The sequence below is a fragment of the Pseudomonas sp. PLMAX genome, assembly GCF_046042685.1.
In the GTDB taxonomy this organism is placed as follows: Bacteria; Pseudomonadota; Gammaproteobacteria; order Pseudomonadales; family Pseudomonadaceae; genus Aquipseudomonas; species Aquipseudomonas putida_AE.
The window spans coordinates 281036-336763 of record NZ_CP064950.1; the positions used below are offsets into that span (position 1 = coordinate 281036).

A 55728-nucleotide genomic window follows, 5' to 3' on the forward strand; every position below is an offset into this window, starting at 1 on the left:
CGTATTGGAGGTTATCTTTCGCCAGCCCCTGATAGAGCTTGATATCGCCAGAGGCCTGCTGAGGAGAGATCTCGAAGCGGCTGACCAGGTCAGAACGGTTCAACTCACCTACCCAAAAAATGCGGTCTTCAAGCCATTGCAGGCGTGCCTGTATCGCCTGGCCGTTGCGCAGGTTTTTGAAAAAATCAGATGAGCAGTTTGACATCACTCTAGTCACGCTTATAAGATCCTCCTAGTGAATAGCACGATCATACAGGAAAGCTTAGGCCATGGTCGAGGTCGCAGTAGTAGAATTTGGTGCCAAAACGCACACAAACAATGGGTTACAGGAAGATACCCGCCCTCGCGCTCAGCTGCCTATAGCAGCGTTGCAAAGCGAGGGTTCCATTGCGGATCTCTCCATAGAAGACCTGGGCATCCGGGTCGACCTAATCCGTGAGCTGCGTAAGCTCCCGGCTGATGCTTTATCGAACATTCGTCACTTCCAGACTCAAGTCGGTTGCCTCAATCGCTGCGGTTTTTGCAGCCAGGGTGCCGGCAAGACGCTGTGGAATATGCCACGCCAGGCTCTGGCCAACCTCATCTCGGCACTTAAGACTGTGTGCCTAGAGAATGCACTGGAGCGTGGTCTTATTAAAGCCGACCCGCTAGATGGCAACCATGTGTTTGCTGCTGATTTCGTCATGCCGGCGCTTGGCCTGCTCGGTGATCAGCGTAAAGACCGCCCCGGCGTGATCTATTGCTACCTGGATAACGATCCGGCTGCTTACCCGCACCTGGACGACATGATCCAGTGGCTGCATGAAGACCTGGGCGTCAAAGTCCGCATTGCCACGGTCGGCTACAGTCGCCAAAACCCGGTGATTCAGCAGATGCATGAGCGCATCAGCGAAGAGTTGCTCAGCGGCATCGCCGGGCTGCGTCTCTCCTTCTCCCCTTACACCTACGGCTGGACTGATATGGCCCAGAAGCGTGGTGAAGGTAGTCGTGATGAGTTCGAGCTGGACACCGCCACCCTGCTCTCTACCTACCGCAAGCTGTTCCTCGAACGTAAAGGCCGCAAAGGTGCGTGTATCGAGCTGCGCTTCCGGCCAATGATCACCACCGCCCCTGTTCACATTGAGAACGTCGATGGTCGAATGGTCATTCGCTGCGGGTCTTACCTCGTGGTGCAGCGCAATGCCGATGTGCTGAACGTCGCCAACATCACCGATGCTCGCTGCCACGGTAATGACCTCGATGTTGATGGTAGTCCCTGCCTGATTGTCCGGGCCGTACCTGAACTGTTGGAGGCCCCTGTCGCCGACGTGGTAAACGCTCTGTTCCACGGTGGTCAGATGCCATTTGTGCCGGAGAACGTTTACGAAGGCCTTCTGCATCGGCTGCGTAATGACGATGGAGAGTATTTCTCGGTCGACGCCGAGCGTACCAAGGCTGGCGTTTACTCCAAGTTCTTCTACCCGAAGACCGATGCACGCCCTAAAGCAGGGATGATCGACGGTGAGCGCTACCACTTAAACGCGATGATGGCTGCCAAGCTCCAAGGCCTCAGCTCCACCTGGGAGCACGTTGACCTTCTACTGGGTGGTTTGGAGGCAAAAGCCCAGGCCATTGAAGTAATGGACGCCGGCGAAGCCAAGTACATCCGTGAAGAGGTCGTCGGTCTGCTGCAAAGCTACGTGCGCACCCTCAAGCTGGCCAAGTACCCGAGCTACACCTACTTCGACAAAGAACACTCGGTCGATACCGGGCACATCTGCAACCTGGGACGCGCCTACAGCGAGTACAAGGCTATTGCATCGCGCCCTGACCTTCCGCTTACCCCGAAACACGAACGCGCCTTTGGGCCCACTGGGGAGCTTGCAGAGGAAGGTATCGCCTGGCGTCTTGCGGTGACTCCGCAGGATAGCGCCAAGAATGCACGCGGCGAGCGCAACACCTATCAAGAGCACCCTTCGATCCTGATCGAGAAGCTCGACTTGGCCATGACCGCCACCAGCACTGGGCAGTCACAAGCGCGCTACTTCATCCGGACTCAACCGATCCAGAAGATCACCCTCCAGGACTCGATGAGTTTCCCGGTGATCCCTGGGCACATTGCAAGGAAGTAAGCTATGAGCGGAAAACTGATCGTCATCACCGGCCTTGACGGCTCTGGCACCTCATCATTGGCGGAGCAGCTGTCCGCCCGTGATCCAGGATCGCGAGTTGTTAGAACTCCGGACTCCCCTTTTGACGCATGCCGGGAAGTCATCGACCTGCAGGTACGCCACAAGTCCCAGGCGGCGCACTACCTGTTCTATCTCAGCAGCGTCGTCTTTGCCTCAACCGAGATCGAAGAGCTGCTCAAGACCGGTAACGTTTACTGCGTTCGCTACCTGATCGATACCGTTGTCTCGCACCGGGCCGCAGGCCTGAACGTGGATCTCAACTACGAGAGCGAATTCTATTCGATCAAAAAGCCTGATCTGACCATCATGATTGGTATCGACGAGCAGGTTCGGCAGGAACGAATCTCCGCCCGTGCCGGTGGCAAAGGCTTCCTCGACAAACTGCTCGACGATGACGAGCGTCGAGCGCGCTTCCACCACGAGTTTGAACGTCTTGCTCACCATTACGTGACCATTGAGAATGATGCGTCAAACATCGAAATCGCCCTGACGGCGGCTATGCAGCACATGCCCTGGATCAAATAAGACATGTCACAGCGTTTTTACCTTTCCCGTAAGGGCCTGACCCGCCTTTCGCAGCAGCGCGACCAACTGCGTGACGATCTGCAACGTTCCACCAAGGAAATGGGTGAGTCCGTTAAGCGGGACAACGACCTGCGGGAAAACCCGGAGTACATGCAGCTGCAGACGAAGGTCAGCTACGAGCTGCCGAACAAGATCTCCGAGATCAGCCGTATTCTCGACACACACATGCTGATCGAGGACATTGACGCGATCAAGGAAGGACACTTCGACGAGGTACTGCCGGGCATGCAGGTCGTGGTCGAGGACGAGCATGGCGCAAGCCGTACGTTCTCAATCATGGGCTACGAGGAAGGCAATCCCGCCCTGGGCATTGTCTCCTACCTAACCCCGGTAGCTAACGCCATGCTTCACAAGGGCATCGGCGATGAAGTGGAGTTGCCCCACAATGGCAAGACAGTCCCCTACGAAATCATCACCATAGAGCGCAGTCCTCATCTTGATTGAGGGCTCTAGCGCCAGCGTTTGATGCCATTCGGCGGGTGGTAGCGGATCTCACTTGCCCATCTTGGGGTGTGCTCTATATTGAGCTTTACCAGTGAACCCCATCCTGGGATTGTGGCAATCGGTCATCCGCTGAAAACCACGAGAAAATGCCGCCAAATCACAAAGGCGGCATTTTTTTGTCCATAATTTTCGCTGTAAAGTATTCCGCCTCAGGAGCAGCCAGGTTAAGAGAACGATATGGCACAGGAAAACGCGGTAACGCGAACGTCGAAAATCAGGAGAAATCCCGACCGAGTTCCGCCGACTGATCATCAGGTTAATGCCATGATGAAAAGCATCCAGGCAGTCGGAAAGATTCTCAAGCCAATTAACGTCATCCCTGTGGGCGACGGCTATGAGATCGACGACGGCGAGGTTCGTTGGCTGGCCGCTATCGGTCTCAAAATGGATATAGTCCCGATCAATGTGGTGGATGTCGACCGGGAGGTGAGCGCCATAGATTCGATCATCATGAGCACGGCTCGTGAAGAGCTCGCGCCATCTGATGTCGTCAGTAATCTTGAAGCACTCGTAAACGAGTTCGGTGAAAATGCTGCCGAATTAGTTTATGAAAAGCTGGTGGTTCTTCAGGGGTACACCGCATCAGCCCCCGAGCTACGAGACAGAATCATCGTGCTGTTGAGCAATTGCGGGATCACTGCCGAGGTTTAAAGCGACCGCCCAACCATCAGGCTGGAAACACGAGGCTCAACTGGTAATTAGCATGGGCCTCTTCGAGATACTCCCTCACAGCCTCATCGTCGCTGTCGCAACCCCTGCCGGCGCCTAGCGCTTCAGCATGCATGGCCTTCAACGCAAGCTCGCCAGCCGCCCCGCCATCGAGCGCATCGATGCTCTTCCAGGTAGAGAGGTCAGCTTCGTCCATGTACCGGTATGGGTCGGCCACCATGCCACAGTAAAAGCCTCCCTCTGAACCGCTCCTAATATCCCGTTCAAACCTACTCATTTCGGTTTGTTCAGGTCGACCTCCGAGCGCGCTTTGAGGTCTGGTGGCTGAGACACGTTGCGCCTAGAACGGAATTTGTTCCAGGCTGGCTGAGATTTGGAGGCGGAACAATTTTGTCCGTTTCCTGGCCTCAACCCGCGTTGACGTGTACCACTTTCCGTACGCTGACATGGCCTTTTTCAGACACTTGGCTTCATCTTTCCGGGCATCCTCTGGCGCCTGGAAAGTGCAAGGTCGACGCATGACAGGTACAACACTTTTGCGCGGCAGGTGGTCTTTCAGTCCCATGCCACGGCGTGCAATCACCAGGCCTGCGGCCTGGTGAACGCTGTTTTCAGTCTGGTTCAGGTATTTCATTTTTCCGATGAAACTGGTGAACGCCGGGTTGACCACGATGACCTCCACGCCTTCCTTGAAGGCGCGGGTTTCCAGGATCAAACGGAATTTCCGGTACACCAGGGCGCTGACCACCTTGTTCAGCTTGGTGTCGCCGGCCCGACCCTTCTGCAAATTCTGTTTTTTCACCCGAAAATCCAGATCCTCGATCACCAGCGGCTTGCCGGCGAGCTTGGCCTGGGCCACGACCTGCACCGCTGCCAGTTGCAACGCGGTCGCGGTTTGCGGGCTGATGACATCATGGTCAGTGCGAAACACCAGGTCGGCGCAGCCGACCTTGTTGCCCTTGCGGTCGACTTCGGTCACCGCCAGATGGTGGTTGTTCAGGTCAATGCCGATGGCGCCATTGCGCCGGTCGGTTGTGATTGCCTGACCACTGCGTTCGGTGGTGATCAGCACACGCCAGCCACGTTTTTCGTCACGGACGAAGCGGTAGCTCAGCGCCTGGCCAGTCGCCTCCAGGTACCGCGATTCCTTGTCCAGCGGCCCAACAAACTCAGGGTCTTTGGCCTGCAGGCGGTAGTCCGCCTGCAGCTGCTTGCGCAGCCGATTCGACTGCAAGGCTTCATCCAGCCAGCGCCGGTCGTGACTGAAAGCTACGTCGGTGACGTAGCAATACTGGCCATGCTCGGCCTGCAAGGCGTCCGGTAGGCGGATTTTCAGGGTGTACAGGTCATCATCCTGCGGCAGCAGCACGCAGCCCTGGCAGCCGCTGTTCTCGTCTTTGGAGCCGAGTACGAAGAACTGGCTGCTGCGCTCCCGGCGCCACAGGTGCTGCCACTCCGCGTGGCTGGTCAGGCCGTTCTCGACCAGGTTGAACTGCTGGCGGAACAGCCTGCGGCTGCCCATGCAGATCGACGGGCGCTTGGCCTCGAGCTGGCGCTCGAAATCGACTTGGCGGGCCCGCAGGCGCTGAATGCGCACCTGGTGCTGGCGCATATTGTCCAGTAAGCGGGCCTTTCTGCCCGGCAACAGGGCCCTGTCCAGCAGGGTGCGTTTCTGCTCGATGCGCTTGATTTGCCCGGCGATTTTGGCCCGGCACTCGGCGATGTAGTGTTCGAGGTTGCTCAGTTGCGAGTCGATCTTGCCATCGGCATTTCGACTCAGGGCGTTGAACTGTCGCCCGGTGATGCCGTGCTGCTTGAGGAAAGCGTTTTTGTCGACTTTCTCTCCCTTCGAGCGGGTCGCTATCGCGACCCGCTCCAGGCGCGAATAGAGCTCGGCATAGGCGTCCAACGCGGCGATCACGGACACGTCAGTACCACGCGGGAGGCGTGTCTGAATCGTCGTGGTTCGGGTTGGAAGCTGTATATTCATACAGAAACCATAACGATGAATTGTCAGGCTGTCAAATCCTATGCAGCGAGATGCCGATTTTCCCTGGAACGTGCGCCGTAGAGCCTTGCCGAGAACACGGTCATGAGTTCGATAACATCGGCCACTAGGCGGTTTTCGAGAGAAGTATTGACCGGTTCTTCGAGAATGACCACTTCGGTGTGATTGAGTTTGCAGAGCTCGAAAACGATGTCGGCGCCGAAGCGCAACAGGCGATCCTTGTGCATCAACACCAGGGTCGAGACCTTGCCCTGGGCAATCATTTTCAGGAGCTTTTTGAAGGATTTCTTCTGATAGTTCAGGCCGCTGCCAAGGTCAGTCAACAGCTCGGGGTTGGCGTAGCCAACCGCCAGGCAGTGCTGTTCCAGTCGGTCGCGCTGGCGCTGCAGATCGGCCTTTTGGTCGTGCGAGGAGACCATTGCATAGGCCACGACTTTGCGCTGTTCCGGCGAAGACTTGCCGCACAGTTGATTCAACTGCAACAGCGAATAGCGCCGGTGGCCACCGCAGGTGCGAAAGGCGGGCCGCAAGCGACCCTCTTGCTCCCATCGCTGCAGGGTTGAGACCGCCACGCCCAGCAAATCACTGGCCTGGCCGATTGAAACATGTTGCATACCGACACCATTTTCATCATTGTTTTTTCGAAAAATGGTATCAATGAGCAGGTTTCAACGGAAATTCAGCTTGCTGCTGAAGCCCCGGACAAGTGCTTTGCAGTTCTGGTCATCACCCAAGGTCACGCCCAGCTCGCAAACCTTCGCGATGCAGCAGATTCCGCACCCATTGCACGGCTGGCCGTAGACCGGCTTGTCGAGTGTGACGGAATGAATTAGGTTCCACTGCATGGGGGGCGTCTTGACCTCTGATTGAACGCAAAAGCCTCGTTTCCGAGGCTGTCACACATCTTCTCACCAGGTGCTGATCACATCAACAATTTAGCTGACCGATGGCCTAAGTCACTCAGAGGAAGGCGTTCATCATGCTTTCCATCGGCTTGGCCAACTTAGCCTGAGGGGCGCTCACTTCCTGCAGCGAAGGCAGGTTGTTTTTTTCCGCCAGCTTGGCATAACCATCCTTCGCGTTCTGGATGACTTCAGCTGGCGCCACACCCTGGTACCTGGCCACGTGCTCTGAGAAGGTCTTTGCTACCTCTACAGCCATCTTGTCCCTGAACTCGGATTGTCTGCCATCTTTGAAATTCGACGAGGCAAGCACGTCCTGCCAAAGCGCTTTGGCTGCAGGTTGCTCCAGACCGATAGTCCCCCTTTGTGACATTTGACCAGGGTGGTAGCTGCCATCTTTCGCCATGAAGTTCTTTTCCATCAAGAATCGAACGACCTCGGGTACTTCCTGAGCAGTCTTGGCTTGCATAGCAGCCGGATCTATCTGGCTGATGACCACATCGATGGCCATGGCGGTACGGTGCTTGGCGTCAGCGACATTTACCAGTCGCAGAGGCCTGATGTAGTCGTGATAGATGTCAGCATTCCCGTTAAGACGCATGTAGTCGACGATTGCCGTTAGATCGGCGGCGACCTCCAGCAGGCTGGCGTTGTACATTCCTCTTACGGTGTTCGGGCGGTTAAGCGCCTGATACTCCACTTCGTTCTGGCCATCGATCTCTGGGAAAAAGAAGCAGTGCCCCGCTTCGTGGGATTTGACCATGAAATCAGTGTATTTCTTGTCACTGATGGTGGCCTCTTTCTCATGGAAGTTGTAGAAATTTCCATCTGCGCTGACGTCGGCCAGCTGCTTATGCTGCACGACGCAAAGCGCTTCCTGGGAGAGTGACCCTGCTTTAACTTGCATGGAGTTACCCACCAGATCTGGGGTACTCAGCGCATCCAAACTCTGTTTAACCGACTTGACCGACTCGACCTGGCGGTAGTAATCCAGAAGCTTTGAGCCATCGAACTCGCCGTAGTTGACCATCTTGCGCTGCTCGAAATTTCCGCTTCCGATAGAGGTCTCAATCGTGGGGCGAGCGGACAGATCCACAAAGGCAATGTTCTCGGACTTCTGGGCAAGGTTAGCGCCCCAAAGGCCGGCAATGGCTATGCCCCCTAAAGCAGCCGCTGCAACTGCAAGCTTCAGACCTTTACTCAGGTACTTCTTGAGTGGGTTGGCCTTAAGGTCAGTGGTATCGACGCTCTCAGGGGCGTTGTTTACCAGGGTCAGAAGCTCGCGGCTTTCCTCTGGGTGTTTGTCGACCCAGTTAGAGGACACGATGTCATTCTTAACCGTCGCCAGCGGATCTGTCGGGGTGATGCTGCCGGCGATGGATTGCAACGAGGTGTTGTAGATACCCAGTTCTTTGAAATCCCTCGAGGCCCTGGCCGTCATCTCGGACAGCGCCATAGGTGCGAACTCGTCGCTCAAAAGCGAATACAGATCCTGCGAGTACAGACCCTTAACGTCGTGCTGGACGCTGGAGCGCATCGACTTGTACAGCGGCTCATTGCCGGTCATCAATGAACTGGTGAGCAATAGGCCCTTGCTCTTGATGCTGAGGCTCGAAGCGAAGTCTTCACCATCGTTGTTGCCGTCCAGGTCTGCCCAGAAGCCTGAGAGTTCCCGCCCTTGGCTGGCATCATTCAACCCGGTAAGGGTTGGCTGGTATCCTTCGGCATCAACGATCCGCTCAAGCTCGACAAACTGAGTTTTGAAGCTGGTTATTGCCAGCGAAATTTCTTGGCGGATGCGTGGAGTGGACATGATTAACCTTTGTCATTTTTAACCATTGTCCCATAGGAGATAGGGGCCGGAGAAGCTAACCTCCAGTGAGCATTTTTACTCGTTTAAGGGGCGCTAAGGCGCCTTATGGCTTGTATAAGGGTATTTATGTTGATTTTTGGTCAATTTTGATTAATTCTTCTGTTCCATTTTTAAGTGACCATCTCGTGGACAGCACAAAACAAGCCTGGATCGACAGCACCTTCGAAGCCATTGAGTCGTGCGAGCACTATTTGACTCTGCAAGATGCCGGTGCCGGCGAGTTTAAAACCTTGGCCAACTGGATTTACTTCGCTGAGCAGAATCCCTACGGGTTTATGCCAGTTGGCTGGGAGACCGCTAAGGGCACTGCCCAAGGCTTTAAGCTCTTTCTGGACACTCTCCATCGGGCAATGCTCAATGAGGGCAACTGGTGCTTCGTAGAGCCTCAGATCCATAGCAGCTTCATCGTACTGGGTGTGGATGCTCATGAAGAAGAGAAAATCCAAGCCCTGGTAGACAAGAAGATAGCGCTCCCCTACCGCAGACCTTTTACAGTTCACCAGGATATCGCTCGCTTCATTAAGCACGTAACCAACCACTGACGGGTGCTGAGGCTTCAAGCTTCCGACGTGTCGAACAACGTTAGCCGGCTTTGCCGGAGGTGCGACTAGGCTGCCTACACAATCGACCGCTTGGGTCAGACCCGCAGCATTGGGTTAAAGCTCAGGGCCAACGATCTCATGCTCAGGGCGGGGTTTTTTCTCGACCACGACTTTGATCTGTTGTGCATTAAAGGCAACATACTGATCATATTCACGTGTCTGTCTTTCACCGGCATCCATTCCGGAAAAGTCCGTAACTCCCTGCAAAATCAGGCCATCAAAACCCTGCACTTCCATCATGTAGGCAAGGTTATCAATGCTCGTCCAATCGATCTCGCCAACTTCATCACCGGCCAGGGTCATAAGTTCGTCGGCTGAGATGACTCTCGGGTTTTTCATGGCCAGATAAACCGACATGACCGTAGGATCGCCATCATGGCCCTCTCGGGCGTACTGAGAACAGGCGTAGGCCATAGCCGCATCCCGGTCACAGGTGAAATAGGCTGGAAAGGTATCGAACACACTGAAGTCATTCGGAGTGCCATGGAAAACCATCTTTGGCGCCCCGGCTTCGGTGACCACTTTGCTCCCATCAAACCATTGCTTGAAGGCAGGCAGATCCGTTCTAAGATACCTGCTACGTTGGGCTGAGTTGGGATGCATACGGACATTTTCCTGCGGTGGATTTCCACATTATCGCCTGAGGAGCTCTATGTTTCTCAAGGCTGCAGGACGACAGAGCCCAAGTCATGTCCGAAGAGATCATAGAGACGATCAATGGCCACCAGGCCAGAGCTATCGAGTCTTCGTTGTGTATCGGATACACGATGAATAATATTAATAAGCCATTGAAATTGTTTGCTTTACAGTCGGGCAGCCTCGTAGGGTATGGCCAACGAGATCAGGAGATCGCCATCTTGCCACGCCGCCGTAAGCACACCCGCCCCGCCATCAAGATTGATCGCTCAACACTAGAGCAGGACAAGTTTTTGGATCTCTGCCAACGCAGGGAGAAGCGGCTTACGTTGCACCTGGAGGGGAACGTGCAGCTCATTGGCGTGGTGCATAGGCATGATCGGAAATCGATTGAGTTTGGAGGCAAAAACCCTTCGAAGCCTCCGCGCCTGGTGGCCAAGTCAGCCGTGGTGTACATCCAGGAGAATCCCATGGTGCTGCCCGCTTCTCTGAGCACCAATAAGCACGACCGGCCACTACCAGAGGTTGTCTAGCTTTACCTCATACTGAGTGTAGGACTCGCGGTGGTACGGCTTGGTCAAGTCTTGATCCAGAAACGACGAAGTGGTTCCTGTTTCTAAGGTGATCGGGTAATTTGCCCTGGGCTGACGCTCGTCCAACAGGACTTCAGGTTCGACCACCTTAACGGTCTCCTCTCGCAGATCCAGCTCAAGAAGAAAGCGTTTCCAATGGATGCGGCACTTCATTTCGTGCGCGATATTCAACAGCTCATCGTACTCATCGTTGTTGAGTCTTCTGTCTGGGTCTGTGCAATCGGCATAAACCAAAGACTGCCGGATCAGAGCCCACACCTTGCCCAGGATTTCCGGGTTTTGCTTTAGAAATCGTTTAGCCCGGACACTCCCCGTCTGCGTGTACCAGCCATTTTCCCGGTAGACCTCGGCGAAGTGCTCGTTTGACTCCCGGCAATATAGGTTGAAGTCATGGTTTATAGGACGCTGGTCGAAAAATGGCTTCTCGACCCAAACGTCTACCGAGCGTAAGCCGCCCATGTAGACCTCAACGCATTCTGGTCTAGTAAGCCACACTTTCATGCTCGTCTCCTCCTGAGGAACGATCCCTCATGCTTCCCCTCCCGATCAGGAATGGGCAGCGTCAATGTATTGCCAAATTTCATCGATGACGGAAGGGTCGTCCTCACAACGTAACCTCAGCTTTTTGCGCAAGGTCTCACCCGTGTATTTACCCAGACGAACGAGCCCACCAAAGGCTTCCTCCAGGAAAGAGGAGCCGTATCCCATGGCGCCGTCCAGATTCACCTCTACAACATCAAACTCCCCCAGTCGCGGCACCAAGAGGTCATCTCGGAATGCTTCACCAGGAAATGGCCCGTCATTGCGGTACCTGCCGGCAGGGTATTGGCTAAACTCGCTCGCAAACGCAATCGTCGTGGTGCTCATCGTCTCAATCCCCACACTTAAGTAATCCTGATTGCCCTCTGCTCAGGCCACCGGAGTATAGCTTTTGCGCAGTGCTCATTGGTATGGCTTGGGGGGAAGAACCAACGACCACCTGACCAAACATATACACGAAATTGGCACCCTCCCCTCTGATTACTCTTGCACGATAGGAAGGCACCTAAATCCCCCACAGTGGACAACGATCTAACCAGACCTAGCACACCGTCAGCTAGAAGCCCCCAAACCTCGGGCAATTTCCTTGAAGTGATTGTCATTGACCCGAATTTCTCTAAACATCGAACGAGCTGATTGCGGCATGGCTGTCGACGAATAACCATGAGCTGCTTTTGCGTTCACCCTGCGCTCTTCAATCTCGCCTGGGCTCAACTGAGATCGAAATCCACGCTCAATACGGGCTTTCACCTTGTAGCCTGTCTGCTCACTCGCAATTTTCACGCAATTGAGCATGGAGTATTGCTCGTGGAACAGCTCAATCGCACGCTTTACTGCTTTGCGATAGGTCAAATCACCGCCGTGCGGATCTTTACTGAAGTCCAGATGCTCAGGATCTGTCATTACCTTTTGAGGCTCAGTCTTCATCACCACCGAGTGTGCTGGAAGTGGCCTACGCCCTAACGCCAGGAAGGCCTCCCGGAGCTCAAGACAGGTCTTTTGCGTAAGCGGCTTGGGTACGTTGCGTAAACGCTTATCGCCGGCCTGCTCTTTCGCAAAAAGAGGGTATTCGTTGATAGATTTGAACTCGATGGTCTCCTGGTCGCTGTTGTAGATTTTCACAACGTTCAGCTTTGCGTAAGCCAGGTTTCTTGTGATCCATTTTGGATCGGTAATGCAACTGAGGGTCTTGATAAGCGCCGTGCAAACGCTATCGTAGGCCGGTAACCTCTTGGCAACGGCGACTAGGGAAGCGGTGTGCTCTTTCAAGATTTTTGCGGATTTGTCTTGCATGATTTCCAAAGCTCAGTGGCAGGCTGAATGGCCGAAGAAAACCTAACAAAATCAGCGTTATATGGCAACATACGGACTTTATTGAGTCCGCATACGCACCCGGTTTTTGACCGCCTACAGCAAGCACCGATAAGGCACTGGAACAATGTAAGCCTGGGTGGCAAGATGCGCTGCGCTGAATGCCTGAGGATGTAGGCAAACCGCGATACCCAATCCAAGGAGCCTTTGGTGTCAAACCTGTTCGTACCTTCCCGCAAGTCCGCCGCTATTCGTATCACCAGCCTCCTTGCCGTGCTCTCAGCGTTGTCCCTGACGGGATGCGCCTGCATGATCAATGGCAGCAAGCAATCCATCAAGATCGAGACCGTAGACGCGGCCACAGGCGCCCACAAGCCGGCTATCTGTCATATCTCCAAAAGAGGATTGAGCATTTCTGGGAAGTCGACCGATACCTTTGAGGTTGGCCGAGGTGATGATCACCTATACGTCATGTGCGAGGATGGCAACTCCACCGGGCGCCTGCGGCAGGAAAGTGACTTTGCTCAGCGCTATCTGTTCCTCGATATCGCTACTGACCTTTGCCTGGTCTCATGCTTCGTGGATGGCTACCACAGGGCCTGGTACGAGTACCCAAGCCCAATGGTCGTCGAGATGAAGACTGCGCCCTAGTTGGACGCCTGGGTGCCAGGATCTGGATTTACCTGGCGCCCATCGAGGGATTCTCGAGAGAACGTGTTCCACTCTCTGAGGATTTCATCATAGGGCATGAAAACGCTGAATCGCTTGCTGTTAGCGATCTCTGGATTCGCCGCCTTGGTGTAGAAGCGTTCAGCAAGGAAGCCGACTGTAATCCCGACGACCTTTGCGTCATCTCCAAACACAGGCCCACCCGACATGCCTTTGACGATGGGAGCATCGCTGAACGCATAGGGGACTTTGTCGTTTAAGTCGGCCAATTCCGCACGAGCGGCTAAGGCTTTGCCGGTGCCTTTCACTGGAAACAGAAACGGACTCAAGCCAGCCGCTGTCAGCGTCTCACCAGCAATATGAGGTCTCCACTGAGGGACAGTTTTTGACTTGTGCTTGAAGAACACCAGGTCGCCACGGCCTTTATGGGCAACATTCCACAGGAATGGGATGTGCTTAGCGGTTACCGCATAGTCTTCATTCCACTGGATGGCAGAGCCTTGGAACATGAGAGGCAACGGAGGCCCTGAATTGACCATGAAGAACTGGCTGTAGACTGGGTCGTTCACGAAAGGGGTTGGGATTCCATTGCAACCAGTCAGAAGAGCGCAAAGCGCAAGGCCAGCGGCCAAGGATTTCACAGAGGGCATTCCTTATTATTTTTTAGAAATGTACCCCTCGGTTAACCAATCGTCAATTGATGGCATATCTTACTCAGAAACCATCAAAGTGACAGGAGTGGCGATGTGACGCCTTCGCTTCGGGTGCTATCAGAAGGTGAGTCCACTGCTGCTGGCGCCAGCTGGAGCTCGAAGTGGCTGCTTTACCTCCAGGCATCGGGGTTCATGGTGGTGCCAGGAGCTGTCCTCGGGCAGCAGAGTTCCGAATGGTAATTTCTTGAGCTCCTGGACATACAAAGCCAGTGCTTCGTGTTCGCCGGGAAGATAGTCCTCCAGCAGGCCAGTGGCAATCCAGTGGCGGATCAGTTTTTCAGCCTCAGAGCCAACCACCACTTCTGGCTCGAAGCCCTGGTTGTATTCCTCCAGCACTTCTGTGCGCTGCCGGCCACCCCTCGCGTCCACCACGTATTCCTCCAGCCCCTGCCCCATTTCGCAGAATGCGTGATCAAGGGCAGGTATTGGCTCACCGTCATCGGTGTATCCAGACTCTAGGTCAAGCAGAACACCGCATTGGAGCCCGGCTTCCTCAACCAATGCCAGGGCCATCAGGTGGCAACGCCCATGAAGGTAGTCTTCGACGATCAGCTTACCAAAGACCGGAAAGGACTCTTGAACACTCAGATGTTCGCCGTCATGGACATACAAATGATCTTTTAACGACATGCTGTACTCGCAAGGAACTGATTTTTTTCTTGCTTTCATTGTTGCTGATGCTGTCGTGAAAAGACAATTTGAAGCCTAGTGCTCCAGGTCTACATCGATCAGAACACCCGTGTACCTGAGCACGTTGTCGTCTTTGTCCAAAGCGATGACGATGATCGCCTCCGGATTCCAGCGCTCATCGTTGGTGAAGCCATGAACGTCCGCATGGCTAAGGTGATCAATAATCTCACCAGACTCCGCCGCGAGCTTGAACGAATGACAACCACATTCCCCACCTGCAATCTATGATTCAGGTGCGGGTCACGGTTGTCGGCGCGGGCGCCCAGGCTTGTTGGTTTCGCCCTGATTCTGGACGTACCGCCTGATCGTCTCAAGGGTTGTTTTACCAACGCTGCCGACATAATAGGCACGGTGCCAGAAGGCGTCTTTCCACAAGTATTGCTTGATTTCCACCTCATATTCCTTGCGCAAATGACGAGAACTGATCGCCTTCAGGTTGCCGATCAAGTCAGAAATATTCAGTGCGGGATGGATGCCGATCAGCAGGTGCAGGTGGTCGGCTTCGCCGCCCACCTCAATCAGCTCGCACCGCCATGCCTCCAGTCCGTTTTTGAGCACGCCGGCAACCGAACTCAGCATGGCTTCAGTCAATACCTTTCGCCGGTACTTAACCACAAAAACAATATGCAGCTGAATTTCGTAAACAGCGTTAGATGCTGATTTCATTACTATTTACCGTTGACAATTAATATGTAGCACATTAGCATCAATCCATGATAAATGGAATTCGTTGTCGCGCCTATCCCACCCCCGACCAGCAGAAAATGCTGGCGCAGTGGATCGGCTGTGCGCGAGTCATTTACAACGCCAAGGTCGCGGAAATGGAGTATTTCCAGACTTTCCGGCGCAAGGCCTTGGGAGCCGGCCCGATGCCGGAGATTGACCAAGCCTATTCCCAGTTCAAATGCGATGAATTGACGCCGTTTTTGTCTGAGGTGCCCTCGCAATTACTGCGTAATTCGTCCTTTCAGTTCATGACTGCCTGGCAGCGTTACCGCAAAGGCCTGGCTGCCCGCCCTGCGCACAAGCAGAAAGGCCGGCGTGACAGCGTACTGCTGACTTCCGAGCTGTTTCGTTTTGATGAGCAAGGCACGCTGAATATCGGCACGTTCCGGCACAAGGTCGGCGATCTCAAATTCGGCGCCCACCGCGAATTCAACCCCCCGAAAACCCTGGTGATCAGCCGCAAGGCTGATCGCTGGTACGTGAGCTTTTGCTTCGATGATCCGGTGTTGGCCGAGCCTCGCTCGCAGGAGGAAATCCTGGCTGACCTGAGTCATCTCAGCGCCGAACAACTGATCTCAAAGACCTGGGCCGGCGACCGGGGCGTGCGCGAGATGCTGCACGGCAGTGATGGTCAGGTGTTCCATTTAGCCCCGGACGCCATCGCCAAACACAAGCGCCGCGAACAACGGAAAAAACACCTCCAGCGCAAGTTGGCCAGGCAGAAAAAGGGCTCCAGGCGTCGAAGCAAGACCAAACTAACCATCAGCCGGATCTCGACCCAGCAGGCTGAAGTGCGGAAGGATTTTGCGCACCAGGTGTCGAGAAAGCTGGTGAATAATCCGGCGATCCAGGTTTTCACCTTCGAAGACCTGAAGATTGCCAACATGACCCGTCGCGCAAAACCCAAGCAAGACGAAACGGGTCAGTATTTGCCCAACGGTGCTGCTGCAAAAACCGGCCTGAACCGCAGTATCTTGCAGAGTTGCTGGGGCAATATAACGCTTTTCACCCACTACAAAGCAGCGAGAATGAACAAGGTATCGATCAAGGTGCCGGCCCAGTTCAGCTCGCAGACGTGCTCCAAATGCGGACACACGTCAGCCAAAAATCGCGCTGGGAAGCGGTTTTTGTGTACCGGTTGTGGGTTTGCATGTGATGCGGACTTCAACGCTAGTTTGGTGCTTCGTGGTCGTGGGGTGAGCTACGTGCTCAACCAGGACTGGAAGGCCAAAAAGGCGCCCAAAAAGGTCGCATTCAGAAAGAAAACCGGACTGGGAACACGTCCGTAAAAACTACGTGGAGGGCAGCTGCCGTCAAAGACGGTCAGCTCTCATCGAAGCGTAGAGGATACCCCACCTGCAATCTTCGATTCAGGTGCGGGTAGTTCATTTCCTTCGGTGAGCCAAGCACATCGCGGTTCAAGAAACGCTGGCGCACTTCCCTGCCAACGGCCCAAACGACCCGGTGTGCTTCTGATGTCTTGGTATAGGCCTATAACATTGACGGTTGACCAACCTTCTGCGCATGGTGTCATTTTGATTCTAGCTGGCTCGTCAATTTTTGACAATTATTCAATTCAGCTATAGATTTCACAGTCTCGTAACCTGGAGCTTCACCAATGTTTTTCCTCATCCTCAAGCGATATCTAGTATCGCTGATCGGCTATGTCTGCACCGCTGTGGGCCTCTGGATTCTGGCTATCTTGTTTACTGATGGAGTGATCCCGGTTCTGGCCTTCGTTGGGGTGATCTTCGCGATCATCTTCACCGTACCGTACCGAATGTACGTCGACTACACCGAGATCCGTGATCACACCATCTCCCTTCTTGCTATTCGCAATGGTGAGGGTGATGCCACCCCGTACGTTGATAACCTCAAGGAGCTCGTCGCGGACAAAACCGGCATTCCGGCTCCACTGGTGAGCTTCATCGCCAATCGCTCGAAGAAGTTCGTCACCATCGTCCTCGAGAAATCCAAGGCGCAGCCGAGCCAGGCTCAATGAGATCTCTCATCTGAATCACAGGAGAGCATTGTATGACCAAGGCAGAGCAAGACCTCGAGGAAGCCAAGAAAAGAGTCGAGAAATACTGCGCCGACAACATTGAGTTTTGGTCAAAAACGATGCAGTACGCTGCTGAGGCGAACCTCGACACATCAGGCGCGCTCGCCGGCGATCCAGCGGAGATCATTCTCCCACCGGTGAAGGCTCCCAAGCTGTCATAAGTTTCGATCTACGAAACAACACCCACTGAACAAGCGCCCTGTTGCAAGGCATCACGGTGCCAAGCACAGCCGCGAAACGACGAAAACAAGGAAGCAAAATTATGATCATCACTCTGAACGACCAACTCGCATTTCAGCCGCCCACCGAGTACCAAGAAACGCGTTGGAATCAACACAGGGCAAGCGGCCATAAGGAATTCGCGGCTGATTTCGCCTGCGAGTGGAACATGAAGCAATACTCCGAGTTCCAGGGCGTTGTTGTTCGCGGTTTGAGAGATCATCAGCGTACTCAGATCGGTTTCATCAACGTTCTCGCCGAGGCCTATTCGCGACACATAGGCCTGGTCGTGAATCCCCATGACATCTGGTTTGTGATGCTTACCAATGTCGTTTCGTTGGTGAATAAGAATGCCGAGCAGTTCAAATCCATCTTCACTGCCTCGGCTACGAAGGAGATGCTGCTTGTGCCACAGGAGCACAATACCGACATCAACATTGATGGACTGATCGCGCTCCTGAAGGCTGCTGCGCCGGTCGACATCTCGATGTTCCTTCCCGAGTTTTCGGATACCACGCCGGAAGCCAAGCTGGCGATGGCTGCGTCTGTCCTGGACATGGCACAGCATTCATATGATTACGGGATGTTCTGTTGTGGCATTCCTGCGATTGACCTGCGAGGAACCCGTGAAGACTGGCTCGCTATGTGCGTTGCAATCGACAAAATCACAACGGCGGTTAATGCCTCTGGAGCTACCCAGGCCGCTATCATCCCGGTTACCAACTACCTGGCCAAGGCTCTGAACGTAGCGTCCAATATCCTGGAATCGTTTGATCAAGATCAGACTGAGTTCTGGCGTGATATTTTCACCAAGGAAAACGTCGGTTCAGGTGGTGATCTCAAAGTAAACGGATGGATCTGCGATTTATACCACAACGTAAAACGTGGCCACTTGATCCGCTCGTTCCATGATGCGGTGTCGAAATTCCCCTACAAGAACGTTTCCACAGGTCAGAATTTCTTGATGGTGCATGGCGCTTTCGGCAGCAACGTCGAGGATGGGTTCATCACCACGGTGTATGACCACATCACCATCGAATACAAGCCGAAACTCTGATCTGAGAAGGCGGCACTGGCCCAACCTACGCCGCCTTTCTTAGGATGCTTTAGCTTATTCCATGCTAAATCCCGGAGGGATTGACAACTACTTCGGGTAAAAAGGTATCAATATATTCGACGACTATTTGCAAATCATCACTAGTCAATTTAAAGGTTTCCGTTCTACCTTGAACAAATCTTCCCGCCTTATGCTTCAAGGAACTAAATCTTTCTAGAAGCGCCTGTACAAGCATATACATATCGTATAGCTTTCCATTGGCAGACTTAATCAAATTACAATCTGATTTCCCTCTAAATCTCATTGCTATATCACCCCTTGTTACTCCTACCTTGTGCAGAATGGATCCTTCTGATTCAAATGACATTAGATAGAAATTAGAACTAACATCCTTCATAGCGGGGTGCTTGTCAAAATATTTTTTGCAATATCGCCCCCTACTTTCAGCGCTCACTTTTATTTCTTCAACAGCTTCCTTCAAGCTCATTTTTCTAAGCTTTGTACTCATCATGGACTTGGAAATTTTTAGATAAGAGCATACTTCATCTATTGTCCTGAAAGACCTCCCATCAACTATGTATTCACCATCAAGGTGAGCCATTGGGTGTTCAACAATACCAAGACAGACATCCAAATCCTGACCACCCTGGTGGTATCTGTTCGAAAAAACCGAATGCGAAACACGTCCATATTTTTTCCAGATATCCTTAAGGCATGAAAATGCTTCTCCTTTATATTCGTAGTTTCGCCTACCCTCAATAGCCTCTTTGATTGTCCAGCCGGGTGCATTTATTCGATTATATAAAAGAGTGTAATCGACACCATAGTGGGATGAAATTTCTGATATTTTGTCGAATTTGAGCCCATCTACATAAAACGGCCCTTGGACGGCAGGAGGCTTCACTACACATCTTCTCATTCCTGTAAAATTTTTCATCGCCTCCTTCACCGTCTGACCGCTAACCAATAGCTTTGAAAGCTGCTGATAATTCACCTTAAGCATAAGGGCAAGGCTTTTTGCAGTATACTGCCCACCATCATACTCATAAGTGTTTGCCTTCGCCCCTCTTTGATTGACTCTTTGGTGTATTCCAAAAGCCTCTTCCGGACTCCAGCCTTTTGCTAGTCTACTTTTAACCGTGATAATTTTTTCATCTGGGCATAATATCTTATGCGCCGCACTGATGCTTTCGTACAATACATTTCCTACAGTAACTTTCTTTTCTTTCTTTACAATCACTCTTCCCGATACTATCTCATCCCCTGTATACCCAGCCCTAAGCCTCGAATAGGCAAGCATGTACGGAATGTCGTTAGCTTTAGCTAACCCTGCTAAGCTGTCGTATTTTACCCCACCCGCAATTAGATGAATCACTGATATATCTGGCGCCTTGGTCGCTGCCTCATAATATCCGATTGACTGCTCTACCCTGTTTATAAATGCCTTATATGATACTGATCTACCGTCTATAGAGAGGAAAAGCTCCTTAAGATTTTTATAGGTTTTTCCTAAGTACTCTATTGGTTTTTCGTTGAACTTCTTGTGTTTTTCTTTATTTTCGACGACCTTCTTCGCGATTACCTCTAAATCGATAATAAACTCATTCTCCCTTACAGTCCCATCAGGATTTGTATGGCGCAAGTACGACAATCGAAAAGCTTGGTACGTGACATCAGGTCTGATTGTCCAATGAAGCTGTGTAAGTGAATGATATGAAACACCAGAAAAAATCAGTGGAATAGCCATGTAAGTGAATACCAAGAAATTAATTCAAAAACGTTTGCAGCAAATGAAATTACACATTCTGTGCATCTTGTGTAGGTGGCTTACGCGCCTTCGCGAGGCAATCATATGCCATTTATTGACACGATCCAACGATGCCAAGGCTTAGACCTACAATTCAAGACACATCACGATGGAGACACGATCAACGATTGGCTATCCGCCGAAACACCCCGCAGTGGCACTGTAAAGCTCAGACAGGAAATCGATAGCCTCATCCTCGGTAAAGCCGCGTTCGACCAACTCAATGCCAGATTGGTAAAAGGTCTCTTCGGCATCGGATTTGTAGAACCCTTCTTCATCGCCAGGAATCTCGCAAATGCGTTGACGAAATTGGTCGTTATCCACGGTTAAGCCCTCAAATTGAACAAATATTTTAGCGCCCAAGGCTTGGGACATAAGCCACAGGGTCACCTAACTGCCTATTTTGGGCTTGGATGCCCCGCTCCAGCGTCGAAGCAACCGCAGCGATTGCAGGATCGGAGAAAAGCACTGGATAGTCCGCCTCCTCAGCGAAAACCCAGACAGAAATGTAATCGGCCAAAGGTACACCGGCGACAACACGATCTACCAGCGCAGCACGAGCCATCTCCTGTAGATCTCGCCTGTACTCTGGCGCGGTCGCATCCAGCGTCAACAGGATAATGAACTTTTCAGTTGTGTCACTCAACACTCTAACGGCGTCGGCGTACCGCTCACCCGAGTCACGCGGATGCTCAAGCCGGGATGGATACACAGGATCTCCTGCTGCCATCGCGAACAACAGGATGTCGCTGCTGTGGCGCCCGTTTCGTTTGATGACGTGATCCATGTTGCACTCCCTTTTCATATCAGACCTGAAAGCCAAAGCTGTCACCACGGCGGATGGGCCTTTCGACAACGAGAAGCGGCATGGAGCGTAGCCCGTTCCGGAAGGCCGCGACTCTCTCTGCAAGGGTGCGGAGTGATGTCACCAAATCAAACAATGCCTATGTATTGACGCGGCGACGGATAGTACCTATATTCCGCCCCCACCTGAAGCCCTGAGCCGTATTTTGTCAGCAAAACCAAGCCTTCACGCTCAGGACTCGCTCTTTAAAAATCGCTTCTTTTGCCAGTTTGTACGCCACCCTTGGGTGGTTTAGAAAGATTATTGATTTGAGGTACAGATCACGCACCGTTGCACGTGAAGTTGTTCACCACCCTGCGGGTGGTTTTGAGATCTGCACGAGACACACCCTCTTGTTCACCACCTCACGGGTGGTTTTGAAGCAGAAAGATCATGCGGTCATGAGTTCGCCACCCACCAGGTGGTTTGGAAATTGATCTGGTTTTTTATTCGGTACGCCATCATTGCTGATGGTTTTGAAATTTCTTCCTTTTGGTTTGTTTGCCACCGTTTGGTGGTTTGTGAAAAGACTGTAGGAATCGTCAGCCACCTTCCAGGTGGTTTTGAATTTGCTGATGGCTTGAGCCTTTCTTGCGCCACCACTCGTGGTTTAGCAGTCGACCGAACCTGGCTTTACCCGTTCGCCATCCTATGGGTGGTTTTGAAATCAGCATGGATCCCGGATTGTGTCAGCCACCTGGTGGTTTTGAACTCATACTGCTCTGCGATCATCCTCCACCTCGGTGGTTTAGAGGCCGGGAAAGCTGTGCCTAAAGAGTGCGCCACCTTCGGGTGGTTTAGAGAAAGACCGAACCTGGCTTCCTGATTTGTGTTCGCCACCTTGACGGTGGTTTCGAGAAAGAAAAAGTACAGCTCCGATGGCGGTATGGCCATCTGAGGTAATGCGTGCTTGCCACCTTCATGGTGGTTTGGAACCTATATTCTGCGACCTTGGCGGGCCGGTACCTCCCTGAATCAACCCAGGGGCGTTCTGAGCCGCAATGCTTTCCCCATTCATTGAGTGGTTTAGAGGAAACACAATTCAAGGCATGTTCGCCACACCTCGTGGTTTTTAAGAGACTGTAGCCAGGCCTCAACCGCCCTGTTGGCCACCGGAAGTGGTTTAGAATGATCGGCTCTCAATTTACAGTCATCCACCGTCCAGGTGGTTCCCATCCGTTACCAAAATGTCCTTTCTGGCAGAAGAATTGGCTGTATCTCCCGTCCCGACAGACGACTCAAAAAGCTGAACGCATGATGAGTGGTTTTGATTTGACATCAACTGACATTGTGCATATATTGCCGGCCCTCAACGGCAAACGATACACAGAAAATGACCAAAGAATCAGCGACTTCCGAAGCTGGCGAACTCCAGGAGTGGACAAGCTACTCGCTTGACGAATACACCGACGCCACTGAAAAGCTCGTGCACCACTCGTTCAAAACGGTGAACACCAATGCCGAAGCCGGTGGTGTCCGTGTTGCACAGGCGCAAGGCATCAAGTTGCCCTACATTGGTGTCCGTACTTTGATGGGCCATGGCATTGATGTGTTGATGGATCGCTACGAAGGTGCGGCAACGGCCCGGATTTATTCCCAGATCGGTCAGGTTGCTCAGGGTCGGGTTGAAAACGTTCCTGAGATCGAGCTCAGCCACATCAGGCGCTCTCTGGAGCTCATCAAGGCTACCAACCTCGTCCAGAGCCGGCAGATCTCGCCACGCGTGCGCCAGATCCTGCTGCCGCGCCCGGATGGCGGCTACCTGAGCCTTACGCCGATCTCTGCTGCCGGTGTCAGCCATCAGGTCAGAGGTGCGGTGTTAAGCCACAACCAAACGATTCACGAACTGCGCAAAGCCAGCGATGACGCCGCCCTGAATTTCAGACGGATAACCATGGCCGACTTCCCTCTCGGCGGAGCGAAACATGTGAATCCTGGTGGCATGGTGTTTTCTATGCGCTCCCCTATCTATGGCGCCTTCCCTGCCGTGGCCAGCGAGTTCGGTCGTGCCATGTCGGTGCACAACTCCGGTATTCGTAGCCTTCATTTCCCGAAGGGCCTGCAAGCTGAATACGTGAGCTGGCGGAACGGGCGTAAAGGTCAGGTCGAGACCGATAGCTCGACGTGCACTGAGCACGCCGCTTTGATTTCTCGGATGGTGAAGCACCTCCTGCGAATTGGCGCGGACGCTTACGAGCTGCTCAAGCTCTATGAAACAGAGCTGCCGGAGGGCGTGCTGCTGGGTAGCCGTGTCAAGGGCTCTGATGCCGGCCTGATCGATCCCGCTCGCCGTACCGCAAAATGGAAATACGACTTCGGATCGGTGATTGCCCGACGCATTGCGGCCATCGAGAATGACGAGGCTCGTCAATACGAATACTCGCAAGCCGAGATCAACCTGATTGCCGGCCTGGTGAGGGATAGCCTGAAATGAGCTACTACCTGCTTTTGAAACACCTGAATGTTCACGAAGCCAATGCGCTGTCGAGCAACTACGCGATAACGGCAGCACCGATCATGGCGGTGAACCTGTTTGCCCATGCAATGGGCTTGAAGATCGGCTGCCAGGCTGGCGGTGTCGCGATGATTCACCATAACGCCAAGTACCTGGCTGAAAGTGACTTTCACAGTGGCTTCAAGCGACCACAGTTCCAACAACGCAAAGCTTCGACCTACATCGACAAGAACGACTATGTCGGTACCACCATGGCGCTCTCGCTGCAGCCGGTGGCCACCGTGAACTTGAAGATCAGTTTGGTCATCGAGTTTTCCAGCAAACCTGACGTTGACCTGGTTAAGTCGTTCCTGCATGGGGGGCGTATCGCCGGTGGCGTGATCGAGAACTACGCCGACCCGCAGACGTTCCATGAAAGCGATGACGCTTTGTTCGATGCCATTCCCGGTAACGGTTATTGGCTGATCGACCGACAAGACTTGCTCGTTGGCGATAACCCAGTGGATCTGCTGGTTACCGCTCTCGGTACACGAGCCACGCCAGACGCCAACAACTCTTGGCTTACCCCGGTCGTGCCCGCCTACGCATTGACCTCCAAGCCAGAAGATCGTGTGGTGGGCGTCAGGAGCCTTTCGGATGGCACCTACCCTGCCCACGCCTATGGTGAGCCCCTACTGGGCCTTGCTCAGTACGTTTCAACTCGTGAATTTGAGGCTGACTACCTCCCGTTCTGGCGCAGCCGCTGGATCGATGACACCGTTTTTGCCGTCAGCACGGCTTACTGAATACTTTCGAGAAGACCTTCATGACTCAACCTATAAAGTTCTCCAAACTCCCTGGCGTGCTGTCCTTTACACGTCGCATCAACGTCACCGACTGCCTGTTCTTCAGCGCCATGCCTAGCGGTGCGCTAAAGCCATTGCAGGTTACTCGAAGTGGCCTGCGCGGTACGCAGAACATCAACAAGAAGGCCACCGGCGACCGCCAAGAAGTCTCGAACATCCAGTTGACCGACACGGCCAAGACTGATGTGGAGGCTCAATCCCTGGTCGTTAAGATGGGGATCAGCTTCTACGCACTCCAGAAGGGCCTGAATTCCTGCGCCCTCTCCAAAACCGATGATGAGTCGTTGCTGGGTGCATTCAAGGCAAGCTTCAACGGATTCCTGGAGCGCACTGCCAGCGCCACTGGTGCCTCTAAAGGTCTGCAGGAAGTGGCCAACCGTTACGCTCGCAACATCGCCAATGGTCGCTGGCTGTGGCGCAACCGCCAGTACGCGCAAACCGTTTGTGTAGCCGTCACCTGTGGCGAAGAAACACTGACCTTCAACGCCCTGAAAACCCCGCTGAACCACTTTGACAATTACTCCGAAGACGAACTGAAGCTGGGCGCCGCTATTGCCAGCTGCCTGACCGGCCACGCCGAGCACAAGCTGCAGGTGAAGGCCGTTCTGGACTTCGGTACCGGCATGAATGGCAGTTTGGAAGTCTATCCCTCCCAGAACTACCTGGGCGGCGACAAGCCAAAGGGCTTCGCCCGCTCGCTGTACGCTGTGGGCGAATCTTTCCTGGCACCACAATCCGACCTGATGGCGCTGCAGTCGGCCCGCGTAGTTGGCCAAGCCGCCTTGCGAGACAGAAAGGTGGCCAACGCCCTGCGTACCATGGATACCTGGTACCCGGATTTTGCATCCAACGGCTTGCCGATCTCTGTAGAGCCATGTGGCGCGAACCTAGATTCTCAGACGAGGTTCCGCGCTAAGGATTCTTCCTTTGCATACATGCGCCAGCTCAACCTTATCGACGTCAACAGCGACGAAGGCATGTTCATGATCGCCTCGTTGATTCGCGGGGGCGTTTACTCCGAGGGTGGTGATAAGTAAATGAAGCCGGCAACCTATGTTGATTACACCGTAAAGGTGGGTAACAGGGCTTCCATGGAGGAGGTGTCGCAGTGCGCCTCCTTTCTGATGAAGGCTCTGCATGCAGGATTCTCCGAGCACAAGGACAAGTTTGCCCTAGCGCTGCCAAACCTCGATGAATCCAGCCCGCAAAAGAAGATCTCTACTTTCCGCGTGTTCGCTGAAAGCATGAGCGATCATATGCAGCTCCACGAGTTCGTGACGCGCTCTGGGTATCTGGACAAGCACTTTGTCGCCAGCTTCCCGAAAACCGTTCCAGAGGGCTTTGCGGGGCCTTACAAGGCGTTCACCCGTATACGCATCAAGTCCAGGGCTGCTGGCGTTCAGCGCCTGAAGAAAATGCTGGAGGTCGACACCAACGGTAATGCCTGGATCAACATGCAAAGCCGCGAGAATGGTCAGCGCTTCCCGATGTACCTCCAGAGCCATACTGCCGTGGCCGGTACCGAGGGTGTGCTTAACGGTTATGGCCTGTCGCAGGTCGACAACCTGCTGTACCTACCCGATTTGTAATGATCAATGGAAAGGGGCGCAACGTGGCGCCCCTCTATCCATCCAATCTAAATGTCAGTCGGCTTCGAGATGGCATTCCTTATGGCCGCAGTGCCTGCACTGAAAGATCAAAGCGACTAGCGATCCTTCTTTTTCAATGTCGTCGAGATACTCCTCAATCTCCAGGTCGTCCGAGCAGTAGTCTTCCTTGATCTGCTCAATGACTTCGGGATGAAGATTCCGAATCTCAGGCCCGCCTGCCCTCCCTAGGTACTGACAAACATCTCCACAATGCACGAGCCAGATCTGATCCTGCCAGGTGATAAAACCAGGTGTGCGCGTCAGGATTTCATCTTTGACCTGATCAGGAATCCCATCATGATCGCTAAGCGAGAAGAATCCAGAAAATTCGACCTTCAGTTTGGATGCCGCATTGCCGTTGGCAATACACCACGGGCAAATGGATGCCTGGTTTTCATCATCCTCATCTGCTTCTTCTACGGTGTGTACAGGCCCGTCGTAGACATACCCGGTCTTTTGATTGCAAACCGCGCACTCAGCCTCCGAGGTGACGAATGTGCGGGTATCGATTGGATCTGGGTGGTACTTGAAGATCGGAAGTTGCATTTCTTACCTACCTGGATTGATCAGTTACACGCAACGACATAGGAGCAGACACCACCAATGATGACCTGTCCTTTGTCCATAAAGCCGCACGTCACCACCCTGTTGCCATCGACGGATGCATAGTTACCACCTGCATAGTCCGGACGGGATCCAGGGTGTGAGTTCGTACCGGATGCCACTGAAAAGGTGCATTGAGCCTGCGTCTTACCTGCCGGCAGCGGTATCTGCTGACCATGCGTGATTGCACCCGTCAGAACAGCTGAAGCACTGGAGGATTGCCACAGGCCCCATTGGCAGGACAGGAGTGACCCCTTTACATCGCGCCCCACAAGCCCGTTAGGGGCGCAACCACCACCTTCGGCGGCTATACCGCCCAGCTCCAAGAATTCTGCGGCTCTCACCCGGCCATTGGAAGCTATGTAGTTCGAGTAGAGAGAGTTGAGGTTGCTGGTGGCATGAGGATCGACGTAGTAGCCCGTGTTGTTCGAATCATAGAAAAGCTGACCAAACACTGCCCCACCAGCCGTCACGTTGCCTGCAGCGTTAAGGTTGCCAGTTGCATTCACAGTATTTACGTTGCTGGTTGCATGGGGATCAACGTAGTAGCCCATATTGTTTGAGTCATAGAAAATCTGGCTAACCAGGGCGCCGCCAGCTGTAACATTGCCGGCAGCACTCATTGACGAGTTCGACGTTACGTCACCCTGGGCAACAACTGAGCCCTGAACAATGGCATGACCGTTGGCCTCTAAGTTACCACCAGCACGTACTGTTCCCGTGGCGGTAACATCTCCTGTGACGTTGATCCCGTTGTCTACAGAGAGGTTTCTACGGACTTTAAAATCGCCGAGCACTTCCGTGGTGGAGTCGATGACAACGCCGGCGCCGGTGACCGGTGTGAGGCCACTGCCATTTCCGATACGGAGTACCTGGCCTGCAAAGTTCTGAATACTGGATGCCCCCAGGATCATCCGGTCTACCGGGTTTGTAGCATCGAAATTGAGGGTGGCATGCATCTTGTTGCCACCGTCCGTGCGCAGCCAGACGTCGTTACTCGCCGTGTTACTGGCAACGATGGTAATCACACCTGATAAGGGATCTGCTTTGTAACTTGAGTCGGTCGTGGCGGTGTACGGAGACAAGCCACTGGATGCCCCCACCTGAAAGCCTGAAGTCAGTGCGGCTGCAGCAGACAAACTAGCTATTCCTGCGAGATCTGCCCGTGTGTTCGCGACCCCGAACGAGCTGATCAGGGTAAATGGCGACGTCATGGTTGTTGCCTGATACTTCTTGGCAGGGGCTGTTCCGGAAACAACCACAGCAGTCGAAAGGCTCAAGCGCCCGAACTTGATCGGATCGATTGTCGTTGCCGCAGGGAAGTCGCATGGAAGATATTCTGAACCCACGGCAAGAATACCACCGCAGGTACTGTTTTTTAGCCAAGCAGATCCCAGCTTCGTGGTCGTATTTGGGATGAGTCCCTGAGCCAAAGCGCTCCTGACGGCATTGTTGTACTGATAGAGATACCCGCCAACTTGCCTGGCACGGGCCTGCTCCAAATCAGTTTGCTTTTCGTAAAAAGACAGTAAAGTCAGAACAGACATCAGTCCGATGACTAGGATCAACTCGAGCAGCGTAAATCCGTTACGTTTCTGGCTCATCCGATAAGCTCTTCTTATTATGTTATCCATAATAATATCGGCTGAGCGAGGAAATTCATATCCCAAATATTGACGGAAAAATTCTGTGCTTAGGGTGAAATATCCTCAGAAAGCCTCCATCCAGTAACGTTTGGAGGCATCCCAGCCAGAAAGGGGTATCGGCTCATTGGCAAATCAGCTGAAAAATATCGCCCCAAACAATGTTTCTCAGACCAACCATGACCGTGCCTGCCGGGCAATACACGTCATATGTCACCGTACCACCATCCTTAACGTCATACCCTGTCTGACCACCAAGAACCGTAGGGCCAAGGGTCAATCCACCGGCCTTCCAGATCCCAGATTGGCATGAAAGTATTCCCCCAGCAGCGGTACGACCGATGAGGCCATTAGGGGAGCAGCCCCACCCCTCATTCGCTACCCCGCTAATCTCAACGAACTCCCCTGCCCGGATCCTGCCGTTTGAAGAAATGTAGTTCGCCGCTAAAGAGTTGAGGTTGCTGGTGGCGTGTGGGTCGACGTAGTAGCCCATATTGTTCGCATCGTAAAAAACTTGGCTGACCAATGCGCCATTTGCCGTTACGTTTCCAGCAGCACTCACTGACCCATTCGCAGTGACGTTCCCCTGAGCAACCACGCTACCGTTAGCTTCCAGGTTGGTACCGGCTCGGATAGCGCCAGTGGCCGTGATATTCCCTGTCACGTTGAGACTATTGTCGACAGACAGGGTTCTTCGCACCCTGAAGTCACCGAGCACTTCGGCTGTGGCGTCAATAACCACCCCAGCCCCCGTAACGGGTGTCAGGCCACTCCCCGACCCAATACGAAGCACTTGTCCGGCAAAATTTTGAATGGTCGAAGCGCCAACGATCATTCGATCCCCAGGATCTGTACCGTCAAAATTGAGGGTGGCATGCATCTGGTTGCCGCCATCTGTCCTGAGCCACACATCATTGTTGGCCGTATTGCTGGCGACGATGGTGATCTTGCCCGTTATTGGGTCTGCCTTGTAGCTGGAGTCTGTGGTTGCGGTGAATGGGGTTAGCCCACCAGAAGCGCCCGACTGAAAACCAGAAGTCATGGCGGCTGCCGCTGAGAGGCTCGCGACACCGGCCAAATCAGCCCGAACGTTCGCTACCCCAAGTGTGTTGACCAGGGTGAATGGGGAGGTCAATGTAGTTGCTGTGAACTTTTTGGCTGGCGCTGTGCCGGTCACAACAATCGCTGTCGAGAGACTCATCCTCCCGAACGAAATCGGCTCAAGCGCTGTAGCAGCAGGAAATGTGCATGGCAGCAGCTCTGAGCCAACGGCAAGCACGCCGCCACAGGAGCTGTTCTTCAGCCAGTCCGTGCCAACCTTAGTCGTGGTTGAGGTTACCAAACCTTGCGCCAAAGCACTGCGCACGGCATTGTTGTATTGGTATAAGACTCCACCGACTTGTCGAGCACGGGCCTGCTCCAAATCGGTCTGCTTCTCATAAAATGACAACAGGGTCAGAACAGACATCAGCCCGATGACGAGTATCAATTCGAGCAAAGTAAACCCTTGGCGTGGTTTTCTCATTGATTAAGCTCCCTTTATATCAATCTATTGACATGATATCGGTGAGCAAAAATCATTGATACTTAGTAAAGCTATGTGATTGTTCTGTATATGTAAATTAGCAGCAAGTGGGCCGGAGAGCTGGTACTCTTCATAGCATCAAACATTTAACATTAGGGGTTTATGAATGCAAAAACCCCGTTAAAACGAGGCTCTTGTCAATTTACGTAGATTGTCTGTCAGAATTTGCAGCAGAAAACTACCGCATAGTCGTTCTCACCAATGATGATGCCTGGCGTGCTACTGCTTCTCCAGTTTTCACCAGTGGTGTCCCAGCCGGTCTTAGTATAGCCACCTGGACATGTATAGACTGAAACATCGTAGGATGAATAGCCTGGAATGCCGATGTTCATACAGGTAGGCGACCCGCCACCGAGTGCTTCCCAAACCCCATTTACACAAGAAATCGCCTTTCCTGATGGGTCTCTACCGAGAAGCCCACTCGGGGCGCATCCCCAACCAACGTTAGCAACACCACCAAGATCCAGGAACTCACCTGTCCTCATACGCCCGAACGAAGTGACTGCGTTGGCCTGCATAGCGTTAAGGTTGGATGTAGCGTGAGGATCAACGTAGTAGCCTGTGTTGTTAGAATCATAGAAGACCTGACCAAGCACTGCCCCACCAGCGGTTAAGTTGCCAGCTGCAGTGATGTTCCCAGCTGCCACCATTGTGTTGATGTTGCTGGTTGCATGGGGATCGACGTAATACGCCATGTTGTTCGAGTCGTAAAAAATCTGACTGACCAGAGCACCACCTGCCGTCATGTTGCCCGCTGAACTCATCGACGCGTTCGAGGTTACGTTACCCTGCGCTACGACAGAACCTTGGACAATGGCATTCCCGTTTGCCTCAAGGTTGCTGTTGGATTTGATGGTTCCAGCTGCTGTGATTGCACCGGAAACGGCCACGTTGTTATCGACTACAAGCGAACGCCTGACTCTGAAGTCGCCGAGAACCTCGCCGGATGAATCGATGACCACCCCAGCGCCAGCGACTGCTGTCAGACCGCTGCCAGACCCGATACGAAGCACCTGCCCTGCGAAGTTTTCGATGGAAGACGCGCCAACAATCATCCGGTCTGCCGGGTTGGTTCCGTCGAACCCTAACGAGGCATGCATCTTGTTTCCGCCGTCAGTGCGTAACCAAACGTCATTGCTTGCGGAGTTGCTGGCCACCATGGTGATCTTCGCAGTAATAGGATCTGACTTGTAGCTTGAGTCGGTGGTTGCGGTGTAGGGAGACAGGCCTGACGCCGTGGACTGAAAGCCTGAAGTCAAAGCGGCTGCAGCGGAAAGACTCGCAATCCCAGAGAGATCGGCCCGAATGTCGGAAACCCCTGATGGGCTTGTCAGCGTAAATGGCGATGTCATCGTGGTAGCGGTGAATTTCTTGTTCGGTGCTGATCCGGTCACGGTGATTACAGTGGAAAGACTCAACCTGCCGAATAGGATCGGGTCAGCAATAGTGGCCGTTGGAAATTCACAGGGCAAAAACTCAGCACCAATAGCCTGCGTGCCGCCACAGGATGTGTTTTTAAGCCAGTCCGTGCCGAGTTTCGTCGCGGAAGCCGTCACAAAGCCCTGGGCCAGGGCGCTTCGGACTGCGTTGTTGTACTGGTAGAGGTACGCACCCACCTGCCTAGCGCGTGACTGCTCCAAATCCGTTTGCTTTTCATAAAAAGAAAGCAAGGTCATTACTGCCATAATCCCTATGACCAGAATAAGCTCAATGAGCGTCACACCCCTTTGTCTCTGGCCCATGCATATAACTCTACAAAAAATGAATTAGTCTGATCATATAGGGGGCCATGCCCAAATAAAACACGCACACACTCAATTAACTTCACCGGTTAAGATTATTAAATATCAAACTGAAATCAAACTTGTTCAGTTTTTAGCCAGAAAAACAAAGCGCATCGCCTGATGTTAAATTAATACCAACCAGTTTGGACTGGAATTACTGGTGGTGTGGCGATTTGATATAAAACTAGTTGAATTCTCGACCTTTGCAAACATCAAAAATATCGAATGTAGACGGCGTAATTTGATCGAACATTTCGCCCTATTTTCCAGTTTCGTATAGGAACTGCTTTGCGATTTCCCTGCTGGCGGGGGCACAGATGCGAAATACCGCATTCGTGGCCAGCACTCATGCCCCCTTCGCGCTCTCGACTTCTTATTTCATTTTGTGACTTTCATGTAATTGTAGGAGTTTTCCCAGAAGAACTTGTCGATATGTGGCCTGTATTCTTCTCGGTTCATAATGTTCAAGAAGACCTCGAAATACCGCCTGGTGTTATCGACCATGTCAGGCATATGCCAATCAGTCCCATATGCAATCTTGTCCATCAGATCGTATGGCCGACCATCAGTAGCAGCTGCTTTTCTAGCACGCTCCAAATTCGACACGAATGTTGCGCCGTTGTTCTTGTTGAGCATTGGAAACATATTCGCAACTTCGCAATATACGTTCGGATAATTCGTGCAAAGCTCGGTTACAATCCGGGCAAAATTGTCTGTGGCTATCCACTCATTATCGTCTGCCGCCATCCAGCCTGCAGAGTTTATGTCGTCTGTCAGGACATCTTCACCACCGGCGTGCCCTAAACACAGCCTTAGATTGTTCCATTTAGGGGTCTCCAGAACAGACTTCCAGTTGTTCGGATGTGCGTTCTTGCCCTCTTTGAGGTGAGTTTGAAATCCCTGAGGAGTGCAATGAGTAAAAATCGGTATATCCCCTTCCACACAGAAATCAAAAAACTCATTGGTGACAGCCTGTACACCTGCCTCGTCCCCAAATGGCTTGTAGCCTAAAGGCGGGTAGAATTTGAAGCCAATGAAGCCTTTGGCAATTGCGTCCTGGCACCGCTTGCGCCAATCACCTGGTCGGCGAGGATCGAAAGCGCAGAATCCATACACTTGGTTCGGATGCTTACGCTGCAGGTTCTGCATAAACTCGACTTGTGTTGGGAAGAACGGGTAATGGGGCTCTTTGTGGCCTGGGTAGGCCATTTGCATATCCATCATGAAATGCACAATCTGTAACGGGGGCAACCCAGGGCCATACCCGTCCATAACCTTCGTGAGCATGTCCTCTTCTGAGTTGAGCATGGTCAGGAAGAACTCCAGGTAGTTTTCAGGCTTTCCCCACGCCATAGGATCCATCAACGCAGTGACAGCCCGTAGTGACTTCTTGACCGCCTTCTCTGCATGATCAAGCACGTTGCCAAGGGGCCATTCAAGCTTGAAGAGCGTGGTGCCAAACAGGTCATCAATCACTGCGGGAGCTGGCTGATCCAAAGCGGCTGGCTCCGGCTCATCAAAGCCTTCGGCGGCATAGTCAATGGTCGCGAGAGAGTCAACGATGACTGAGATGTCGCTTTTGGGGATTCGGTTGAAGCTCTGCGAGCTGAAAGGGATATCACGTAGAACCGCAGGCCCGTTGTTAACCGCATCCCTAGATCCCGAACGGGAAAGCAGCTCGTGCTGAGTTATCTTCCAGATTTGATCGATTCTGTATTCATTTTTGGCTTCTTCACTTAGGAAATGCGTAGCCGCAAAAAAGCCTTTTTGTTCCTTATAGGAGGAGCCGGTCAAGGAAACCAGCAGATTGGCTACACCATTCGCAAGCGCGCTATCCGGTTTTCTCATAGCATCCGCAATAACACTCGCAAGTGGCATGTAGCGCGCATTGAATAGGTGCGTGTGCATATCCACTATTCTGATTGGAAAGTGCATGGCCAATCTCCTCGAACTCGAATTATCCAACGTGGTGGGTGCTGGAAAGCTTAGTTGAAGGCCATTCGCTCCCCGAACTGGTAATGATTTTGAGTCTTATCAATTCGGCATAATCGATGTCGCTGATTGTTATTTTGAACATTTAGTGCCCATGGCCACCGACAGGTTGCTACGCCTATTCGGAATCTCTAGCATGAACCCCCTTTCACCCTAGAGACACACAAAATGAGCTTCGCCACGACTGAAGCCACAGCCGCCGAACTCGACGATGTGAAAAAACTCGTATCGGACGCGAGGGGGCTATTTGTCAGGTTGCTCGAGATGTCACTGAACCACAGTCAAACCAAAGGCTCCTGCCTTTACGCGGTGATTCTCTGCTCCACTTTGATCAACAAATTCACCAAGCACAAAGCGAGAATCCGAGGCGGTAACGGTGTAAGCGATGGAGGTCTTTTCATTGGCCAAGTGGGGCATGGCCACTACTGGGTGGAGCTCGATATGCACGGCACCCCTTACATCATCGACATTACAGCCGATCAGTTTGGGCTCTCCCCTATCATCATTGCTGATTCTCTCAGTCTGCCGGCCCGATATGAACCCGGCAACCAGGCCACCGTAGACAGTCACGTCGAAGGCGAAATGTCAGCCATGAAAAGCGAATTATGTTGATCCAGGTCAACACTGAGGTACGAAAAGCCACAAGGCGCTGAACGGCCATTGTCGGAAAGCTGACTTTGTTGTCAACTATTTATCGGAGGCAACGCCGAGCCATGAAACGCGATGGCCGCATGGCAAAACCGGCAAATTCAGGGAATTTGTAGAACAATTTACATTTATTTGACACATTTAGATTCATTTCGCGACTAAAATATCGCCCCCTGAAAAAAGCACCATCGCCACCACCTCTGTGAAGAAACACCAGTTATGAGCATTGACCACGAAAGAAATGAGCTGCTGGCGAAAATTAGAGAGCTTTTGGGAGCTGTCGACTTAGTGCAGGCTTGCTTAGATAACCCGACTGATGAACCAGGCCTACTGGAATCATCGAGGGAGGCGCTCACCAAAGAAGCCTTTGAAATGAGAGCTCTGATCATTCTCCAGCACACAGTGCGTCAAAGAAAACTCTTGGAGCGCAAGCCACCCAGCCTCTCATCCTCCCTTCTCGCCGGCGCCCAGGCTTCTGAGTATCAAGCCCAAAAATTGCTTTCACAGGGAGACGAGGCCGGTGCTCAAGATGCGAGAGAGAACGCAGACATGCTCAGAGCCATGGCCGCTGAAGAGTCTGTGAAGGAGCGTCGACAAGCGATGCGTATTGTTCCCACCTTAAGCCCTCCTGTGGAATCTTGAATCATCGTCTCTTCGAAGCCCTAAAGTAGAGACCGGCCAGGTGATAACCTGGCCGGCTCGTTGTGCTATCTTAGTTTACGTCGGTGAGCTAGGGACTCAACAAATCCTACCTATTGCCGGTTTTTTACATAGTGAATTACTGGTTCTAATCAAACTGGAATCAGCAGGATAATAAAAGCAGCACAGGGTGCCAGATGATTGATATTGAAGCTACCGATGAGTCACGGGCTCTAGCACTAGAGATACTCATTTATGGAAGCAGTGTTGATGAGTTCGCACATAATCATAAACTGCCTACTCAAGAAATCCGCGACTATATTTCCAGAAAGGAACCACTGACGAGAACGATTGGCATCACGTTAGCCGTCAGATTAGGCTATCAACCATACTATTTCGAAACCATCATTCCGCGTGTCCGAACAGGCAAGATCGTTACCAAAAATCAGTATAAGGCTACCGAACTGAAGCGCCTTGCAGTTCTCAAAGAGCTTATTGCCGCTAAACCTGAAGCAGACCTCGAAAAAAACCTTAATACCATATGGAGTGGCATCGAGAAGTATCTATCAGGCGCACTTAAGCTTGATAAAAATCATGGCAGAAAGCTTGCCCTGAGACTGGGCCTTGCCATCAACTTTTTCGACGTCACTCCGCCAGCAAGCGACTATCTACCTAGAATTCCACATGCCAGGATCAGGGACAAACTGAAGCGGAAGAATCCAATATTTTCGGAACCTCCGAAAACGTATAAGGAGCTGCAGGCTGCAGCTGCAAAAAGCAACTACACCCCATCGGATTCAAGCCGCCTTGCAGCGCTGAAGGACTTGATTGGGAATCAGGAGGTAGACCATTTCGCAGAAGAGTACGATATCAATACAACTGGTCTGAATCGGTACCTCTCTGAAGAGTTGAAGCTGGATAGAATCCAGGCCAGTAGGCTGGCAATCAAACTTGGTCTTCCACCAAGCTATTTCGATGTCACACCTCCAAGCCGTAAAAAATCCTAACGTATGCGGGGGCTTCCCCCGCTCACCGATTATGCAGAGAAGAAGTATCGCGTGATGTGAAAGAAGACCGGCGCCGCAAAACAGATCGAGTCCATTCGATCCAGCATGCCGCCGTGGCCTTTGATCATCGTTCCCCAGTCCTTCGCTCTCATACTCCGCTTCATCGCTGACATCACTAATCCGCCCAGGAATCCCATGGCCACGATGATGAACGACATCAGCAAGGACTGCAGGAAGCTGAATGGAGTGATCGAGAACATGCATCCGCCGATCAGGGTCGCGGCCAGGCCACCTCCCACAAGCCCCTCCACAGTCTTCGAAGGACTCACCAGCGGAGCAACCTTACGCCGTCCAAAGAGTTTGCCGAACACGTACTGCAACACGTCGCTGATCTGCACTACGAAGATCAGGTAGAACAACAGCAAAGCGCTCTCCCCTTCGTAGCCCTCAAGGTTCAGCAGCAACAGAGCCGGCGCGTGGCTGATGCAATACACGGCGATCATTACTCCATACTGGATCTTCGCCGTGCGCTCAACAAAAGACTCTGTGTCCTGACCCAGCACCGAAATGGCCGGCAGCAGCAGAAAGGCATAAACCGGAATCAACAGGGTGAACATCGAATACCAGGAAATGCCGATCAAAGCATACTGCAGCGGGATCAGGACGAAGAACGCACAGAACAGCGCATAATGATCAGCCGGGCGCGTAGGAGTAAGTGTGATGAACTCTCGCAGCGCCAACAGCGAGATAACGGCAAAGAGCACGAAGGTCGCTGCGCTGCCCATCCAGAACGACACCAACAGTATGACGATCATGAGCCACCAGGCAGAAATTCGCTGGTTAAGGTTGATCACGGTTGCTACCCCGGATTCTGATCGGACAGTCTTGGACAGTACGAACCCAACCAGCGATGCCACAACCAGCAGCGCCAGGATGCCGCCGACAAACCAGTTAAAACGCTCCTCGATCATTTCGACAGCTCCACTACTGCTTGATGAGCACGCATTAGGAAAGGGACTCTTTTCTCCCCTTCCAAGCGGACGATAGGATTGCCGATCCGGATGGTGCACAGAATCGGCAGCGGCACATGTTTACCCTTGGGCATTGCCCGGTGCAGGTTCTCCAGGTAGATGGGTACCAGCTCTACATCGGGAAACTGGCTATACAGACTGTGCAGGCCTGATTTGAACTCGCCTGGCATGGAGTTTTGGGATCGAGTGCCTTCAGGAAAGAAAATCACTGAGTGCCCGGCATTCAACGCTTCCACTACCGGAGCCAGCGCTTCCTCTCTCGACTTACCCTTCCGGTCTATCAGCACTGCATTCAGGCCCTTTTGCGATACCCAAGACAGAAAGCGATTTTTACCCCAGTAGTCCGCAGCCGCGATGGGCTTGGTTTTTATGCGCGCCTCTCTCGGTAGCGCAGACATGATCGCGAGCGTATCGATGTGGCTGGTGTGGTTCGCGATGTATATGCGCTGGCGCGAGAAGTCAGGTTGGCTTTCCCACTTGGCAGTGGCGCCAATCACAAGCCGCAGGAAAGCAATCAACAGATCACTAATCCACATGAGGTGCCTCCAACTGTTTGGCGATCTTGAGCGTACGGGTAACGCAGGTGATCAGGGAACCTACCAAGATTACGATCAGCCCGATCAACAGAGCGTGATGCGTCTCCAAATAAAAGACCTCGACGGCGTTCAGTACCAGGGCAACACTCATAACCGCCATCCGGTGTTGTTTGGCCATCGGCCCGCCGAAGTGTTGCGGCAGGGACAGAGAGCCTCCAAAGACGCGCACATAGGCCGTAAGGGCTGCGACCAATGCAGCGAACCACCCGAGCGAAGGAAAGCCTGTAGCGACACCAAGCGCGATCAGAAGCAGGCTGTCAGCGATACGGTCAGGGAATTCGTTGTAGAGCGCCCCAACTGGAGACTTCTTACCACCCTCGATGGCCACCATCCCATCGAGCAGGTTGCAGATAAGCCTCAACTGGATGCCGAGCAGGCAAATGATGGAGGCTACAATCCCCTGGTCAACACATAGCGCCAGCGCCCCGACCAGTGCAAAGCCAATGCTCAGCACTGAGATCTGGTTAGGAGAAATGTCGCGTTTAACGAACGCCCGAGTAAGGGCCTGCGCCCAGGCGCTTGAGCGCGTTTTTATAGGCCTTCTGTTCTCATCCAATTTTGTTCTTCCTTCGGTTAATAGATCCTGGCCACAAGGCGTTCGTTGCATCCATTTGGACGCAAAACTTAAAGCTCCGCAGCACCCTTGAGCCCCACGCTTTACGGCTCAGAAATTCATGGTTCTGAGCGTGATTTATCCAGTGATTTCAGGGGTCAGCAGCAACTCATATGCATATATTGACATCGTGACAAATCGTTTCGACGGGCGCTAAGGTAAAAGCGTAGGCGCCAAAGGCGCAGTAGCGAGCTTACCGTTCACAGGCTGGGCTTGTACCATCTGTATTAATGCTCATAAATTGACATCACCTGTTCCTGCCGCTAGGATCGCCGCCAGTCCATGGCTAAGCCATGCTTCACCTACCGCTCATTATGAGAATGGAAAAATGCGCCTGATCATTGTAGAAAAACCCGCTGTCGCCCGCGCCCTGGCAAAAGCTGCCAAAGCGACCTGGCCAGATGATGAGCTCATCATCCTGTCTGCTGTGACCATTACGATGGTTTCGTTCATCCTCCCCAGGGGCTTGGCATACTCGTCCTACCCGATGACCACCGAACCGCAGTGCAAGCCTGATCCTGAACGCTGGCATGAACCACACTTCGAGTTTTGCTGGGCAAATGAAGTAATCGATACCGGACTGGCGCCTACGATTCGCCTTACTATTGAAGCAACGTCCGACCTGATCAATCGAGCCGATCACATTGTGTGCGCGCCTGACTGGGACTACTCCGGGGTATGGGGGATAGAGCAAGTGTTTAAGCTTTTCCGTCCTAACTTGATTGATCAAGATCTGCCAGTTATCACTAACATCTGGCCGTTGGATGGTGAAGCCATTGCTCAACGATTTTCCAACATGAAAACCACCAAGCTTTTCGAGTACCAAACACTCAAGAACGCCGGGCGGATTAAATTTTACTTTGACTACAACTACGCTCTGAATTCGCTACCAGTTTTAGGGAATCTCTACCGCGATGTTTTCGAAACGGATCAGCCTGTATTCATTAGTAAGTATGCGCTTCAAACCCTTTTCTATGTGAACGAACAGGGTGAGAAAAGCATAAACAGAATTGAATGTGACATGGCTGGTCACCATTGGATGGGAACGGGTAAATACCAAGTTGATAGTTATCGCCATCTGGATGGCATCGGCTCCCCCGCCTCTCGATTGTGTATCACCAGACAATTGGTTTCCCTTGGCCTGTGCAAACTCACAGAAGCGAAAATCTCGGTGACCGAAAAGGGTCTCGAGTTTATCGCCCGTCTGCACGAAGACACCCGAGACTCCGACCTTCCCTTCAGGTTGGATCTATGGATGGAGATGCCGTTCGAGGAGGCGAAATCCAAAATCGACACCTACCTGAAAACGTTCTTCGGCAAGCAGAAGCGCTACCAGAAGATCTAAGTCAAAACAGCCGGGCAATAGACCACACTTGCCCGGCTACACGCTGCGATGGTGTGTTAGCGGCTGGTGCTACTACCACGCCACTCTTTCTGACCGAAGTCATCTGGCAAATTCACCAGCTTTTCAGCCATTTCCTGAAGATCTAACCCAGAATCCTTGCGTGCCAAAAGTGACATGTGCGTCCCGCCTTCAGGGTTCCACATTCCTTTCCAGGTAGGGACTGCCATCTCAAAGCCATTCGCATCGCACCAGGCGAGTTGCCGATCCATCTTGGGCCTCTGGCCGTCGCTGTTGAGGTAAGGCTCGTCCACGATCAACACAGCGCCCTCCTGCGTTACCCAGACGCTGTGGTGATCTGTGCCGGGCATCCGCACTTCATTATCGACACGATTAGTGCCAGGGCCTGTTGACCACCCTATGACATTAGGCGGAGCCAGCGTTACACCGAGCGCCTCCATGAACATCAGCCGGCGAATCGTCTGGCAAGCCTTGCGTCGAGCCTCAGTCTGCGCACCCGTAGGCATCTCAAGCTGAAGCTCGAGTTCTAGCAGGTTTGCATCTGTCATGACGAACATACCTAGACGCTGGCGGCGCCGGCCCTTTGCAGGAGAAAGCATTTGTGCCAGAGGCTGCATGAATGGGTACGAGATACTTTCGGTGCCCCGCAGTTTGTAGCGTGTGTCATGCCAGCGGACTTTGACCTGGATCGTGACCATTTTGGCGGGGAGGTTCTGCTGGGCTTTCTTGTACCCAGAGTAACCAAGCTCTTGAGAAGCCAGATCGAGGGATTTCATGTGGCCGAGTGAATGCTCCGCAGCCAAGGCTTCAGCGCGGTTTTTCAGGCCATTGAGGGTGCGTACGGTTTGAAAGGAAACAGGCATTTCAGCAACTCCGGTTGTGCCTGGTGAACGCCATCCGTTAACGAGCACACAGGGGCCGATGAGGCTGAGTGCGAGTTTGATGCTTAGAGGGTGAAACACAGTGTGGCGGTACCACTTTGCTTAAACGGATGAGCGTGCCCCTGCGAGGCCAGGGCAATATGCCATGTCGGTGCTGGCGAATCAAGGCCACTTGTGTCGCTCCCCGCCAGTCACGCTGACTATTCCGTTAATACTCAGATTGTAGGTTTATCGGAATGTAAAAATTGGTTCGAATGAGGACTGTAGGCCCTGGTGAATTACCACACGGTTTAACCGCTGTGGCTTTAATCCACAAATCGGAACCATTGTGCATGGATGTGAATTTTACGGAGTGATACCCTCCAACGTTAGACCGCATCACAAATCAGGACGAGAACGATGAGAGAAAATGCTGACCTCTGGGTAAAAACGTTCACAGCTATATCGCCGAACGAAATCCTTGAGTGGGCCGACGTATTTGCTGAGGTTACAAAGCTATCCCCATCAGTATGCTTATCAGTTTATGCTGAATTAACAATGATGGAAGATCTAAACATGTTGTTTGTCGCCGCCTCGCAAAGGCACTCAAGCATCACAATCGCTGAAATGCGTGAGGAGCAAGGAGAGACAGACTCTGAATTCGTTGAACCTGATGAACTCATCAGTGAGTACATGCTGTACTCGGATGAGTTCCTAGGTGAAATTGATGCCGACCATCAAACAGAAAGATTTGAATACTTTACTTGCGTGCTGGCTCATCATAATTTTAGCAGACTTTTCATTCGGCTATTTATCCAAAACCTATCCCCCACCTCAGAAATAATTCCGAAAAAGTTCGATATCAGGCTTGAGGATATTTTCGACACTGAGTTCGATCCTACTCCGTATATTTCTGAGTTTGAGGATGATGACGTAGAGAACCTATTCGGCGGTGGTGAAAATTTCTTAGAATCATTGCGATTGTCCAAGCCGGTTTTACCAGATGGTTGGCTCGCCATCTTTAAACACCTTGGTATCACCATTAAGACAAATCAAGGATTTCGAGATCAATTCCTAGATCCTTTCTTCTATGCAGTTGATACCAAACATACAGTCCCGGTTTTTATCTGCGGCCCATTGAAGACACCCTACGATGACGAAGACCCTGCTGCCAATCAGTTGAAATATACCTTCGAGACTGCTTTCGAAGGGCATTACGACCAAGCTTTCCTGTTCTATAGCTCCCCAATATCCCACCGCGAAAGTGAAGACGATGGCGCTCAGGTAACCTACTGGGGCGAGGTCTATATCGATGGTGAGTGGAGAACCATGGTTCTTACAGAACGCTCAACAAGTATTGAGGCAATCTTCTCTCTGGCTAAGCTAACATCAAATACTCAGAGTGATATCAAAAATCCTGAACTCATCGAAAATTCGAGTGAGTTAATTCATGTATGGTCAAACAGTCATGTTGACCCTATGCTCAGTATGATGCAAAACATGTTCAAACCGAATTGATTTAAAGGCAGTGCCCACCATGATTGGTGAGCACTACATAACAACTTACTGCTATCAGCCTCCCTAGTTTTGTGCGCCAATCTATAGAGTGCTAATACTTTGCTCGCTTAATTTTCATACTTCTATTACGAACTAAATACACATATCGGCGCAATCAAAGAAATGCCGTTTGCCCGAGAGTAGACCGATTCACACAGGGAGTCAGTATAGGCTGCAGGCGAAAGCATTATCCAATGCCAGCAACATTAGCCATGAATTGACGGCGATCGTTTTTCCTGTATCATTAAGCCATCACCATGTGCGACAGCGCCATGACGGCCCGCCATGTCAATTTAAGGAAGAAGATGCGTTACCCAAAAGCCGCACACGTCCTCGCAGTGGCTTGCGTTCTGGTACTCCCCGCCGCCCTAATCGTCCCATTCTTATGGGCAATGAAAACAGCGGGTGTCGACCTGTTTGCTCAGAATCACACCGGACTGACTGGTTCCGCAATCTACTTGGCCTTCCTGGCAGTGCTCGCGCCAGCAATCCTGTTCGTCCAGCGATTCCCTGGTGCAGATTTTAGTTTTGTTGGCAAAGCCTTCAACCTCAAGACCACAGCGGTAGGCCTAGCCTTTGTCCTCGTCGCCATGTTCGGCGGTGGAGCGCTACGCAGCGCCTTCTCAGGGGAAGAAGAGTCGGCCCTGAGAGCTCTGGGTGGCCAGATGGATGCCATTGGCTCCATGGAGTTCGTGCTGACCTTTATCATGGTTGGCCTTCTGGCACCTATCGTTGAGGAGCTGGTGTTCAGGCAATACCTGTTCACCCTGCTCCCCTACCGCAAGAGCATGGTCTGGTCGATTGCCGTAGCGGCCCTATGGGCAATCGTCTTCTCGGCAGTCCACACGCAGTACGCGAACCCGATCACCTTCGGTGTCATTGCGGTGCTCGCGTTTGGCTTCGGTATGGCCAGGGTGATCACAGGTGGAATTCTGCTTCCGATCCTGATGCACGCCCTGGTCAACAACATGAGCCTGCTCTCCATGACTTTAAGCCCGGTCAACGCGGGCTGATCCACAACTCAAGGCTCAGCGGAGCCTTTAACGACAATCACAGAGGTAAACAGATGAGTATCGAACGCGCTATCGAACGTGCCTACAGTGTTTCCAACCATCGCGGCTGGCCACGTGTCTACTGGGCTCTGGATCTGCATGGCACCTGCCTCAAGTCCAACTACTCCACGAAGGCCTACGAGTGGCTGACCCCGGATTGCCTGCCAGTTCTGAAAGCCCTGAGTGAACTGCCGGAGACCAACTTTATCATTTGGAGCTCCCTGCACCAGGCCGACAAGGAAGGTGTGGCTGCCTTCTTCGCTGAGGCTGGCATCAAAATCGTCGGCATAAATACCAACCCCCTGGAAGCCAGCACCGAGACCGGATGCTTCGACGAGAAGTTCTACCTTTCCCTGATAGTGGATGACAAAGCGGGGTTCGATCCTAGTTCCTGGCCCGAGGTCTTGGCTCAAGTTCTGGAGTATCGCACCCGCTTTCCGCTGCCGCTCGAGGGCAAGCCTGAGCCGGAGCCTGCTGAGTTAGCAGCCGCTTGCTGATCCACATATCTGACATGGGGTGGCCGGACTGCCCCTTGTCATTTCAGAGTTGATAGCAAGTTGATGCTGAGATATCGTCCGCATCTGTCGATGTACTGACTGATTTTTTGTAAGGCGCTTGCGCCGGCACCAATCAACCTCTCGACCGAATCCCTGAAAGCCACGGTCGCGATGGAGACCTCATGAGCAAGCGCAAGAACACTTCCGCAAGAATCCCCTTGGTACCGATCCCAATCACAAGGGAAGAGGCCACCAGCCAGGCTGAGGCCAACCTGGAGATCATCAGGAAGCTCGATGCCTTCGAGGATAATGCCGTTGATTTTCTCTGGGAGCTGCGCCAGGACAACTTGCCCAAGGCGAAAATGAACCGCCTCAAAAGAGCCGCTGACAAGATCAACGCTGCGGTCATGCCCTACTCCGCCTGCAAGTCGGGATGCAGTTACTGCTGCAACATCTCGGCAGTCATCACGCAGACCGAAGCCGATCAGCTCGCTGCCGCCACTGGCCGCAAAGCGCTGAAGCTGACGGGTAAGGTTGACATGGATGAGGCTCAGAAGAAGTGGTACAAAGTCCCCTGCCCATTCCTGAAGGGCGGCATGTGCTCTGCTTACGACGACCGTCCACTGGTGTGCCGAATGCTCCTGGTCATCTCTGACAGCGCCCACTTCTGCAATACGGACATTCCGTCTTCCGAAAGCCATGTCACTTCGATCAACCTTACCCAACTTCAGGAAGGCTACGTCATGGCCTACCTCAACGAAGCCTGGGGCGATATCCGGGATTTCTTCCCACCGATCACAAAATCCTGATCGGCAGTGCACTTGCTTAAGGTGACGGAGATGCGTCCGTCGCCCTTGGCTTGCTTGTTTTGGTCGCTGCGGTTTTTTCAACCTCATCACCGGCCATGATCATCGAAGTCAGCATTCCAACCTGCTTTTCCACCTCAGCAAGCACTTCTTCCTCGGTCTGGGTGTGGGCGTATTTGGTCAGTGTGCGCTGCAGGTAGTCTTTGGGGAATGTCATGACAGGGTTGAGGCCCAACAGCTCGCCGGCAACTCCGCCTGCGAAGTCGACGCCAGTCTGCCCACCAGAAATCACCATCTCTAGCGGGTAGTGCTTATGCACCAGATCCAGCACCTGGTACATCCACAGGTTTAGGTGTTCCTGGCGCCAGCCGTAGTCCTTCAGCGTGTAGATGCCGTTGCCAGCGATGTTCAATACTTTGACACCGCGCTTTTTGCATTCCTTGTACAGTAGCCGAGCAGCCTCGATTGCAGGCATGTTCAGCTCGATGTGCAGATACTTCTCACCAGCAGCTTTAGCAGTGAGTTGTTCCCCCTTGGAGCTGAAATCCTCAGCAAAAGCGACGGTCAGATCCGCACTCTTTGCGTTGTGATAGGTGCGTGGCGGGTAGCTCGCCTCTTTGTGTGCAACTGCTTTCATGGTCAGGTCTCCGCCCGCTTTGAGTTTCTTAGGTAGTCAGCTCTCATTTTCAAACTCAGTTCGAGGAGGCGCACAAACTCAGGAACGATCTGCTCCCGTTTAAACACGGGCTTATCGGCGGTTTGTTGGCGGGCCAACATATCTACGTATGCACTACCTCCCCCCAATGCCTCCATCTCATCCAAAAACATTATCAACCCTTTGGGCCATGGATCGGCCCACACCCTCAAGGTCTGTTGGTATTCCGGATACTGGATCTGAAATGTCATAGACCATGAAACTGCTGACGCCTCACATCGAAAGCCATACGTGCTTGCGATCCCTATAAGTCGACGGGCTAGAAATTGATCATCGCTGTTGACAATAGCGCCCTTATATCCCCAAGCAAGCAAATCAAACGACCAATTCAGTCGCCAGATGTCGCAGACGTAGCCTGAAACAAGATTCTTCGTCTCCTTGTCCTTAAAGATCCAGTCGACCAGTCGCCTACGCCACCACCTTCGAATCTGCATGCCGAATGGCTTCGTCAGGTTCCCCCGACTGACCGTAGTAGCCGGGACTGAAGGCACAGGCTTAAGCACTTTCTGCAGCCGAACTATTCGGGTACTGCTCACATGTATACCTGTCATGGAAATGGGGAGGGCATCACCAAAATTCTACCATAACAAAGGAGCTTTATTGACCGCTATGCACCAAGATCTAGAGTGCCTGGCGAACCGACTGAATCGTGATCTGCGTACAGTAGAGTCGCCTCTTCGGCACGGAGGGCCGGCTGCTTCTGTCAGGGTGTTGGATAGCTATCCAGCCTCACAGGCCCGGCGTACAGCGCAATACATGTTGTTCCATTGACGCTGGTGGTGCAGCTTTGCGTGCAAACACATCTCAAAGCGTAATCGGCGAGCTAAACACCTGATTTTGTGGCCTGTTTGTTGGATTGCTACTGGCCTTTCGCTTATCATTCACCACCATGACCCACTGATGGTCAAAACAATTACTGATCCAGGAATGACCAGAATGCTTAAGACACTCCGAAGCTTGTTTGCAGCAGCCATTTTCGCTCCAGCGCTGGCGTTCGCAGGTCAGCTCCCGGTTCACCCGATGGATTTCGACGGGTCGGAAGCGCAAAAGACCGTGGTGATCGACTACATCACCAAGAATGTCTACAAACAATATTGCACCGGCATCAACATGTGCCAGGAATCGATGCTGCGGCGCATGGAACAGAAAGACCTCGAGGCCTTCAAGCTGCTCACCAAAGCCGAAAACCGAAAGGTATTGGATCAAGCGATCAGTGATTACTGCTCGAACCTCGACATGTGCAACTACGCGATGATTCAGCGCATGTACGAAAAGAACCTGGCAGCCAGCAAACAGAAGCTGAGCTGGTAAGCATGGACACCACATTTAAAGGAATGCCTCGATGAACTCCACGTACAAAAAAATAGCTTTAGGTGTCTGCCTCAGCGCCGGATTGATTGGTGTTGGCTATTACATGGGTCAGGGTAAGCAAAACCCAGCCCCTGAGCCTGTTACGCAACAACCTGCCGCTCCGGAGAAACCGCTGGTCACGCCAATTGAAGCTCCCAAGGCTGAGGTTGCCCAGGAACCGGTTGCGCCGAAAGTCATCCCTATCGCCTCTACCCTTCCCCTTGAGACTATGACAGGCCTCACGGTCAGATCGGTGGCTGACTTTGAAATCTTCAAGTCGGACACCCCTAGTATCGAGATCGTAGGTGATAGCCAAGAGCTGATCGACTCGATCAAGACCGAGATGGTCGGGCCAAACCTGATCGTGAGTCACGTACTGACGAAAACGATCAAGGCAAAATGCGGGAACACGTCCGTCACTATTGAGCCAAACGGCAACACCATGACGATGAACGTCAACAGTGGCGCAAAGAAGGAGAAATCCCATTGCGCCCTGGTCAAGATCGGCGTGAAGAAAATCCCTGCAATCCAACTTGAGAAAAGCGGCAACGTGCATTTCACCGGCGCCGATGAACAACAACTACTTCTGAAGATCGCTGGCTCTGGCAATATCTCTGGTGAAGGCAAGGTCGATGATCTGCTGCTGTGGATCTCCGGCTCAGGCAACATTGACACTGCTGATGTCCAGGCGAGAAAGCTCATGGTTCTCTCTGAGGGCTCTGGCAATGTCAACGCATCCGTCACCGGTCAGCTTCAGTCCGCACTTTCCGGATCCGGTAACGTAAACATCTTCGGAAACCCAACCTCGACGCAACACGAGGAAAATGGGTCTGGCAAATTCCGACTGTTCAGCGCCCCGTCTAAGTAAACGAACGATAGCGCCCACCTTAGCCGGAACGGTCAAGAGTATTGACGCAGAGGGGGCGCCTGAGAGATCTTTAATTGATTGGCGGGGAATGCTGGAGCAGTGCCGGAACCTCGCGACGGCCTACGGGCATATACTGCAGAAGAAATCGAAACATCAAAAGCCGCCCACACAGGCGGTTTTTTCGTGTCTCTGGGGAAAAATATGATGCATCAGGCCGTATTTTCCTTGTTTTCCGAGCTGACGGCCCTCAATTAAGGGCTGTGCAAAATATTTTGGTAGGAACCCATTTTGTTCGACGAGCAGCAAGTCAGAGCCCTCCACCTCACCGGCATTTCCAGGACGAAGGCTGCACAGATCCTGGGCACCCATAAATATCATCTCGAAAAGTACCTCAAGGTGATCAAGCTGGACTGGAAACCCCGAGTTCGTGGTGGCAGCTACGTCATCGACGGCGTGAAGGATACGTTGGCGAGACACGCACAACGACTTGGTGTGACGGTGGCCACCATTCGCTGGAGGCTGGAACGCCAACAGCCCCTAACTGCGCCGGCAGCCATAAACCCCGTAAGTCAGGTTGAGGCTATCACCTTCACTGCTCTTCGGAAGGTCGGTGTCCCAGCCTGGAAGGCGGCAGTGATAGTAGGCCGTCCATACGGCACCTTGAACACCGCTGCCGGGCGATTACGCCCTGATTATCTGACCGTGACTGCATCTGCCCCTCGAATCAGAAGAAGCCCAAAAGAAATTGCGGAACATTTGGCCCTACCAGGCAAAGGCCAGGGCTTCCAAGCCTTCTCCCAATATTGATTACCTTGATACTGACAACGGTGTACCCCATTGGAACTAGAAGCACGAATTCGCGAACTGCACGCCTCTGGTATCTCTAAAACCAAGGCGGCTGAACAGCTGGGGATTCACAAATACCACCTGGAGAAGTTCCTCATCCTCATCGAGCTTGACTGGAAACCCAGGGTTCGCGGCGGAAGCTACGTCATCGATGGCGTGAAGGACACTCTGGCCGGGCACGCCAAGCGACTTGGCGTAACGGTCGCGACTATCCGCTGGCGCCTGGAACGCAATCAGCCGTTGGACGCGCCTCCAGTGATCGATCCGGTGATTGAAGCCGAAGCAAAAGCTTTTACTGAGCTGCGTCAGGAGGGTGTTCCGGCCATGAAGGCGGCTCAAATCGTTGGTCGCTCGTACGATGCGCTCAAAAACGCAGCCAAGCGATTCTGCCCGGATGATTACCTGAAGGTCGTATCCACCGCTCCACGCGGTAGCTGGGCTTATGCCGGGCAGCGTGAAATCGATCAAGCCCCGAGTCATGGACAGGATCAAGAGCCGAAGGCTGCATAGATACGCCGCTTCCGCATCCGTCGAGTGACCGATATTCTGTTCCGACCGCGACCAGCAGAAGGAACACCGACTTGGCCACTCCAGACAAATCAGCTTTGAGACCAAACCGTCTGGAAAGGATCTACGACGTGGTAGCGGCTGCCGGCATCGATGTAAGCGCTTGGCACACGGCCAAAGGTGATTACTCTTCCAACCCCAACTTCTGTTACCGCTGGGCTTTTGAGGGCAACAAAGTCGCCCTCCTCTGCATATGGTTTCATTCGATCAATTGGGTTGACGGGGCGTGGGTGTCTGAAGGGAATGCGCGGGCTCGACAACAGGAGCGTGAAACGGCTGGCGCCGATCACTGGGATCCAGCTGTCCGGAACAGGACGAAGCGCTGGGCAAAAAGCGCAATCCAACTGGATGGGGTGATCCAGCAGGCCTACCGGAACAAGCTTGAGGTCAGAGTCTGCATCGTCGATACACGCACCAGGGCTGGCGAATTTGAAACGGCCAGTGCGGACTACCGGGCACTTGATCCAATTCCTTGGCAACTCACTTACGACATGATGACCGGCGACTACTCTGTCCGCCGTGATCCCGAGCCCACTTTTGCAGCCACACTCGAAGAGTTTGAGGCACTGGACGCAGCTGTTATCACCCCTGAAGTCTTTGAGGCCCCAGAAGCCTCCACAGCGGCCATTGAAGCTGATGCGAGCATTCATGCACCCCATGAGCCGATTACAGCGCCAGCGCTTCCAGAGATCACTCCAACGTCGTATGGCGTGGGTGTCGTTGATCAGTTTGTCGTCGATGAAGTCCAGGGTGACCCGGTTGCAGTTCAACGGTTTGAGCGTGAGCGATCTGCCGTCGTCCGGCAGCTGGTGATGGTCAGGTCTCAAGGTCTATGCGAATGGTGCGGCCAGACTGGCTTCATCAAGCACGATGGCCAGATCTACCTCGAGAGTCATCACATAGTGCCGCTTCACCAGGACGGTGATGACACCGTTGAAAACGTGATTGCGCTGTGCCCTAACGATCACCGGATGGCGCACTACGCAGCGAACCGCGAGGATCTGGCCATAGAGATGTTGATCCGTGTGGAAGATCGCATCAGAGCAGTGCTGGGCGCTATCAAGGCAAGCCTTTAGGGGCTTCGACCCACCAGGGTGCAATTCTTCAACGCGATTCCAGTACCAAAAGAGTTTTGACGAAGCTACAATTTGACCAATTTACTATCACGGCCAACTCGATGATTAACTCTTCCTTGATACACATAGACGAGGTTTTTACCTGGGCTGATGACTTTACAAAAGTTACCGGATTGACGACTTATGCTGCGTTGCAGGTTTACGCAGAATGCTGCTACTTTCAAGACCCGAACGCATTGCTGGAACGGCTAATCAGCATTGAGGCTGAATATAAACTTCAGCTTGAAGAAAGCGAAACCGATGAAGACGACGAACCTGATATAGATGGCGAAATCTGGTCAGAACATTATGGAAAATACCAGCTCATTCTTGAAAGTATCGGCGAGGAGGATGCCAAGAAATTTGCCGAGCACTATGAGAAAATATTAGTGCACCACGGTTTCAACAAGCAATTCAGTGTGTACTTCATCGATCACTTTCACCCGCTCAGTGAATATGTCACCTCGAATGCACCTCCTGTAGACAAGAGGTTCCTGTTTCAAAATCAGTATTCCTACGAGCCCTATTTTACTGAGCCCCCCGAAGCGCCAGAGTATCGTTGGCACGAAATTATGGAGCGGTTGGAGCGCGAGCCAAGTATTGATCCAACTGGTTGGATTGCAGTTTTCAAAATGCTGGGTTACAGGGGTATGCATGGCAATTCCGATCCATGCTGGTCGGACTATGAGCCATCTTTCTACCTTGGCCCTTCCGTCGCTGAGGCCAAGAAAATCAGCGAAGAAGAGGGTTTTGATTTCGACGAAAATGAAGAGGATTTTTGGGGAATCTACGAGCAAACCCCTGTTTTTATTGCTCCAATAACGATTACTGAGCCCAATACGTTCTCTTGGGACATGTTTGAGCTACGCCACGAGTTAAAAAAAGCGTGCGATACCGCAATCGTTCTATACGCGGCCCCCTATATATTAAGGGCGCCGGATAGCAAGAGCTTCATTTCAGTTTGGGGCGAGATATTAGAAGGGGAAAATTGGAAGGTTATGCCTCTGCATGCGAATTCAATTTCACTAGAGACAATTCTTAATAATTCATTTGAGGAAAGCTCTGGGCCCGACTGGCAGAATGCAACATTCGATCAACCGCTGGTTGAAATTTGGCAAAAACACCATGTAACACTCAATGGTTTGTCTGCTAGCGCCAATACCTCTGAGGTAATTGGATTCAAACCTGGTCGTTGAATTTCCGATTACCAGCGATTTTGTATTGTGGATTGCTACGGCAATCCATTATGCTTTATGTGCAGTTCGAGACAGATAACCAAGCGCAGCATGCAGGAACCCCGGCAGATGGCATGCGGATACGCTGCACGGTGGTGAGACCTTGGTTATCGAAAGGCCGGATACGACTCATGGCGATCATACGGCGGCAATCAGAGCCGACTTATCCGTCACCGGCACATCTCGAAAAACAAGCAGCGTAAGACCAGTTTCCGGAAACCCCGTGCAGCAAGGGCCGGTTGTTGGACGGATGGAGGGCTGCACTCTCCATTGGAGGCGGCGGCCTGGAAACAGTTGGTCGGAATGCGAACCCGAGGCGAGAGCCTGTGCTAAGTAGTCGGTGCGACCTCCCTGCAAAAACAGCAACCCGAACCAGACGTGGGGCTGTCCTAGCCTGTAAAAAGGCCGAGCTCGTAGAGGCGGTAATGAGGTTGAATTCGGATTAATGGCAGCCGATGCGGCCATTGAGAAAATGTCGCTAGACGTGGCGATGCTGTGCTTTACGGATCTTGAGCAGATTTTGGCTATGCCTGCTGCTCATGACGCTGACGGTAGTGTCCTGTTCAGCCAGGGGGCCAGAAACTTTCGAGTCCTGGTCGACTACAAAATGCTGTTAGCGGGACGACTGACCGGATGAGATTGAACGTCCCCCAGCGGAGAAATCCGTAATCGCGCAAGGCGATTCGAAAGTGGTGTCCGGAGCAGCTGTTGGTCGAAAGACCAATGGCAAAAAGAAACCCGCTTCGGCGGGTTTTCTTTTGTTAGCCGGCAGCGATTTGACCGCCACCGACAGGCTTAAAGCATCAGCCGCGATTCATTGGCTGCAGATTGATCTCAACACGGCGGTTGTCTTGACGACCCGCTTCTGTTGAATTGCTTGCGATAGGTTGGTCAGGGCCAGCACCAGCGGTCGACACACGAGTTCCCGCTACGCCCTGGGCGATCAGGTAGTTGGAAACGCTCTGGGCACGCAGCTGCGACAGATCCATGTTGCGCTGGCGCGAACCGGTGCTGTCGGTATGGCCGATGATCGTGATCGCGCTCTGGTCGTATTGCTTCAGCGAAGCGGCTACCTGGTTCAGAGGGTTGTAGAAGTTGCTGGCGATGTCGGAAGAGCTGCTCTTGAAGGTGACATTGCCGGGCATGATCAGCTTGATGGCATCGCCCTGGCGCTGAATGCCAACGCCGCTACCTTCCAACTGCCGGCGCAGTTCGGCCTCTTGCTTATCAGCGTAGTAACCGTAACCAGCTGCGGCGGTGCCGGCGAGAGCCGCCCCGATCAGAGCACCTTTGCCACGGTTGTCGTGGCTGATCGCGGCACCGGCAACGGCACCAGCCAAAGCGCCCAGGCCACCGTAGGTAGCGGTTTTGTTCATGCCATCCCCTGCGCAGCCCGAAAGCAAGGCAAGCATGGTCGATGCGGCAATCAGTCGAACTGTGGTTTTCATCTTTTCCCTTCTCACATCAAAGCACAGTGGTAGTCCACTGGCCTGCTTTTAGCCGGCAACGCAGTGGCACCGGCGCGATTGTGTCAATTCTATCAAATTGTTCTGATGGAGGTAGGGAGATCCTCCATTTTTGGCAGCAACCGAAAACTCGCAAATTCCTTTTGATGATGGACGCGGAATTTCAGGGTTTCGGCAAACTCCTCAATCGTAACCATCTTATCGTTCATGCCCTCCTTTCCAAGCCACTTGGAGAGATTCGTTTTCGATTTCACCATGTGCGCTTGGAAAACACCAACGTAAGTCCCGTCCTTCGTGACCAGGATGTCGCCCCATGTTTTGGAGGAAATACCGAAGGCAGTAAAGTGCCTTGATGATCCGATACCGGGCACGCCGACCGACTCTGGTTTGTCCCATCGATGGCGGTCATAAAGCTCTTGCTCGCGCTGCAGGACATCGGCAGGTATGTCCACCAGACGACCTCGACAATCCTGAGGCAACGGCACCTTGAAAGCCGACTTCCAAGCGTGTGTGGCAACGTAGTACGAGGCAATCGTCGCCTGTTCAAGCCTCCTAAGCTCTGGATTGAGCTGAATCTCAAGATTGAGCATCACACACCAGCCAATAAGGATTTTGGTTTTGAGCGGATCCCCCTTGAAGGATTCGGCCAGCTCCATAAATTGATCCTGTGGAGTGCGTCCTGGCTTCAAACCAAGGAGTCCACCGGACTGGCTACACAGTTCACCAATGTCGCGGGGGAATACCTTCGTGAGAGCCTTGCCAATGTGGGCTTTGCAGTACTTGATAACCACTGAGAAGTCGTCCCAGTCAGCCACATCAATCTGGGTGAAGCCAATGAACAAACCATTGTGTAAGAGGTGCGCATTGCCGACCTTAATCGAACCCTCTTCATGACACTGCAGCATCAGTAACCACCAATTTTTTCAATGAACGAGCAGGCAACTCGCCGCTTACCAGCAGGCGAAGCCTGTAGACTCAAAAACGAATGGCGGATATTGCCAGCTCAGCGCCTAGGATTCCATACCTCACGCGCTCATGCGGCCCTCTCTGGATCAGTGGCCATTCACCAGGCATTAAAAAACCCGGCACCAGGGCCGGGTTATTCTGATCAGGATCACATCGAGGGTTCGGTACCGCTCGGGCCGTCGCGCAACGGCTTGTGCTCGCCATCTTCCCTCACGAACTTGATCGCACGGGCCAGATTTCGGAACGACTCAGGATCTTCCTTTGTGGCAACGCAAAGGCATCTGGCAGAAAGCGCATCAAAGGCAACGCTACGCTTGAGCTCTTCATCGTCCCGAACGATGCATACCATCAACGAACCCTCGGGGAGTTCGTTACCACCAACTACGTTGGAATGCATGATGGAGACGAGTGGAATCGCCCACTGCGACAGGTTCTCTACTGATGTCAGGTCGAATACGAGGTTTACCGGTGTTCCTTGAATCTTGCTTACGCTTTCGAGGCGATCAACCAGAGATCCATCCAAGTGGTTCAGTTCTAAAACCGCAGTCTCACCAGGCAAGTCATTCAAGATCTCCTTGAGGCTGTGAATCGAGCCATCCCCAGGCTTCTTGACGATCATGAAGTTGTTTGTCGTGACGGCGCTCATATACCACTCCCTAAATTCTTTGACTGTCGGCCCAGCAGCGGAGCCCGACCGACGTCCTTAACGACACTTTACCCGGCTACAGATCGGAGCATCAACCTGGAGCTACTTGTAGAGCGGCACCGGCCCGGCAATCCAGGAAGTCATGAGGTGATGACGCCATGGATGCGGGGAATGCCCGCCAGCACTGAATAGCCGTTCCTCCACAACATGGGGATGGAGGCTCTGCGTGGCCCCTATGTGCTCGACCATCGCGCAGTAGTCCTCGTAGTGGTCGGCGGTGACGCGGTCGACCACGCGCAGGCGCAACGCCTCGGGCTTCGTATTGGCTGTCGCACGGGTCTCTGTATTAACCAGGATTGCCGGCCACTTGGATTGACCAGTGAGCAGATGGGCGCTCCGTGCCGTCCATTGATCAAGGATGTAGCCATCCCCTTTCGGGTCTGCAAAGAAAATGATTTTCGTGAAGTACGCCGGCCCCATGCCGGGCATCTTTTTTGCCGCTTTCAGCTTGGCGAAGGCGGTGAATGCCGATTTGCGCGTGTGCTTACCCTGTCTGACCTCATCACACAGCGGCAGCCAGTTAGCCATGGTCGGTAGGAGCTTACGGGCATTGCGAGCACTCATCTCGCCCCAGGCCAGGGTGCTAAGAACACAGACCTCGGTGCTGACTGCTTTGTTTGCCCACAACGCACGTAGCGTCGAACGTGTGAAGCCATAGGACGGCAAAGCGTATAGCCCTTTCAGGGATGAATCGACACTCTGCAGCCAGTCACTTGGCGCCTTGCCGGGCCACGTGGCCAGGGCTACCTGGTTATGCTTTTTAAACAGGTCGAGCTGGGTTTGCTGGATAGTCGGGAACAAGGTCTTTACTCCGGGAAGGTTGTGAAGGGTTTTAGCCCCTGCGAACATAAAGGGCGTGGTTATTACCACTCCTCTCCTTCCAATCGGCCAGGCCGAGCTCGGACATCTTAATGCGGAATTTCTTGCCAAGGCTTTTGCGCTGGCCGGCGTCAAGCGCTTCCCAGTCTTCAGCGTTGCACACGTTGGCCAGGAAGAATTCATACCCGCCGTTAAGGGCGGTGACATGCTTGATCGCCCGTTCAATGACGACATCGACGGTGACAGGCTGGCTTTGGGTATTGGTCTGAGCCTGGGCCTTTTCAGGCGCCACCGAAGCGACCAGGGTAGCGATCACATGAGCCTCAAGCGTGCGCTTCTCGGCCATAGCCGATTGCATGACTTTCATGAGGATCGCGTCGGGTAGATCGATACTGATAACGGCCATTCTTTCCTGTCTCCTTTCATAAGAATGACGTAAGAATACCGAAAGAATTGAATTCAGTCAACTGAAAGGCCGCTACCCGCCACCCTGGTCTCTGCGCTTACGCGGAATCAGTTTTTACCGCTTCTACGGCTTTCCAGCGGCGGTGAAGCCACCTGTCGATGTCCATTTCGATGTTCTGGCCAGTGATAGCAAAGAACTCTTTTGCCTTCCATCTCGCCAATTCTTTGATCCTCTCAAGCCCCTCCTCCGTTGCCGAGCGTGAG

Annotated in this window: 62 protein-coding genes (2 of these 62 only partly in view); 31 read left to right on the forward strand and 31 right to left on the reverse strand. The window is 52.8% G+C overall.

What is annotated here, in order from left to right:
- Positions 1–217: the 5' portion of a hypothetical protein gene (locus DKB71_RS34015; protein ID WP_408602099.1), read on the reverse strand. The gene continues 662 nt to the left of window position 1, outside the view; only the first 217 of its 879 coding nucleotides appear in the window; the start codon lies at positions 215–217; its stop codon lies beyond the left edge, outside the window.
- Between the two features lie 52 nt (positions 218–269).
- Between DKB71_RS34015 and DKB71_RS34020 the strand changes: the two genes are divergently transcribed.
- The 4 genes from DKB71_RS34020 (at position 270) to DKB71_RS34035 (ending at position 3911) form a co-directional block, all read left to right on the forward strand.
- Positions 270–2111: a hypothetical protein gene (locus DKB71_RS34020; protein ID WP_408602100.1), complete on the forward strand. Its 1842-nt coding sequence runs from the start codon at positions 270–272 to the stop codon at positions 2109–2111.
- Between the two features lie 3 nt (positions 2112–2114).
- Entirely contained in the window at positions 2115–2696 is a 582-nt protein-coding gene (locus tag DKB71_RS34025; RefSeq protein ID WP_408602101.1) for a hypothetical protein, read from the forward strand.
- Between the two features lie 3 nt (positions 2697–2699).
- On the forward strand, positions 2700–3200 hold the full coding sequence (locus tag DKB71_RS34030; RefSeq protein WP_408602102.1) for a GreA/GreB family elongation factor: 501 nt from the start codon (positions 2700–2702) through the stop codon (positions 3198–3200).
- Positions 3201–3437: 237 nt separating this feature from the next.
- Positions 3438–3911, forward strand: a complete 474-nt coding sequence (locus tag DKB71_RS34035; RefSeq protein ID WP_408602103.1) for a ParB/RepB/Spo0J family partition protein — start codon at positions 3438–3440, stop codon at positions 3909–3911.
- Positions 3912–3927: 16 nt separating this feature from the next.
- Here the strand turns inward: DKB71_RS34035 and DKB71_RS34040 are convergent, their stop codons facing one another.
- From DKB71_RS34040 to DKB71_RS34050, 3 genes are all read right to left on the reverse strand, one after another.
- Positions 3928–4206 (reverse strand): hypothetical protein, encoded by a 279-nt coding sequence (locus DKB71_RS34040; RefSeq protein WP_408602104.1) that lies wholly within the window; start codon positions 4204–4206, stop codon positions 3928–3930.
- Between the two features lie 63 nt (positions 4207–4269).
- Positions 4270–5856 (reverse strand): IS200/IS605 family accessory protein TnpB-related protein, encoded by a 1587-nt coding sequence (locus DKB71_RS34045; protein WP_408602105.1) that lies wholly within the window; start codon positions 5854–5856, stop codon positions 4270–4272.
- Between the two features lie 101 nt (positions 5857–5957).
- The gene (locus DKB71_RS34050; RefSeq protein ID WP_408602106.1) at positions 5958–6551 is read right to left on the reverse strand and encodes an IS607 family transposase; all 594 of its coding nucleotides are present in this window, start codon (positions 6549–6551) and stop codon (positions 5958–5960) included.
- Here DKB71_RS34050 and DKB71_RS34055 point away from each other — a divergent pair.
- Entirely contained in the window at positions 6543–6770 is a 228-nt protein-coding gene (locus DKB71_RS34055; RefSeq protein ID WP_408602107.1) for a hypothetical protein, read from the forward strand. The two genes, DKB71_RS34050 and DKB71_RS34055, sit on opposite strands and share 9 nt — an antisense overlap.
- 127 nt (positions 6771–6897) lie before the next feature.
- On the opposite strand, the gene DKB71_RS34060 is transcribed toward DKB71_RS34055, so the two are convergent.
- Positions 6898–8652, reverse strand: a complete 1755-nt coding sequence (locus DKB71_RS34060) for a hypothetical protein (RefSeq protein ID WP_408602108.1) — start codon at positions 8650–8652, stop codon at positions 6898–6900.
- A 65-nt stretch (positions 8653–8717) separates the two neighbouring features.
- Between DKB71_RS34060 and DKB71_RS34065 the strand changes: the two genes are divergently transcribed.
- Positions 8718–9254, forward strand: a complete 537-nt coding sequence (locus tag DKB71_RS34065) for a hypothetical protein (protein WP_408602109.1) — start codon at positions 8718–8720, stop codon at positions 9252–9254.
- A 114-nt stretch (positions 9255–9368) separates the two neighbouring features.
- Here the strand turns inward: DKB71_RS34065 and DKB71_RS34070 are convergent, their stop codons facing one another.
- Positions 9369–9917, reverse strand: a complete 549-nt coding sequence (locus tag DKB71_RS34070; RefSeq protein ID WP_408602110.1) for a hypothetical protein — start codon at positions 9915–9917, stop codon at positions 9369–9371.
- A gap of 86 nt (positions 9918–10003) precedes the next feature.
- Between DKB71_RS34070 and DKB71_RS34075 the strand changes: the two genes are divergently transcribed.
- Positions 10004–10483, forward strand: a complete 480-nt coding sequence (locus tag DKB71_RS34075) for a hypothetical protein (RefSeq protein ID WP_408602111.1) — start codon at positions 10004–10006, stop codon at positions 10481–10483.
- Here DKB71_RS34075 and DKB71_RS34080 read toward each other — a convergent pair.
- From DKB71_RS34080 to DKB71_RS34090, 3 genes are all read right to left on the reverse strand, one after another.
- Positions 10466–11044: a hypothetical protein gene (locus tag DKB71_RS34080; protein ID WP_408602112.1), complete on the reverse strand. Its 579-nt coding sequence runs from the start codon at positions 11042–11044 to the stop codon at positions 10466–10468. The genes DKB71_RS34075 and DKB71_RS34080 overlap by 18 nt on opposite strands.
- 45 nt (positions 11045–11089) lie before the next feature.
- On the reverse strand, positions 11090–11410 hold the full coding sequence (locus DKB71_RS34085) for an STAS-like domain-containing protein (protein ID WP_408602113.1): 321 nt from the start codon (positions 11408–11410) through the stop codon (positions 11090–11092).
- A gap of 225 nt (positions 11411–11635) precedes the next feature.
- Positions 11636–12376, reverse strand: coding sequence for a hypothetical protein (locus tag DKB71_RS34090; protein ID WP_408602114.1), 741 nt, complete (start codon positions 12374–12376; stop codon positions 11636–11638).
- A gap of 228 nt (positions 12377–12604) precedes the next feature.
- Between DKB71_RS34090 and DKB71_RS34095 the strand changes: the two genes are divergently transcribed.
- Positions 12605–13045: a hypothetical protein gene (locus DKB71_RS34095; protein WP_408602115.1), complete on the forward strand. Its 441-nt coding sequence runs from the start codon at positions 12605–12607 to the stop codon at positions 13043–13045.
- Here the strand turns inward: DKB71_RS34095 and DKB71_RS34100 are convergent.
- The 3 genes from DKB71_RS34100 to tnpA all read right to left on the reverse strand — a co-directional run bounded on the left by DKB71_RS34100 (position 13042) and on the right by tnpA (position 15132).
- A complete protein-coding gene (locus DKB71_RS34100) occupies positions 13042–13632 on the reverse strand; it encodes a serine protease (RefSeq protein ID WP_408602116.1) in 591 nt (196 codons plus the stop codon). The genes DKB71_RS34095 and DKB71_RS34100 overlap by 4 nt on opposite strands.
- Before the next feature lie 201 nt (positions 13633–13833).
- Positions 13834–14445 (reverse strand): hypothetical protein, encoded by a 612-nt coding sequence (locus DKB71_RS34105; RefSeq protein ID WP_408602117.1) that lies wholly within the window; start codon positions 14443–14445, stop codon positions 13834–13836.
- Positions 14446–14706: 261 nt separating this feature from the next.
- On the reverse strand, positions 14707–15132 hold the full coding sequence (gene tnpA, locus DKB71_RS34110) for an IS200/IS605 family transposase (protein WP_408602118.1): 426 nt from the start codon (positions 15130–15132) through the stop codon (positions 14707–14709).
- Positions 15133–15179: 47 nt separating this feature from the next.
- Between tnpA and DKB71_RS34115 the strand changes: the two genes are divergently transcribed.
- From DKB71_RS34115 to DKB71_RS34130, 4 genes are all read left to right on the forward strand, one after another.
- Positions 15180–16481 carry an RNA-guided endonuclease InsQ/TnpB family protein gene (locus DKB71_RS34115; RefSeq protein ID WP_408602119.1) on the forward strand — a complete coding sequence of 434 codons (1302 nt, stop codon included), beginning with the start codon at positions 15180–15182 and terminating at the stop codon, positions 16479–16481.
- A gap of 329 nt (positions 16482–16810) precedes the next feature.
- Entirely contained in the window at positions 16811–17194 is a 384-nt protein-coding gene (locus DKB71_RS34120) for a hypothetical protein (protein WP_408602120.1), read from the forward strand.
- A 32-nt stretch (positions 17195–17226) separates the two neighbouring features.
- Positions 17227–17415, forward strand: coding sequence for a hypothetical protein (locus DKB71_RS34125; protein ID WP_408602121.1), 189 nt, complete (start codon positions 17227–17229; stop codon positions 17413–17415).
- 101 nt (positions 17416–17516) lie between these two features.
- Positions 17517–18530, forward strand: a complete 1014-nt coding sequence (locus tag DKB71_RS34130) for a DUF4419 domain-containing protein (protein WP_408602122.1) — start codon at positions 17517–17519, stop codon at positions 18528–18530.
- Between the two features lie 64 nt (positions 18531–18594).
- On the opposite strand, the gene DKB71_RS34135 is transcribed toward DKB71_RS34130, so the two are convergent.
- The 3 genes from DKB71_RS34135 to DKB71_RS34145 all read right to left on the reverse strand — a co-directional run bounded on the left by DKB71_RS34135 (position 18595) and on the right by DKB71_RS34145 (position 21124).
- Positions 18595–20277, reverse strand: a complete 1683-nt coding sequence (locus tag DKB71_RS34135; RefSeq protein WP_408602123.1) for a hypothetical protein — start codon at positions 20275–20277, stop codon at positions 18595–18597.
- A gap of 192 nt (positions 20278–20469) precedes the next feature.
- Complete coding sequence (locus tag DKB71_RS34140; RefSeq protein WP_408602124.1) at positions 20470–20712, reverse strand: hypothetical protein; 243 nt, start codon at positions 20710–20712, stop codon at positions 20470–20472.
- On the reverse strand, positions 20690–21124 hold the full coding sequence (locus tag DKB71_RS34145; protein ID WP_408602125.1) for a hypothetical protein: 435 nt from the start codon (positions 21122–21124) through the stop codon (positions 20690–20692). The genes DKB71_RS34140 and DKB71_RS34145 overlap by 23 nt, the downstream gene beginning before the upstream one ends.
- Before the next feature lie 490 nt (positions 21125–21614).
- Here DKB71_RS34145 and DKB71_RS34150 point away from each other — a divergent pair, with 490 nt between their 5' ends.
- From DKB71_RS34150 to DKB71_RS34170, 5 genes are all read left to right on the forward strand, one after another.
- A complete protein-coding gene (locus DKB71_RS34150) occupies positions 21615–22007 on the forward strand; it encodes a hypothetical protein (RefSeq protein WP_408602126.1) in 393 nt (130 codons plus the stop codon).
- Between the two features lie 507 nt (positions 22008–22514).
- Positions 22515–23615: a hypothetical protein gene (locus tag DKB71_RS34155; RefSeq protein WP_408602127.1), complete on the forward strand. Its 1101-nt coding sequence runs from the start codon at positions 22515–22517 to the stop codon at positions 23613–23615.
- Positions 23612–24421 carry a type I-F CRISPR-associated protein Csy2 gene (locus DKB71_RS34160; RefSeq protein ID WP_408602128.1) on the forward strand — a complete coding sequence of 270 codons (810 nt, stop codon included), beginning with the start codon at positions 23612–23614 and terminating at the stop codon, positions 24419–24421. The genes DKB71_RS34155 and DKB71_RS34160 overlap by 4 nt, the downstream gene beginning before the upstream one ends.
- A gap of 20 nt (positions 24422–24441) precedes the next feature.
- On the forward strand, positions 24442–25518 hold the full coding sequence (gene csy3 / locus DKB71_RS34165) for a type I-F CRISPR-associated protein Csy3 (RefSeq protein WP_408602129.1): 1077 nt from the start codon (positions 24442–24444) through the stop codon (positions 25516–25518).
- On the forward strand, positions 25519–26070 hold the full coding sequence (locus DKB71_RS34170) for a hypothetical protein (protein ID WP_408602130.1): 552 nt from the start codon (positions 25519–25521) through the stop codon (positions 26068–26070). It abuts the gene before it with no gap.
- Between the two features lie 54 nt (positions 26071–26124).
- Here DKB71_RS34170 and DKB71_RS34175 read toward each other — a convergent pair whose 3' ends face one another.
- The 5 genes from DKB71_RS34175 to DKB71_RS34195 form a co-directional block, all read right to left on the reverse strand.
- Positions 26125–26676 (reverse strand): CbrC family protein, encoded by a 552-nt coding sequence (locus DKB71_RS34175; RefSeq protein ID WP_408602131.1) that lies wholly within the window; start codon positions 26674–26676, stop codon positions 26125–26127.
- Positions 26677–26696: 20 nt separating this feature from the next.
- Complete coding sequence (locus DKB71_RS34180; RefSeq protein ID WP_408602132.1) at positions 26697–28337, reverse strand: prepilin-type N-terminal cleavage/methylation domain-containing protein; 1641 nt, start codon at positions 28335–28337, stop codon at positions 26697–26699.
- Positions 28338–28500: 163 nt separating this feature from the next.
- Positions 28501–29901: a prepilin-type N-terminal cleavage/methylation domain-containing protein gene (locus DKB71_RS34185; RefSeq protein ID WP_408602133.1), complete on the reverse strand. Its 1401-nt coding sequence runs from the start codon at positions 29899–29901 to the stop codon at positions 28501–28503.
- A gap of 218 nt (positions 29902–30119) precedes the next feature.
- The gene (locus DKB71_RS34190; protein WP_408602134.1) at positions 30120–31703 is read right to left on the reverse strand and encodes a prepilin-type N-terminal cleavage/methylation domain-containing protein; all 1584 of its coding nucleotides are present in this window, start codon (positions 31701–31703) and stop codon (positions 30120–30122) included.
- A gap of 420 nt (positions 31704–32123) precedes the next feature.
- On the reverse strand, positions 32124–33680 hold the full coding sequence (locus DKB71_RS34195; RefSeq protein WP_408602135.1) for an amidohydrolase family protein: 1557 nt from the start codon (positions 33678–33680) through the stop codon (positions 32124–32126).
- A gap of 225 nt (positions 33681–33905) precedes the next feature.
- Between DKB71_RS34195 and DKB71_RS34200 the strand changes: the two genes are divergently transcribed.
- From DKB71_RS34200 to DKB71_RS34210, 3 genes are all read left to right on the forward strand, one after another.
- On the forward strand, positions 33906–34349 hold the full coding sequence (locus DKB71_RS34200; RefSeq protein ID WP_408602136.1) for a hypothetical protein: 444 nt from the start codon (positions 33906–33908) through the stop codon (positions 34347–34349).
- Between the two features lie 255 nt (positions 34350–34604).
- Positions 34605–35027, forward strand: a complete 423-nt coding sequence (locus tag DKB71_RS34205) for a hypothetical protein (protein ID WP_408602137.1) — start codon at positions 34605–34607, stop codon at positions 35025–35027.
- Between the two features lie 194 nt (positions 35028–35221).
- Entirely contained in the window at positions 35222–36031 is an 810-nt protein-coding gene (locus DKB71_RS34210) for a hypothetical protein (protein WP_408602138.1), read from the forward strand.
- Between the two features lie 29 nt (positions 36032–36060).
- On the opposite strand, the gene DKB71_RS34215 is transcribed toward DKB71_RS34210, so the two are convergent.
- From DKB71_RS34215 to DKB71_RS34225, 3 genes are read right to left on the reverse strand one after another with little or no spacing between them, the layout of a single operon-like run.
- Complete coding sequence (locus DKB71_RS34215) at positions 36061–37002, reverse strand: phosphatidate cytidylyltransferase (protein ID WP_408602139.1); 942 nt, start codon at positions 37000–37002, stop codon at positions 36061–36063.
- Positions 36999–37598 (reverse strand): lysophospholipid acyltransferase family protein, encoded by a 600-nt coding sequence (locus DKB71_RS34220; protein ID WP_408602140.1) that lies wholly within the window; start codon positions 37596–37598, stop codon positions 36999–37001. Before DKB71_RS34220 ends, DKB71_RS34215 begins: the two co-directional genes overlap by 4 nt.
- Complete coding sequence (locus tag DKB71_RS34225) at positions 37588–38214, reverse strand: CDP-alcohol phosphatidyltransferase family protein (protein WP_408602141.1); 627 nt, start codon at positions 38212–38214, stop codon at positions 37588–37590. Before DKB71_RS34225 ends, DKB71_RS34220 begins: the two co-directional genes overlap by 11 nt.
- 385 nt (positions 38215–38599) lie before the next feature.
- Here DKB71_RS34225 and DKB71_RS34230 point away from each other — a divergent pair, with 385 nt between their 5' ends.
- On the forward strand, positions 38600–39616 hold the full coding sequence (locus tag DKB71_RS34230; RefSeq protein WP_408602142.1) for a hypothetical protein: 1017 nt from the start codon (positions 38600–38602) through the stop codon (positions 39614–39616).
- Between the two features lie 56 nt (positions 39617–39672).
- Here DKB71_RS34230 and DKB71_RS34235 read toward each other — a convergent pair whose 3' ends face one another.
- Positions 39673–40497, reverse strand: a complete 825-nt coding sequence (locus DKB71_RS34235) for a hypothetical protein (protein ID WP_408602143.1) — start codon at positions 40495–40497, stop codon at positions 39673–39675.
- A 417-nt stretch (positions 40498–40914) separates the two neighbouring features.
- Between DKB71_RS34235 and DKB71_RS34240 the strand changes: the two genes are divergently transcribed.
- The 4 genes from DKB71_RS34240 (at position 40915) to DKB71_RS34255 (ending at position 44409) form a co-directional block, all read left to right on the forward strand.
- Entirely contained in the window at positions 40915–42012 is a 1098-nt protein-coding gene (locus DKB71_RS34240; RefSeq protein ID WP_408602144.1) for a hypothetical protein, read from the forward strand.
- Positions 42013–42356: 344 nt separating this feature from the next.
- On the forward strand, positions 42357–43064 hold the full coding sequence (locus DKB71_RS34245; RefSeq protein ID WP_408602145.1) for a lysostaphin resistance A-like protein: 708 nt from the start codon (positions 42357–42359) through the stop codon (positions 43062–43064).
- Between the two features lie 53 nt (positions 43065–43117).
- The gene (locus DKB71_RS34250) at positions 43118–43600 is read left to right on the forward strand and encodes a hypothetical protein (protein ID WP_408602146.1); all 483 of its coding nucleotides are present in this window, start codon (positions 43118–43120) and stop codon (positions 43598–43600) included.
- Between the two features lie 182 nt (positions 43601–43782).
- Positions 43783–44409, forward strand: a complete 627-nt coding sequence (locus DKB71_RS34255) for a YkgJ family cysteine cluster protein (protein ID WP_408602147.1) — start codon at positions 43783–43785, stop codon at positions 44407–44409.
- 16 nt (positions 44410–44425) lie between these two features.
- Here DKB71_RS34255 and DKB71_RS34260 read toward each other — a convergent pair whose 3' ends face one another.
- Entirely contained in the window at positions 44426–45043 is a 618-nt protein-coding gene (locus DKB71_RS34260) for a hypothetical protein (protein ID WP_408602148.1), read from the reverse strand.
- A gap of 1014 nt (positions 45044–46057) precedes the next feature.
- On the opposite strand from DKB71_RS34260, the gene DKB71_RS34265 reads away from it, so the two are divergent.
- The 6 genes from DKB71_RS34265 to DKB71_RS34290 all read left to right on the forward strand — a co-directional run bounded on the left by DKB71_RS34265 (position 46058) and on the right by DKB71_RS34290 (position 51063).
- Complete coding sequence (locus tag DKB71_RS34265) at positions 46058–46432, forward strand: hypothetical protein (RefSeq protein ID WP_408602149.1); 375 nt, start codon at positions 46058–46060, stop codon at positions 46430–46432.
- Positions 46433–46463: 31 nt separating this feature from the next.
- Entirely contained in the window at positions 46464–47339 is an 876-nt protein-coding gene (locus DKB71_RS34270; protein ID WP_408602150.1) for a GIN domain-containing protein, read from the forward strand.
- Positions 47340–47627: 288 nt separating this feature from the next.
- Positions 47628–48146, forward strand: a complete 519-nt coding sequence (locus DKB71_RS34275) for a hypothetical protein (RefSeq protein ID WP_408602151.1) — start codon at positions 47628–47630, stop codon at positions 48144–48146.
- A gap of 30 nt (positions 48147–48176) precedes the next feature.
- Positions 48177–48695 carry a hypothetical protein gene (locus DKB71_RS34280; protein ID WP_408602152.1) on the forward strand — a complete coding sequence of 173 codons (519 nt, stop codon included), beginning with the start codon at positions 48177–48179 and terminating at the stop codon, positions 48693–48695.
- Positions 48696–48766: 71 nt separating this feature from the next.
- The gene (locus tag DKB71_RS34285) at positions 48767–49828 is read left to right on the forward strand and encodes an HNH endonuclease (protein ID WP_408602153.1); all 1062 of its coding nucleotides are present in this window, start codon (positions 48767–48769) and stop codon (positions 49826–49828) included.
- A 101-nt stretch (positions 49829–49929) separates the two neighbouring features.
- Complete coding sequence (locus tag DKB71_RS34290) at positions 49930–51063, forward strand: hypothetical protein (protein WP_408602154.1); 1134 nt, start codon at positions 49930–49932, stop codon at positions 51061–51063.
- Between the two features lie 842 nt (positions 51064–51905).
- On the opposite strand, the gene DKB71_RS34295 is transcribed toward DKB71_RS34290, so the two are convergent.
- The 6 genes from DKB71_RS34295 to DKB71_RS34320 all read right to left on the reverse strand — a co-directional run.
- Positions 51906–52550, reverse strand: coding sequence for an OmpA family protein (locus DKB71_RS34295; protein ID WP_408602155.1), 645 nt, complete (start codon positions 52548–52550; stop codon positions 51906–51908).
- A gap of 92 nt (positions 52551–52642) precedes the next feature.
- Positions 52643–53473: a hypothetical protein gene (locus DKB71_RS34300; protein WP_408602156.1), complete on the reverse strand. Its 831-nt coding sequence runs from the start codon at positions 53471–53473 to the stop codon at positions 52643–52645.
- 209 nt (positions 53474–53682) lie between these two features.
- Positions 53683–54180 (reverse strand): hypothetical protein, encoded by a 498-nt coding sequence (locus DKB71_RS34305; protein WP_408602157.1) that lies wholly within the window; start codon positions 54178–54180, stop codon positions 53683–53685.
- Positions 54181–54282: 102 nt separating this feature from the next.
- Positions 54283–55041: a hypothetical protein gene (locus tag DKB71_RS34310; protein WP_408602158.1), complete on the reverse strand. Its 759-nt coding sequence runs from the start codon at positions 55039–55041 to the stop codon at positions 54283–54285.
- A gap of 31 nt (positions 55042–55072) precedes the next feature.
- Positions 55073–55465, reverse strand: a complete 393-nt coding sequence (locus DKB71_RS34315) for a hypothetical protein (protein ID WP_408602159.1) — start codon at positions 55463–55465, stop codon at positions 55073–55075.
- A gap of 97 nt (positions 55466–55562) precedes the next feature.
- Positions 55563–55728 carry the 3' portion of a hypothetical protein gene (locus DKB71_RS34320; RefSeq protein ID WP_408602160.1) on the reverse strand. The gene runs 389 nt beyond the window's last position, so 166 of the gene's 555 nt are visible here — the last part of the coding sequence; the start codon falls outside the window, past its right edge — the gene reads right to left on this strand; its stop codon occupies positions 55563–55565.

Bases quoted from the DNA above. Each gene is read 5' to 3' on its own strand.
- DKB71_RS34170 (WP_408602130.1), top strand. From the start codon at position 25,519: ATGAAGCCGGCAACCTATGTTGATTACACCGTAAAGGTGGGTAACAGG.
- DKB71_RS34250 (WP_408602146.1), top strand. From the start codon at position 43,118: ATGAGTATCGAACGCGCTATCGAACGTGCCTACAGTGTTTCCAACCAT.
- csy3 (WP_408602129.1), top strand. From the start codon at position 24,442: ATGACTCAACCTATAAAGTTCTCCAAACTCCCTGGCGTGCTGTCCTTT.
- DKB71_RS34315 (WP_408602159.1), bottom strand. From the start codon at position 55,465: ATGGCCGTTATCAGTATCGATCTACCCGACGCGATCCTCATGAAAGTC.
- DKB71_RS34070 (WP_408602110.1), bottom strand. From the start codon at position 9,917: ATGCATCCCAACTCAGCCCAACGTAGCAGGTATCTTAGAACGGATCTG.
- DKB71_RS34195 (WP_408602135.1), bottom strand. From the start codon at position 33,680: ATGCACTTTCCAATCAGAATAGTGGATATGCACACGCACCTATTCAAT.
- DKB71_RS34115 (WP_408602119.1), top strand. From the start codon at position 15,180: ATGATAAATGGAATTCGTTGTCGCGCCTATCCCACCCCCGACCAGCAG.
- DKB71_RS34140 (WP_408602124.1), bottom strand. From the start codon at position 20,712: ATGTCCCAAGCCTTGGGCGCTAAAATATTTGTTCAATTTGAGGGCTTA.
- DKB71_RS34040 (WP_408602104.1), bottom strand. From the start codon at position 4,206: ATGAGTAGGTTTGAACGGGATATTAGGAGCGGTTCAGAGGGAGGCTTT.
- tnpA (WP_408602118.1), bottom strand. From the start codon at position 15,132: ATGAAATCAGCATCTAACGCTGTTTACGAAATTCAGCTGCATATTGTT.
- DKB71_RS34090 (WP_408602114.1), bottom strand. From the start codon at position 12,376: ATGCAAGACAAATCCGCAAAAATCTTGAAAGAGCACACCGCTTCCCTA.
- DKB71_RS34120 (WP_408602120.1), top strand. From the start codon at position 16,811: ATGTTTTTCCTCATCCTCAAGCGATATCTAGTATCGCTGATCGGCTAT.
- DKB71_RS34230 (WP_408602142.1), top strand. From the start codon at position 38,600: ATGCGCCTGATCATTGTAGAAAAACCCGCTGTCGCCCGCGCCCTGGCA.
- DKB71_RS34220 (WP_408602140.1), bottom strand. From the start codon at position 37,598: ATGTGGATTAGTGATCTGTTGATTGCTTTCCTGCGGCTTGTGATTGGC.
- DKB71_RS34055 (WP_408602107.1), top strand. From the start codon at position 6,543: ATGTTGCATACCGACACCATTTTCATCATTGTTTTTTCGAAAAATGGT.
- DKB71_RS34205 (WP_408602137.1), top strand. From the start codon at position 34,605: ATGAGCATTGACCACGAAAGAAATGAGCTGCTGGCGAAAATTAGAGAG.
- DKB71_RS34155 (WP_408602127.1), top strand. From the start codon at position 22,515: ATGACCAAAGAATCAGCGACTTCCGAAGCTGGCGAACTCCAGGAGTGG.
- DKB71_RS34035 (WP_408602103.1), top strand. From the start codon at position 3,438: ATGGCACAGGAAAACGCGGTAACGCGAACGTCGAAAATCAGGAGAAAT.
- DKB71_RS34050 (WP_408602106.1), bottom strand. From the start codon at position 6,551: ATGCAACATGTTTCAATCGGCCAGGCCAGTGATTTGCTGGGCGTGGCG.
- DKB71_RS34175 (WP_408602131.1), bottom strand. From the start codon at position 26,676: ATGCAACTTCCGATCTTCAAGTACCACCCAGATCCAATCGATACCCGC.
- DKB71_RS34105 (WP_408602117.1), bottom strand. From the start codon at position 14,445: ATGAAAGCAAGAAAAAAATCAGTTCCTTGCGAGTACAGCATGTCGTTA.
- DKB71_RS34290 (WP_408602154.1), top strand. From the start codon at position 49,930: ATGATTAACTCTTCCTTGATACACATAGACGAGGTTTTTACCTGGGCT.
- DKB71_RS34020 (WP_408602100.1), top strand. From the start codon at position 270: ATGGTCGAGGTCGCAGTAGTAGAATTTGGTGCCAAAACGCACACAAAC.
- DKB71_RS34260 (WP_408602148.1), bottom strand. From the start codon at position 45,043: ATGAAAGCAGTTGCACACAAAGAGGCGAGCTACCCGCCACGCACCTAT.
- DKB71_RS34235 (WP_408602143.1), bottom strand. From the start codon at position 40,497: ATGCCTGTTTCCTTTCAAACCGTACGCACCCTCAATGGCCTGAAAAAC.
- DKB71_RS34075 (WP_408602111.1), top strand. From the start codon at position 10,004: ATGTCCGAAGAGATCATAGAGACGATCAATGGCCACCAGGCCAGAGCT.
- DKB71_RS34125 (WP_408602121.1), top strand. From the start codon at position 17,227: ATGACCAAGGCAGAGCAAGACCTCGAGGAAGCCAAGAAAAGAGTCGAG.
- DKB71_RS34185 (WP_408602133.1), bottom strand. From the start codon at position 29,901: ATGAGAAAACCACGCCAAGGGTTTACTTTGCTCGAATTGATACTCGTC.
- DKB71_RS34240 (WP_408602144.1), top strand. From the start codon at position 40,915: ATGAGAGAAAATGCTGACCTCTGGGTAAAAACGTTCACAGCTATATCG.
- DKB71_RS34145 (WP_408602125.1), bottom strand. From the start codon at position 21,124: ATGGATCACGTCATCAAACGAAACGGGCGCCACAGCAGCGACATCCTG.
- DKB71_RS34135 (WP_408602123.1), bottom strand. From the start codon at position 20,277: ATGGCTATTCCACTGATTTTTTCTGGTGTTTCATATCATTCACTTACA.
- DKB71_RS34180 (WP_408602132.1), bottom strand. From the start codon at position 28,337: ATGAGCCAGAAACGTAACGGATTTACGCTGCTCGAGTTGATCCTAGTC.
- DKB71_RS34305 (WP_408602157.1), bottom strand. From the start codon at position 54,180: ATGAGCGCCGTCACGACAAACAACTTCATGATCGTCAAGAAGCCTGGG.
- DKB71_RS34270 (WP_408602150.1), top strand. From the start codon at position 46,464: ATGAACTCCACGTACAAAAAAATAGCTTTAGGTGTCTGCCTCAGCGCC.
- DKB71_RS34295 (WP_408602155.1), bottom strand. From the start codon at position 52,550: ATGAAAACCACAGTTCGACTGATTGCCGCATCGACCATGCTTGCCTTG.
- DKB71_RS34255 (WP_408602147.1), top strand. From the start codon at position 43,783: ATGAGCAAGCGCAAGAACACTTCCGCAAGAATCCCCTTGGTACCGATC.
- DKB71_RS34080 (WP_408602112.1), bottom strand. From the start codon at position 11,044: ATGAAAGTGTGGCTTACTAGACCAGAATGCGTTGAGGTCTACATGGGC.
- DKB71_RS34060 (WP_408602108.1), bottom strand. From the start codon at position 8,652: ATGTCCACTCCACGCATCCGCCAAGAAATTTCGCTGGCAATAACCAGC.
- DKB71_RS34130 (WP_408602122.1), top strand. From the start codon at position 17,517: ATGATCATCACTCTGAACGACCAACTCGCATTTCAGCCGCCCACCGAG.
- DKB71_RS34215 (WP_408602139.1), bottom strand. From the start codon at position 37,002: ATGATCGAGGAGCGTTTTAACTGGTTTGTCGGCGGCATCCTGGCGCTG.
- DKB71_RS34245 (WP_408602145.1), top strand. From the start codon at position 42,357: ATGCGTTACCCAAAAGCCGCACACGTCCTCGCAGTGGCTTGCGTTCTG.
- DKB71_RS34265 (WP_408602149.1), top strand. From the start codon at position 46,058: ATGCTTAAGACACTCCGAAGCTTGTTTGCAGCAGCCATTTTCGCTCCA.
- DKB71_RS34200 (WP_408602136.1), top strand. From the start codon at position 33,906: ATGAGCTTCGCCACGACTGAAGCCACAGCCGCCGAACTCGACGATGTG.
- DKB71_RS34025 (WP_408602101.1), top strand. From the start codon at position 2,115: ATGAGCGGAAAACTGATCGTCATCACCGGCCTTGACGGCTCTGGCACC.
- DKB71_RS34210 (WP_408602138.1), top strand. From the start codon at position 35,222: ATGATTGATATTGAAGCTACCGATGAGTCACGGGCTCTAGCACTAGAG.
- DKB71_RS34160 (WP_408602128.1), top strand. From the start codon at position 23,612: ATGAGCTACTACCTGCTTTTGAAACACCTGAATGTTCACGAAGCCAAT.
- DKB71_RS34300 (WP_408602156.1), bottom strand. From the start codon at position 53,473: ATGCTGCAGTGTCATGAAGAGGGTTCGATTAAGGTCGGCAATGCGCAC.
- DKB71_RS34085 (WP_408602113.1), bottom strand. From the start codon at position 11,410: ATGAGCACCACGACGATTGCGTTTGCGAGCGAGTTTAGCCAATACCCT.
- DKB71_RS34030 (WP_408602102.1), top strand. From the start codon at position 2,700: ATGTCACAGCGTTTTTACCTTTCCCGTAAGGGCCTGACCCGCCTTTCG.
- DKB71_RS34190 (WP_408602134.1), bottom strand. From the start codon at position 31,703: ATGGGCCAGAGACAAAGGGGTGTGACGCTCATTGAGCTTATTCTGGTC.